This is a genomic window from Streptomyces sp. NPDC015130 (assembly GCF_043080005.1).
In the GTDB taxonomy this organism is placed as follows: domain Bacteria; phylum Actinomycetota; class Actinomycetes; order Streptomycetales; family Streptomycetaceae; genus Streptomyces.
Genome location: NZ_JBIBVC010000012.1, coordinates 113,799 through 168,413 on the forward strand (window position 1 = coordinate 113,799; position 54,615 = coordinate 168,413).

At 71.8% G+C, this 54,615-nt stretch carries 59 protein-coding genes (2 of these 59 running past the window's edge); 30 read left to right on the forward strand and 29 right to left on the reverse strand.

Going from position 1 to position 54,615, the window contains the following annotated elements:
- A protein-coding gene (locus tag ACF08F_RS24670; RefSeq protein ID WP_392300714.1) for a hypothetical protein crosses the window boundary here: on the forward strand, positions 1-105 show its 3' portion. It extends 66 nt beyond the left edge of the window; only the last 105 of its 171 coding nucleotides appear in the window; its start codon lies beyond the left edge, outside the window; the stop codon is at positions 103-105.
- A 314-nt stretch (positions 106-419) separates the two neighbouring features.
- On the opposite strand, the gene ACF08F_RS24675 is transcribed toward ACF08F_RS24670, so the two are convergent.
- Positions 420-659, reverse strand: coding sequence for an SCO4848 family membrane protein (locus ACF08F_RS24675; protein WP_392300715.1), 240 nt, complete (start codon positions 657-659; stop codon positions 420-422).
- A gap of 61 nt (positions 660-720) precedes the next feature.
- On the opposite strand from ACF08F_RS24675, the gene ACF08F_RS24680 reads away from it, so the two are divergent.
- From ACF08F_RS24680 to ACF08F_RS24690, 3 genes are all read left to right on the forward strand, one after another.
- On the forward strand, positions 721-951 hold the full coding sequence (locus ACF08F_RS24680; protein ID WP_392300819.1) for an SCO4848 family membrane protein: 231 nt from the start codon (positions 721-723) through the stop codon (positions 949-951).
- Between the two features lie 45 nt (positions 952-996).
- Entirely contained in the window at positions 997-2,391 is a 1,395-nt protein-coding gene (locus ACF08F_RS24685) for a metallophosphoesterase (RefSeq protein WP_392300716.1), read from the forward strand.
- 203 nt (positions 2,392-2,594) lie between these two features.
- Positions 2,595-4,148, forward strand: coding sequence for an ABC transporter substrate-binding protein (locus ACF08F_RS24690; RefSeq protein ID WP_392300717.1), 1,554 nt, complete (start codon positions 2,595-2,597; stop codon positions 4,146-4,148).
- A 113-nt stretch (positions 4,149-4,261) separates the two neighbouring features.
- Here ACF08F_RS24690 and ACF08F_RS24695 read toward each other — a convergent pair whose 3' ends face one another.
- The 3 genes from ACF08F_RS24695 to ACF08F_RS24705 are packed head-to-tail and all read right to left on the reverse strand — an operon-like array spanning position 4,262 to position 5,915.
- Positions 4,262-5,014: a TetR family transcriptional regulator gene (locus ACF08F_RS24695; RefSeq protein WP_392300718.1), complete on the reverse strand. Its 753-nt coding sequence runs from the start codon at positions 5,012-5,014 to the stop codon at positions 4,262-4,264.
- Between the two features lie 10 nt (positions 5,015-5,024).
- Positions 5,025-5,474 carry a thiol-disulfide oxidoreductase DCC family protein gene (locus tag ACF08F_RS24700; protein WP_392300719.1) on the reverse strand — a complete coding sequence of 150 codons (450 nt, stop codon included), beginning with the start codon at positions 5,472-5,474 and terminating at the stop codon, positions 5,025-5,027.
- A gap of 6 nt (positions 5,475-5,480) precedes the next feature.
- Entirely contained in the window at positions 5,481-5,915 is a 435-nt protein-coding gene (locus tag ACF08F_RS24705) for a hypothetical protein (RefSeq protein ID WP_392300720.1), read from the reverse strand.
- A 124-nt stretch (positions 5,916-6,039) separates the two neighbouring features.
- On the opposite strand from ACF08F_RS24705, the gene ACF08F_RS24710 reads away from it, so the two are divergent.
- On the forward strand, positions 6,040-6,813 hold the full coding sequence (locus tag ACF08F_RS24710) for an alpha/beta fold hydrolase (RefSeq protein ID WP_392300721.1): 774 nt from the start codon (positions 6,040-6,042) through the stop codon (positions 6,811-6,813).
- A gap of 28 nt (positions 6,814-6,841) precedes the next feature.
- On the opposite strand, the gene ACF08F_RS24715 is transcribed toward ACF08F_RS24710, so the two are convergent.
- Positions 6,842-8,065, reverse strand: a complete 1,224-nt coding sequence (locus ACF08F_RS24715; RefSeq protein WP_392300722.1) for an MFS transporter — start codon at positions 8,063-8,065, stop codon at positions 6,842-6,844.
- Positions 8,066-8,151: 86 nt separating this feature from the next.
- Here ACF08F_RS24715 and ACF08F_RS24720 point away from each other — a divergent pair, with 86 nt between their 5' ends.
- Positions 8,152-8,757 carry a MarR family winged helix-turn-helix transcriptional regulator gene (locus tag ACF08F_RS24720; RefSeq protein WP_392300723.1) on the forward strand — a complete coding sequence of 202 codons (606 nt, stop codon included), beginning with the start codon at positions 8,152-8,154 and terminating at the stop codon, positions 8,755-8,757.
- A 19-nt stretch (positions 8,758-8,776) separates the two neighbouring features.
- Here ACF08F_RS24720 and ACF08F_RS24725 read toward each other — a convergent pair whose 3' ends face one another.
- From ACF08F_RS24725 to ACF08F_RS24750, 6 genes are all read right to left on the reverse strand, one after another.
- Entirely contained in the window at positions 8,777-9,301 is a 525-nt protein-coding gene (locus ACF08F_RS24725; protein ID WP_392300724.1) for a hypothetical protein, read from the reverse strand.
- 92 nt (positions 9,302-9,393) lie between these two features.
- Positions 9,394-10,152 (reverse strand): succinate dehydrogenase iron-sulfur subunit, encoded by a 759-nt coding sequence (locus tag ACF08F_RS24730; RefSeq protein WP_187741978.1) that lies wholly within the window; start codon positions 10,150-10,152, stop codon positions 9,394-9,396.
- The gene (gene sdhA / locus ACF08F_RS24735; RefSeq protein WP_392300725.1) at positions 10,152-11,906 is read right to left on the reverse strand and encodes a succinate dehydrogenase flavoprotein subunit; all 1,755 of its coding nucleotides are present in this window, start codon (positions 11,904-11,906) and stop codon (positions 10,152-10,154) included. The genes ACF08F_RS24730 and sdhA overlap by 1 nt, the downstream gene beginning before the upstream one ends.
- Before the next feature lie 25 nt (positions 11,907-11,931).
- On the reverse strand, positions 11,932-12,408 hold the full coding sequence (locus ACF08F_RS24740) for a succinate dehydrogenase hydrophobic membrane anchor subunit (RefSeq protein ID WP_055641724.1): 477 nt from the start codon (positions 12,406-12,408) through the stop codon (positions 11,932-11,934).
- 8 nt (positions 12,409-12,416) lie between these two features.
- Positions 12,417-12,797, reverse strand: coding sequence for a succinate dehydrogenase, cytochrome b556 subunit (sdhC, locus tag ACF08F_RS24745; protein WP_015035721.1), 381 nt, complete (start codon positions 12,795-12,797; stop codon positions 12,417-12,419).
- 192 nt (positions 12,798-12,989) lie between these two features.
- Positions 12,990-13,559 carry a 2-oxo-4-hydroxy-4-carboxy-5-ureidoimidazoline decarboxylase gene (locus ACF08F_RS24750; RefSeq protein ID WP_392300820.1) on the reverse strand — a complete coding sequence of 190 codons (570 nt, stop codon included), beginning with the start codon at positions 13,557-13,559 and terminating at the stop codon, positions 12,990-12,992.
- Between the two features lie 245 nt (positions 13,560-13,804).
- Between ACF08F_RS24750 and ACF08F_RS24755 the strand changes: the two genes are divergently transcribed.
- The 3 genes from ACF08F_RS24755 to ACF08F_RS24765 all read left to right on the forward strand — a co-directional run bounded on the left by ACF08F_RS24755 (position 13,805) and on the right by ACF08F_RS24765 (position 16,845).
- The gene (locus tag ACF08F_RS24755) at positions 13,805-15,439 is read left to right on the forward strand and encodes a glycoside hydrolase family 20 protein (protein WP_392300726.1); all 1,635 of its coding nucleotides are present in this window, start codon (positions 13,805-13,807) and stop codon (positions 15,437-15,439) included.
- Positions 15,440-15,559: 120 nt separating this feature from the next.
- A complete protein-coding gene (locus ACF08F_RS24760; protein WP_392300727.1) occupies positions 15,560-16,207 on the forward strand; it encodes a DUF4328 domain-containing protein in 648 nt (215 codons plus the stop codon).
- 68 nt (positions 16,208-16,275) lie between these two features.
- Positions 16,276-16,845: a hypothetical protein gene (locus tag ACF08F_RS24765; protein ID WP_392300728.1), complete on the forward strand. Its 570-nt coding sequence runs from the start codon at positions 16,276-16,278 to the stop codon at positions 16,843-16,845.
- A gap of 125 nt (positions 16,846-16,970) precedes the next feature.
- Here the strand turns inward: ACF08F_RS24765 and ACF08F_RS24770 are convergent, their stop codons facing one another.
- Positions 16,971-17,711 (reverse strand): Clp protease N-terminal domain-containing protein, encoded by a 741-nt coding sequence (locus ACF08F_RS24770; RefSeq protein ID WP_392300729.1) that lies wholly within the window; start codon positions 17,709-17,711, stop codon positions 16,971-16,973.
- 423 nt (positions 17,712-18,134) lie between these two features.
- Between ACF08F_RS24770 and ACF08F_RS24775 the strand changes: the two genes are divergently transcribed.
- Together ACF08F_RS24775 and ACF08F_RS24780 are read left to right on the forward strand one after the other, a co-directional pair.
- On the forward strand, positions 18,135-18,827 hold the full coding sequence (locus ACF08F_RS24775) for an RNA polymerase sigma factor (protein ID WP_392300821.1): 693 nt from the start codon (positions 18,135-18,137) through the stop codon (positions 18,825-18,827).
- Positions 18,827-19,969, forward strand: a complete 1,143-nt coding sequence (locus ACF08F_RS24780; RefSeq protein WP_392300730.1) for a hypothetical protein — start codon at positions 18,827-18,829, stop codon at positions 19,967-19,969. The genes ACF08F_RS24775 and ACF08F_RS24780 overlap by 1 nt, the downstream gene beginning before the upstream one ends.
- Before the next feature lie 127 nt (positions 19,970-20,096).
- Here ACF08F_RS24780 and ACF08F_RS24785 read toward each other — a convergent pair whose 3' ends face one another.
- Positions 20,097-20,984: a L,D-transpeptidase family protein gene (locus ACF08F_RS24785; RefSeq protein WP_392300731.1), complete on the reverse strand. Its 888-nt coding sequence runs from the start codon at positions 20,982-20,984 to the stop codon at positions 20,097-20,099.
- A 135-nt stretch (positions 20,985-21,119) separates the two neighbouring features.
- On the opposite strand from ACF08F_RS24785, the gene ACF08F_RS24790 reads away from it, so the two are divergent.
- From ACF08F_RS24790 to ACF08F_RS24800, 3 genes are all read left to right on the forward strand, one after another.
- Entirely contained in the window at positions 21,120-22,700 is a 1,581-nt protein-coding gene (locus tag ACF08F_RS24790) for a methylmalonyl-CoA mutase (RefSeq protein ID WP_392300732.1), read from the forward strand.
- 75 nt (positions 22,701-22,775) lie between these two features.
- Positions 22,776-23,432 (forward strand): leucine efflux protein LeuE, encoded by a 657-nt coding sequence (gene leuE / locus ACF08F_RS24795; protein ID WP_392300733.1) that lies wholly within the window; start codon positions 22,776-22,778, stop codon positions 23,430-23,432.
- A 61-nt stretch (positions 23,433-23,493) separates the two neighbouring features.
- On the forward strand, positions 23,494-24,315 hold the full coding sequence (locus tag ACF08F_RS24800) for a MerR family transcriptional regulator (protein WP_392300734.1): 822 nt from the start codon (positions 23,494-23,496) through the stop codon (positions 24,313-24,315).
- Between the two features lie 84 nt (positions 24,316-24,399).
- Here the strand turns inward: ACF08F_RS24800 and ACF08F_RS24805 are convergent, their stop codons facing one another.
- Positions 24,400-25,749, reverse strand: a complete 1,350-nt coding sequence (locus tag ACF08F_RS24805) for a polysialyltransferase family glycosyltransferase (protein ID WP_392300735.1) — start codon at positions 25,747-25,749, stop codon at positions 24,400-24,402.
- Positions 25,746-26,786 (reverse strand): glycosyltransferase family 2 protein, encoded by a 1,041-nt coding sequence (locus ACF08F_RS24810; protein WP_392300736.1) that lies wholly within the window; start codon positions 26,784-26,786, stop codon positions 25,746-25,748. Before ACF08F_RS24810 ends, ACF08F_RS24805 begins: the two co-directional genes overlap by 4 nt.
- 230 nt (positions 26,787-27,016) lie before the next feature.
- Here ACF08F_RS24810 and ACF08F_RS24815 point away from each other — a divergent pair, with 230 nt between their 5' ends.
- The 5 genes from ACF08F_RS24815 (at position 27,017) to ACF08F_RS24835 (ending at position 32,875) form a co-directional block, all read left to right on the forward strand.
- Entirely contained in the window at positions 27,017-28,306 is a 1,290-nt protein-coding gene (locus tag ACF08F_RS24815; protein WP_392300737.1) for a DUF6716 putative glycosyltransferase, read from the forward strand.
- On the forward strand, positions 28,306-29,523 hold the full coding sequence (locus tag ACF08F_RS24820; RefSeq protein WP_392300738.1) for a cytidylyltransferase domain-containing protein: 1,218 nt from the start codon (positions 28,306-28,308) through the stop codon (positions 29,521-29,523). Before ACF08F_RS24815 ends, ACF08F_RS24820 begins: the two co-directional genes overlap by 1 nt.
- 11 nt (positions 29,524-29,534) lie before the next feature.
- Positions 29,535-30,428, forward strand: coding sequence for an N-acetylneuraminate synthase family protein (locus tag ACF08F_RS24825; protein ID WP_392300739.1), 894 nt, complete (start codon positions 29,535-29,537; stop codon positions 30,426-30,428).
- On the forward strand, positions 30,425-31,516 hold the full coding sequence (locus tag ACF08F_RS24830; protein ID WP_392300740.1) for a hypothetical protein: 1,092 nt from the start codon (positions 30,425-30,427) through the stop codon (positions 31,514-31,516). The genes ACF08F_RS24825 and ACF08F_RS24830 overlap by 4 nt, the downstream gene beginning before the upstream one ends.
- A 144-nt stretch (positions 31,517-31,660) precedes the next feature.
- Positions 31,661-32,875 carry an amidohydrolase gene (locus ACF08F_RS24835; protein ID WP_392300741.1) on the forward strand — a complete coding sequence of 405 codons (1,215 nt, stop codon included), beginning with the start codon at positions 31,661-31,663 and terminating at the stop codon, positions 32,873-32,875.
- A gap of 78 nt (positions 32,876-32,953) precedes the next feature.
- Here ACF08F_RS24835 and ACF08F_RS24840 read toward each other — a convergent pair whose 3' ends face one another.
- From ACF08F_RS24840 to ACF08F_RS24850, 3 genes are all read right to left on the reverse strand, one after another.
- A complete protein-coding gene (locus tag ACF08F_RS24840) occupies positions 32,954-33,286 on the reverse strand; it encodes a hypothetical protein (protein ID WP_392300742.1) in 333 nt (110 codons plus the stop codon).
- Entirely contained in the window at positions 33,283-33,621 is a 339-nt protein-coding gene (locus ACF08F_RS24845; protein ID WP_392300743.1) for a hypothetical protein, read from the reverse strand. The genes ACF08F_RS24840 and ACF08F_RS24845 overlap by 4 nt, the downstream gene beginning before the upstream one ends.
- Before the next feature lie 77 nt (positions 33,622-33,698).
- Positions 33,699-34,019, reverse strand: coding sequence for a hypothetical protein (locus ACF08F_RS24850; protein WP_392300744.1), 321 nt, complete (start codon positions 34,017-34,019; stop codon positions 33,699-33,701).
- 310 nt (positions 34,020-34,329) lie between these two features.
- On the opposite strand from ACF08F_RS24850, the gene ACF08F_RS24855 reads away from it, so the two are divergent.
- The 7 genes from ACF08F_RS24855 to ACF08F_RS24885 all read left to right on the forward strand — a co-directional run bounded on the left by ACF08F_RS24855 (position 34,330) and on the right by ACF08F_RS24885 (position 41,692).
- Positions 34,330-35,370: a BMP family protein gene (locus ACF08F_RS24855; protein ID WP_392300745.1), complete on the forward strand. Its 1,041-nt coding sequence runs from the start codon at positions 34,330-34,332 to the stop codon at positions 35,368-35,370.
- A gap of 196 nt (positions 35,371-35,566) precedes the next feature.
- Complete coding sequence (locus tag ACF08F_RS24860; RefSeq protein WP_392300822.1) at positions 35,567-37,159, forward strand: ABC transporter ATP-binding protein; 1,593 nt, start codon at positions 35,567-35,569, stop codon at positions 37,157-37,159.
- Positions 37,156-38,268: an ABC transporter permease gene (locus ACF08F_RS24865; protein WP_392300746.1), complete on the forward strand. Its 1,113-nt coding sequence runs from the start codon at positions 37,156-37,158 to the stop codon at positions 38,266-38,268. Before ACF08F_RS24860 ends, ACF08F_RS24865 begins: the two co-directional genes overlap by 4 nt.
- A complete protein-coding gene (locus tag ACF08F_RS24870; RefSeq protein WP_392300747.1) occupies positions 38,265-39,554 on the forward strand; it encodes an ABC transporter permease in 1,290 nt (429 codons plus the stop codon). The genes ACF08F_RS24865 and ACF08F_RS24870 overlap by 4 nt, the downstream gene beginning before the upstream one ends.
- The gene (locus ACF08F_RS24875; RefSeq protein WP_392300748.1) at positions 39,551-39,955 is read left to right on the forward strand and encodes a cytidine deaminase; all 405 of its coding nucleotides are present in this window, start codon (positions 39,551-39,553) and stop codon (positions 39,953-39,955) included. The genes ACF08F_RS24870 and ACF08F_RS24875 overlap by 4 nt, the downstream gene beginning before the upstream one ends.
- An 80-nt stretch (positions 39,956-40,035) precedes the next feature.
- Positions 40,036-41,313, forward strand: coding sequence for a thymidine phosphorylase (locus ACF08F_RS24880; RefSeq protein ID WP_392300749.1), 1,278 nt, complete (start codon positions 40,036-40,038; stop codon positions 41,311-41,313).
- 85 nt (positions 41,314-41,398) lie between these two features.
- Entirely contained in the window at positions 41,399-41,692 is a 294-nt protein-coding gene (locus ACF08F_RS24885) for an STAS domain-containing protein (protein ID WP_392300750.1), read from the forward strand.
- A gap of 187 nt (positions 41,693-41,879) precedes the next feature.
- On the opposite strand, the gene ACF08F_RS24890 is transcribed toward ACF08F_RS24885, so the two are convergent.
- From ACF08F_RS24890 to ACF08F_RS24900, 3 genes are all read right to left on the reverse strand, one after another.
- On the reverse strand, positions 41,880-42,851 hold the full coding sequence (locus tag ACF08F_RS24890; protein WP_392300751.1) for a sigma-70 family RNA polymerase sigma factor: 972 nt from the start codon (positions 42,849-42,851) through the stop codon (positions 41,880-41,882).
- Between the two features lie 83 nt (positions 42,852-42,934).
- The gene (locus tag ACF08F_RS24895) at positions 42,935-43,642 is read right to left on the reverse strand and encodes a L,D-transpeptidase (protein ID WP_392300752.1); all 708 of its coding nucleotides are present in this window, start codon (positions 43,640-43,642) and stop codon (positions 42,935-42,937) included.
- A 52-nt stretch (positions 43,643-43,694) separates the two neighbouring features.
- Positions 43,695-44,960, reverse strand: a complete 1,266-nt coding sequence (locus ACF08F_RS24900; RefSeq protein ID WP_392300753.1) for an MFS transporter — start codon at positions 44,958-44,960, stop codon at positions 43,695-43,697.
- Positions 44,961-45,022: 62 nt separating this feature from the next.
- On the opposite strand from ACF08F_RS24900, the gene ACF08F_RS24905 reads away from it, so the two are divergent.
- Complete coding sequence (locus tag ACF08F_RS24905; RefSeq protein WP_392300754.1) at positions 45,023-45,979, forward strand: LysR family transcriptional regulator; 957 nt, start codon at positions 45,023-45,025, stop codon at positions 45,977-45,979.
- Here the strand turns inward: ACF08F_RS24905 and ACF08F_RS24910 are convergent.
- Both ACF08F_RS24910 and ACF08F_RS24915 read right to left on the reverse strand, forming a co-directional pair.
- Positions 45,976-46,749: an alpha/beta hydrolase gene (locus ACF08F_RS24910; RefSeq protein WP_392300755.1), complete on the reverse strand. Its 774-nt coding sequence runs from the start codon at positions 46,747-46,749 to the stop codon at positions 45,976-45,978. The genes ACF08F_RS24905 and ACF08F_RS24910 overlap by 4 nt on opposite strands.
- Before the next feature lie 121 nt (positions 46,750-46,870).
- The gene (locus ACF08F_RS24915; RefSeq protein WP_392300756.1) at positions 46,871-47,200 is read right to left on the reverse strand and encodes a hypothetical protein; all 330 of its coding nucleotides are present in this window, start codon (positions 47,198-47,200) and stop codon (positions 46,871-46,873) included.
- A 184-nt stretch (positions 47,201-47,384) separates the two neighbouring features.
- Here ACF08F_RS24915 and ACF08F_RS24920 point away from each other — a divergent pair, with 184 nt between their 5' ends.
- Positions 47,385-48,539: an adenosine deaminase gene (locus ACF08F_RS24920; RefSeq protein ID WP_392300757.1), complete on the forward strand. Its 1,155-nt coding sequence runs from the start codon at positions 47,385-47,387 to the stop codon at positions 48,537-48,539.
- 172 nt (positions 48,540-48,711) lie between these two features.
- Positions 48,712-49,077: a hypothetical protein gene (locus tag ACF08F_RS24925; RefSeq protein ID WP_392300758.1), complete on the forward strand. Its 366-nt coding sequence runs from the start codon at positions 48,712-48,714 to the stop codon at positions 49,075-49,077.
- A 73-nt stretch (positions 49,078-49,150) separates the two neighbouring features.
- On the opposite strand, the gene ACF08F_RS24930 is transcribed toward ACF08F_RS24925, so the two are convergent.
- The 5 genes from ACF08F_RS24930 to afsQ1 form a co-directional block, all read right to left on the reverse strand.
- On the reverse strand, positions 49,151-49,354 hold the full coding sequence (locus ACF08F_RS24930; protein WP_392300759.1) for a PspC domain-containing protein: 204 nt from the start codon (positions 49,352-49,354) through the stop codon (positions 49,151-49,153).
- A gap of 91 nt (positions 49,355-49,445) precedes the next feature.
- Entirely contained in the window at positions 49,446-50,027 is a 582-nt protein-coding gene (locus ACF08F_RS24935; RefSeq protein WP_392300760.1) for a VanZ family protein, read from the reverse strand.
- Positions 50,028-50,124: 97 nt separating this feature from the next.
- The gene (locus tag ACF08F_RS24940; RefSeq protein ID WP_392300761.1) at positions 50,125-50,763 is read right to left on the reverse strand and encodes a hypothetical protein; all 639 of its coding nucleotides are present in this window, start codon (positions 50,761-50,763) and stop codon (positions 50,125-50,127) included.
- Positions 50,760-52,292, reverse strand: a complete 1,533-nt coding sequence (locus ACF08F_RS24945) for an ATP-binding protein (protein ID WP_392300762.1) — start codon at positions 52,290-52,292, stop codon at positions 50,760-50,762. Before ACF08F_RS24945 ends, ACF08F_RS24940 begins: the two co-directional genes overlap by 4 nt.
- Entirely contained in the window at positions 52,289-52,966 is a 678-nt protein-coding gene (gene afsQ1 / locus ACF08F_RS24950) for a two-component system response regulator AfsQ1 (protein ID WP_017239746.1), read from the reverse strand. Before afsQ1 ends, ACF08F_RS24945 begins: the two co-directional genes overlap by 4 nt.
- A gap of 169 nt (positions 52,967-53,135) precedes the next feature.
- On the opposite strand from afsQ1, the gene ACF08F_RS24955 reads away from it, so the two are divergent.
- Positions 53,136-53,855, forward strand: coding sequence for a SigE family RNA polymerase sigma factor (locus tag ACF08F_RS24955; RefSeq protein ID WP_024755347.1), 720 nt, complete (start codon positions 53,136-53,138; stop codon positions 53,853-53,855).
- Positions 53,856-54,021: 166 nt separating this feature from the next.
- On the opposite strand, the gene ACF08F_RS24960 is transcribed toward ACF08F_RS24955, so the two are convergent.
- Positions 54,022-54,615, reverse strand: partial view of a uridine kinase gene (locus ACF08F_RS24960; RefSeq protein WP_392300763.1) — the 3' portion only. It continues 102 nt past the right edge of the window; 594 of the gene's 696 nt are visible here — the last part of the coding sequence; its start codon lies off the right edge, out of view — the gene reads right to left on this strand; the stop codon is at positions 54,022-54,024.

Here is a 54,615-nt window from a genome sequence, read left to right on the forward strand (position 1 = left end):
GAAGCGGCGCAGGACTGGGCTCTGAGGCACACCGGCCTGAACCCCGGGCACGACCTTTTCCGGCGCGTCTTCACCGACCACGCCCGGGTGAGCCGCGCGGAATAGAGCGGGTGCGGTTCCCGGTCCGCGCGCCGCACACCCGGATTTCCCACCCCTTCCGTGATCGCGGCGGTGCGAGACGACAGGGGTGGGAGGACAGGCTCCGCCCCGGACGCTTCGCCACAGGAAGGGCAGGCGGCCGGGGCGGGCAGCGAGGCGGCGCAGGGCGTTCTTCGGGCACTCGCTGCTCGCCTGTCGGGAACTGCGGTGGTCGCGCGGCGCCGCCTCTCGTCATCCGGTCCGGCGGCGCGATCACCGAGTGGTGCCACGCCCTAACGGCCCCGTCCGTGCGCTCCCCCGTAGCGCGTGGGCGGGGCTTTCTACTTGCTCGCCTTCACGCGTACGCCCCTCAGGCCGATCACGCCGACGGCCGTCCCTAGGATGAACGACGTCACGGCGAGGGTGAGATGCACCCAGAAGTAGGCGGTCGGGTCACCCGCGTCGTCGAAGGCAAGTCCGCTCGCGTCCTTGTAGAGGTTCCGAGCAAAGGTGATCCAGATCATCCAAGACCAGGCACCGAACGCGAGAAGGAACCAGGACGTGCGACGGCTGAGCTTCACGGGATGCCCTTCCGGGGGTAGGCGGGTCGGTCCTGCCAGTATCCGGTCCGTGCCCTCTGCCATGGTGGCCGGGGTCTGTACGCTAACGGTTAGCTGCGTATGGATCACTTTCGTCAAGAACCTCTGGAACGACGGGAGCGGCCTCGCCTTCGACGACGCGGGCGACCCGACGGCCTACTTCTGGGTTCACCTGCTGCTCGCCGTCACGTCCTTTGTCCTGGGGACGGTGATCGGCGTGCTCGGGTTGCGTGGTGTGCGTGCCGCGCGCAGCGATACCGGTCACAGCTCCTAGATCCGTCGGGTTCCGGGGCGCAAGCGAGGAAGAGGGGTTCGGGGCGTGGTCGGCTTTCTGGTGGTGCTGGTCGTGGTCCTCGCCGTGCTCGGCGGGGTGCACTGGTACGTGTGGCGGCGGCTCGTCCGTGACGTGACGGCGCCCGGCGGGGTGCCGCGGCGGGTGGGTACGGCCGTCGTCGTCGCCCTGCCGCTGCTCTCGCTCGCGGCCCTGAGCTCCTCGCGGGCCGGCGCGCCCTTCTGGTTCCAGCAGGTCGTCGCCTGGCCGGGGTTCCTGTGGCTCGCGCTGCTCCTGTACGTGGTCCTGGCCCTCGTCGTCGGCGAGGCCGTACGGCCCCTCCTGCGCGCCTGGCTCGACCGGCGTGACGCGAAGACCGCCGCCGCGCCCGTCCCGGCCGAGGTGCCCGGGGCCGTGGTCGCCCCCGAGGCCGTCGCGCCCGCGCCGCCGTCCGTGCCCGAGGGCGCCGCGCGCGTGTCCGTGCCCGAGGCCGTCGCGCCCGCACCCGTGTCCGTGCCCGAGGGCGCCGCACCCGTGTCTGTGCCCGAGGCTGTCGCGCCCGCGTCGCTGCCTGCGCCCGAGGCGCCCGCCGAGGTGTCCCCGGCCCCCGGTGGTGTCTCCCGGCGGCTCTTCGTCTCGCGGGTCGTCGGGGGGGCCGCCGCGGCCGTCGCTCTCGGGACCGTGGGGTACGGCACCTACGGCGTGCTGCGCGGGCCGCGGGTCAAGCGGGTCACCGTGCCGCTCGCGAAGGTGCCGCGTGCCGCGCACGGGTACCGGATCGCCGTCGTGTCCGACATCCACCTCGGGCCGATCCTGGGCCGCGCCCACAGCCGGCGGATCGTGGACACGATCAACGCCACCCAGCCGGACCTGATCGCGATCGTCGGCGACCTCGTCGACGGCACCGTCGAGAACCTCGGCTCCGCCGCCGAACCGCTCGCCGACCTCCGGGCGCGCCACGGGGCCTTCTTCGTGACGGGCAACCACGAGTACTTCTCGGGCGCCGACGCCTGGGTCGACCATGTACGCGAGCTCGGCCTGCGCCCGCTGCGCAACGAGCGCGTGGAGATCGCGGCCGGCTTCGACCTCGCGGGCGTCGACGACGTCGCCGGGGAGAGCGAGGGGCAGGGCCCCGACTTCGTCCGCGCCCTCGGTGACCGTGACCGCGCCCGCGCCGCCGTCCTCCTCGCCCACCAGCCGGTCGTCGTCCACGACGCGGTCCGCCACGGTGTGGACCTCCAGCTCTCCGGCCACACCCACGGCGGCCAGCTCTGGCCGGGCGAGTACCTCGCGGACCTGGCCAACCCGACCGTCGCGGGTCTGGAGCGGTACGGCGACACCCAGCTGTACGTCTCGCGGGGCGCGGGTGCCTGGGGACCCCCGGTCCGGGTCGGCGCGCCCTCCGACATCACGGTCGTCGAAATCGCCTCGAAGCAGGCGTGACCGGGGCGGGGCCACTCCCCTCGACTCCCCGCACGGAGAGCGATACGTGCCGGTCATCGACCTAAAGTCTCATATCCCGGACATATACCTGCCGTATGAAAGTTTTTCCTTCCGCTTGTGAAGATCGTGTGATTGGCTGACGGCACTGCGGCGTTTTCGGGGGGCGTCGTGCCAGGGGTGGTACGAAAAAAGGAAGCACGGCAATGCGGTCGACGGTCCGTCTGCGGATCCTCATCACTTGTGGAGTACTGGTGGCGGCCGGGGTCGGGGGTTGGCAACTCCTGCCCTCCGACGGCGGCCGGACCGATCCCATCAGCGTCGGCACCACCGACGCGATCACTTCGCTCGACCCGGCCGGCGCGTACGACGCCGGTTCCTGGGCCATGTACAGCAACGTCTTCCAGTCGCTGATGACGTTCAAGCCGGGGTTCGCGGCCCCCGTCCCGGACGCCGCGGAGAGCTGCAAGTTCGTGGGCGCCAAGCTCACGACGTACCGGTGCACGCTCCGCGACGACCTCTCCTTCTCCAACGGGCGACAGATCACCGCCGAGGACGTCGAGTACTCCTTCGAGCGGATGCTGCGGATCAAGACGGACGTCGGCCCGAAGGCCCTCTTCCCGACCCTGAAGAGCGTCACCTCCCAGGGCCGTACGGTCACCTTCCACCTGAGCGGCCGGGACGCGACCTTCCCGCTGAAGGTGGCCACGGGTGCCGGCTCGATCGTCGACAAGGACAAGTACCCGGCCGACCGGCTGCGTACGGACCTCGCGGTCGACGGATCGGGGCCGTACGTCCTCAAGGAGTACAAGGAGGGCGAGTCCGCGAGCCTGGAGCCCAACCCGAGGTACAAGGGCGCCGTCACCAAGACGGGCGGCCGGGTCCTCGTGAAGTACTACGACCAGTCCGCGGACCTCGCCGACGCCTGGCAGGCGAAGGACGTCGAGGTGACGCACCGGCAGCTCCCGCCGGAGTTCCTCTCGAAGCTGGAGACCAGGGACGGGACGCGGGTCACCGAGGCGGAGAGCGCCGAGATCCGCAACCTCAACTTCAACGTCCGGCCCGGCTCGCCGATGGCGGACAAGGCCGTGCGCCAGGCCGTCGCCGCCGTCATCGACCGCCCGGAGATCACCACCGGCGCGTACAAGGACTCGGTCGAGCCGCTCTACTCCCTCATCCCGCAGGGCTTCGTGGGGCACAGCACGGCCTTCTACGACGCCACGCCCGCGCCGAGCGCGAAGAAGGCGAAGAAGCTCCTCAAGGAGGCCGGGATCGCGACCCCGGTGAAGTTCACCTTCGGCTACCGCGCGGACGCCACGTACGGCGCCGAGACCGCCGAGATCAAGCGGCAGCTGGAGGAGACCGGCCTCTTCGAGGTCGAGACCGTCGAGGTCAAGTGGACGGAGTTCCAGAAGGAGTACGCGAAGGGCGCCTACGACGCGTACACCGTCGGCTGGCTCCCCGACTTCCCGGACTCCGACAGCTTCACCGCGCCGCTCGTCGGCACCCTGAACACCCTGCACAACGGGTTCTCCAGCAAGCGCATCGACAAGCTGATCGCCTCGACGCAGCAGTTCAGCGACCGCTCCCGGGCGGCCTCCGACTTCAAGGCGATCCAGGACGAGGTCGCCGACGACGTCCCGCTCGTCCCGCTGTGGCAGAAGAAGGACTACGTCCTCGCCACGGAGGCCGTGGCCGGCTCGCAGTACCTCACGGACGGCACCGGCATCTGGCGGCTGTGGGAGCTCAGCTGGATCTGAGCCCGGCCCACGCCGGGCCCGGCCGTCTGCGCACGCGGGGCCCGGTCGACCGGGCCCGGCCGGGTACGGCAGTGACGCGAGCCCGGCCGGGTGCGGCGGTTGCTCCGGCCCGGTCAGTCGGACGGCGGTTTCGGGTGGGCGCGCTTGGGTTTGCCCGAGGCCGCCATCCCGGCCGCCGTCGGCATGAAGTCGGAGAGCAGCTCGTGCGTCTCCTTGACCAGCGGCCGCAGGATCCGGAACCGCGAGAGCGAGATCGCGCGGGCCGTGACCGGCGCGAGCCGCTCGACGAGCCGCCGGCTGTTCTCGGCGCCCTCCGAGCGGTCGTACACCCAGAACAGCACGAGGCCCATCTGCTGGAGCCACAGCAACCGCGGGAGCGCCTCGGCGAGTTCCGGGTCGACCTTCACCGAGGCGCCGGAGATGACGCGCCGGTGGACCTCGATCGCCGCCTCGCGCGGGCCCTCCGACTCCGGTGAGAAGGGGCTGAGCGGGCTGTCCGGGTCGGCGGCGTTCTTGAAGAACTGCGAGGCGAACTCGTGGTACGGCCCGGCGATGTCGAGCCAGCCGAGGTAGACGCCCTTGATCCGGGCGGTGAGGTCCTTCTCCGGGCCGTTCAGGATCGGCTCGACCGCGGCCTGGTGCTCCTCGGCGATGCGGTCGTAGAAGCCCTGGACGAGGTGCTCCTTGGACGAGAAGTAGTAGTACGCGTTGCCGACGGAGACCCCGGCCTCCTGGGCGATGGCCCGCATCGTCGTCTTGTCGTAACCGCGCTCCTTGAACAGCCGGAGCGCGGTTTCGAGGATGAGCGTGCGGGTCTGCTCGCTCTTCGGGGCCTTCTTCTCGTCGGCCTTCTTCTCTTGCGTCACGGGACCGAGCCTAGTCGGGCCGGCCGGGCACTCCGCAGTGCCCGGTCCCGCAGTGGCCGGGCGCGCGGGGCCCGCTCTCGTCGGGCCCGCCTTCCCGGTCCGGGCCCTTGAGCGCCTCGCGCCACTTCGCGGCGGCCAGGACGGTCACCCGGGCGAAGGGCTGTCCGGCGGGAGTGGCCAGCCAGTGGGCCCTGGCGCGGTGGTCGGCGAGGGCCCAGAGGCAGACGATCCACGCGTTGGTCTCCCGGTAGACCTGGCCCCGGTCCCCGACCACGGTGATCTCCCGCAGGGTGGCGGCGTGGTCGAGGTCGGGGAAGCGGCGCCTGGCCTCGTGCGAGCCGGCCGGTACGAGGTCGAGCGGGACGAGCTGCCGCTGCCGCAGCAGCCAGTGCCTGAGGTGCACGCAGAGCGGGCAGTCGGCGTCGTACAGGACGGTCAGGCGTCTCACGGGGGTCGGCACGGCGGTTCAGCCCTGCGGGGCGGGCGGGGCCCAGGGGCCGGCCTTGGGGGCGGCGGTCCAGCCCTGCGGGCGGACCGGCGGCACGTGCTCGCGCTCCATCATGCCGCGGCGGCGGATCTTGTTGAGCACGTAGACGTTCGCCAGGTGCATCACGCCGAGGACCAGCAGGACCACTCCGAGCTTGACGGAGAGGGCCTCGAAGAGCGCGCGGGTGTCGACGACGGCCGCGTCCTGGCTCAGGTAGAGGGCGACGAAGCCGAAGTTGACGAGGTAGAAGCCGACCACGAGGAGGTGGTTGACGGCGTCCGCGAGCTTCTCGTTCCCGTGCAGGACGTCGGCGAGGAAGATCCTTCCGTTGCGGCTGAGCGTGCGGGCGACCCAGATGGTCAGGGCCACGCTGATCAGCAGGTAGACGACATACGCGACGACAGTGAGGTCCATGCCCCACCCTCCCTTGAACGCGTTCAAAAGCTGTTGGGCATGACTGTAGACCTCCTCTTGAACGTGTTCAAGTCGGCTGTTCAAATCGGTGGCCGGCCGCGTCCGCCGCGTCTAGGGTCGCCGGGTGACGCTCTCTCATGACCTGGCCGGCCAAGGCCCCTCGACCGTCGTCCTGCTGCACTCCGGGGTCTGCGACCGCCGGATGTGGGACGGGCAGTTCTCCGCCCTCGCCGAGGCGGGCCACCGTGTCGTCCGCTGCGACCTCCGCGGCTTCGGTGAGACCCCCGTCGACGCCGCGCACACCCACGCCGACGACGTCCGGGACCTCCTCGACCACCTGGGGATCGACCGCGCCGCCGTCGTCGGCTCCTCCTTCGGGGGCGAGATCGCCCTGGAGCTCGCCGTCCGCCACCCCGGACGCGTCTCCGCGCTCGCCCTGCTCTGCTCCGGCATGCCCGGCTTCGAGCCGAGCGAGGAGCTGCGGGCCTGGGGCGGCCGCGAGGACGAACTCCTGGAGGCGGGCGACCTCGACGGCGCCGTCGAGCTCAACGTCGACACCTGGCTCGGGCCCGAGGCCGACGGAACCGCCCGCGCGCTCGTACGGGAGATGCAGCGGCGCGCCTTCGAGGTCCAGCTGGCCGCCCCCGACGCCTTCTCGCCCGTCCCGGCCGGGGTCGCGGCGGACGACCTCGCCGGGATCGCGGCCCCCGCGCTCGTGGTCGCCGGCGGCCACGACGTGCCCGACTTCCGGTCCGTCGCCGACGAGTTGACCCGGACCCTGCCCGCCGCCCGCCGGCTCGACCTCGACTGGGCCGGCCACCTGCCCGCCCTGGAGCGCCCGGCCGAGACCGCCGGGCTGCTCACCGCCTTCCTCGGAGAGCTCCCCGCCCGGCCGTGACCGGACGGCCGGGGGTGTCGGCCCGATGTCAGCGGAACCGCCGCACCCCCGGGACCAGCGCCGTGCCGAGGCAGCAGCCGCCCACGACCACCGCGGCGGCGAGCAGCGGGACCTCGGGCCCCCAGGCGGAGGCGGCGAGCGGGGCCAGGGCGTAGCCCAGCGGCATCGCGGCCAGGGAGACCAGCCAGTCGTACGAGGTGACCCGGGCGAGCGCGTGCTCGGGCACCGCCCGCTGGACGGCGGTGTCCCACACGGGGGAGAGGAAGCCGAGGCTCGCCTGTGCGAGCCCGTAGGCCGCGATCGTCAGCGGCGCGGGCGCGGCCACGGCGAGCAGGACCAGCGGCAGCGCGTACGTGGCGAGCCCGAGGTTCGCCGTCAGGACCGGGCGCCGGGGGCGTGCCCTGTCGGCGAGCAGTGCGCCGAGGAGGAAGCCGACGGCGCCGACCTGGAGGAGGACGACCCAGGTGGTGCCGCCGCCGAGGCGCTGCACGGCGACGGCGGGCCCGAGGGTCATGAGGACGGCCGCGGCGCCGTTCCAGGCGCTGTGGCCGATGAGGCTGGCCCAGTACCAGTCGCGGGAGCGGACCTCCTGCCAGCCCTCCGCCAGGTCGGCGCGGAGCGAGCGGCGCGGGACGGGTACCCGCTTCACCCGTACGGCCGTCAGGAGCAGGGCGCTGACGGCGAAGGTGGCGCCGTCCAGGACGAAGGCCCAGCCGGGCCCGACGGTCAGGACGAGGGTGCCGGCGAGCGCGGGTCCGCCGAGCCGGCTGACGCTGCGGGCGACGCTCATCGCGGCGTTGGCGCGCTGCAGCGCCTCGGGCGCCACCGTTCCCTTCACCAGCGGCGAGCCGGTCGGCAAGGCGAAGGCCCCGGCCGCCCCGCCGAGTGCCTCGGCGACCGCGAGGACGGCGAGGTTCGGGGCGCCGCCGAGCAGCTGGAAGCCGACGAGGAGCTGGGTGGCGCAGCGTACGAGGTCGGTGACGACGGCGACCGTACGGGCGTCGAAGCGGTCGCCGACGACGCCGCCAAGGGGCAGCAGGAGCAGCCGGGGGACCATCGCGCAGGCGAGGACGAGGGCGAGCGCCGAGGTGGATCCGGTGGCCTCCAGGACGGCGAGGGCGAGGGCGGCCGGGATGACCGCGTCGCCGAGGAGGGAGAGGGCGCGGCCGGTGAAGAGGAGGCGGAAGGAGCGGGTGCGCAGGGGGTGGGGGACGGGTGCGGGCGCGAGGGTGTGCTCGGGGGCGGCGGGCATGCGCCGTAGAGTATTTCGGTGCCTAATAATTCGTCAACGAAATACTTTCTCGGGGGCGCGGCCGCCGCTCGACGTACGATCAGCTCATGGCGCCCTCAGACGAACCGCGTGCCCCCGGCGAGAACGGCGCATCCGGTGCACCCCGCGAGCCTCGCGAACCCGCCGCACCCCGGGAGCCCCGCGCACCCCGCGACTGGACCGACGGGCACGTCGCCCGCTGGCAGCCCGTCCTGCCCGGCCTCGACCCCGTCGTCGAGGGCGCCGTCACCCGGATGAAGAAGCTCTCCGTCCACCTCCGCCGGGTCAGGGAGCAGTCACTCGTCGACTTCGACCTGGAGCGCCACGAGTTCGACACCCTCCACAAGCTCGCCGGCCGCGGCGGCAGCGCCGCGCCCTCCGAGCTCGCCCAGGACCTCGACCTCGCCCCCGCCTCCGTCTCCGGCCGCCTCGACGCCCTGGAGAAGCGGGGATTCGTCCGCCGCACCCAGTCCACGACCGACCGGCGCCGGGTCGTCGTCGAACTCACCGGCACCGGGCGGCAGACCTGGCTCGGCGCGATGGACGTCCTCGGCCACGAGGAGTACCGGATCCTCGGCGTGCTCTCCCCCGAGGAGCGGAACCAGCTCAACGACCTGCTGCGCCGGATCATGGTCGAGGCCGAGAGCGCGGAGAGCACCCGCCACTGGGACTGACCGGGTCTCCGAGGCCGGCTCAGATGCTCAGCGAGCGCGCGTAGTTGATCTGGGACATCACCCAGTGGATGGTGTCCGGGCGTGCGGCCGGGATCATCGTCGAGTGGTGCTTGCCGCCGCTGTTCACCGTGACCTGGACGAAGCCCGTCGTCTGTTGTTCCTTCATCAGCAGGAACAGCAGGCCCAGGCCGCAGGCCGCGACGAAGAGGCAGGCCAGCACGATGCCGACCGTGGAGATCTTCTCCTCGGTGCGCGACAGGTCCATCGCGTTCCACACCGCGCCCCGCAGCGGCATGGGCCCGGCCGGGGTGAGGATCTGGTCGCCGACCACGCTGATGTCCCCGAGGGCGAACGAGGGCGCCCCGCCCGTCGGGTACTGCGGCGGCACGACCACCCCGCCCGGCAGCGTCGGCTGGTAGGCGGGCGCCTGGTACGGCCCCGGGCCCGGCGTCGCGTCCTGCGGATACCCGTACGCAGGCGTCCCGGCCCCCTGGCCAGGCCCCCACTGGTACTCGCCGTCCGCGTAAGGATTCGGCTCGCTCATCAGTCCCCGCTCTCCACACAGCTCCGCAACGGAAAAAGCCCGCTCCTGCACGCTGAGCGTACAGAAGCGGGCTTTTGCAGCCGAACGAGATGTCAGAAGCGGCGCGTGATCAGCGCGCGCTTGACTTCCTGGATGGCCTTGGTGACCTCGATGCCACGGGGGCACGCGTCGGTGCAGTTGAACGTCGTGCGGCAACGCCACACGCCGTCCTTGTCGTTCAGGATCTCCAGGCGCTGCTCGCCCGCCTCGTCACGCGAGTCGAAGATGAAGCGGTGCGCGTTGACGATCGCGGCCGGACCGAAGTACTGGCCGTCGTTCCAGAAGACCGGGCAGGACGACGTGCACGCGGCGCACAGGATGCACTTGGTGGTGTCGTCGAAGCGCTCACGGTCCTCGGCGGACTGCAGGCGCTCGCGCGTCGGCTCGTTGCCCTTGGTGACCAGGAACGGCATGACGTCCCGGTACGCCTGGAAGAAGGGCTCCATGTCGACCACGAGGTCCTTCAGCACCGTCAGGCCCTTGATGGCCTCGACCGTGATCGGCTTCTCGGGGTTGATGTCCTTGATCAGCGTCTTGCAGGCGAGCCTGTTCTTGCCGTTGATCCGCATCGCGTCCGAGCCGCAGATGCCGTGCGCGCACGAGCGACGGAAGGTCAGCGTCCCGTCGACGTCCCACTTGATCTTGTGGAGGGCGTCGAGGACGCGCTCCTTCGGGTCGATCTCGATCTGGAAGTCTTCCCAGACCGAGGCGTCCGAGATCTCGGGGTTGAAGCGGCGGATCCGCATCGTGACCGTGATGTACGGGGAGGCGGCGGACTCGGCCTCGACCTTGTCCAGTACGGGGGTAGCCATCAGTACTTACGCTCCATCGGCTGGTAGCGGGTCTGGACGACCGGCTTGTAGTCGAGACGGACGGTCTCGGAGCCGTCCTCGCCGACCTCGCGGTACGCCATGGTGTGGCGCATGAAGTTGACGTCGTCGCGGTTCGGGTAGTCCTCGCGGTAGTGACCGCCGCGGGACTCCTTGCGCGCGAGGGCCGAGACGGCCATGACCTCGGCCAGTTCGAGCAGGTTGCCCAGCTCGATCGCCTCCAGGAGGTCCGTGTTGAAGCGCTTGCCCTTGTCCTGGATGGCCACGTTCTCGTAGCGCTCGCGGAGCTCGGCGATCTTCTCGACGGCCGTCTTGATGGTCTGCTCGGTACGGAACACCATCACGTTGGCGTCCATCGTCTCCTGGAGCTCGCGGCGCAGGTCGGCGACCCGCTCGCTGCCCGTGGAGTTGCGCAGCTTCTCGATCTGCGCGACGACGAGGGACTCCGGGTTCTCCGGCAGCTCGACGAAGTCGGCCTTGGCGGAGTACTCGGCCGCGGCGATGCCCGAACGCTTGCCGAAGACGTTGATGTCGAGGAGCGAGTTGGTGCCGAGGCGGTTGGCGCCGTGCACCGACACGCAGGCGACCTCGCCGGCCGCGTACAGGCCCGGGACGACGGTGGTGTTGTCCGAGAGGACCTCACCCTCGACGTTCGTCGGGATGCCGCCCATGGCGTAGTGCGCGGTGGGCTGGATCGGGATCGGGTCCGTGTACGGCTCGATGCCGAGGTACGTACGGGCGAACTCGGTGATGTCCGGGAGCTTGGCGTCGAGCTGCTCCGGCGGGAGGTGCGTCAGGTCCAGGTAGACGTGGTCGCCCTCGGGACCGCAGCCGCGGCCCTCGCGGATCTCCGTGTAGATGGAGCGGGAGACGACGTCACGGGACGCGAGGTCCTTCATGACCGGCGCGTACTTCTCCATGAAGCGCTCGCCGTCCTTGTTGCGGAGGATGCCGCCCTCACCGCGGGCGCCCTCCGTCAGCAGGATGCCCATGCGCCAGATGCCCGTCGGGTGGAACTGGAAGAACTCCATGTCCTCCAGGGGCAGACCGCGGCGGTAGCACGCGGCCTGGCCGTCACCGGTCAGGGTGTGGGCGTTGGAGGTCACCTTGAAGAACTTGCCGGTGCCGCCGGAGGCGTAGATGACGGCCTTGGCCTGGAAGATGTGGATCTCGCCGGTGGCCAGCTCGTAGGCGACGACGCCCGCGGAGTGCTTCACACCGTCGATCTCGGTGATCAGCTGGTCCAGGACGTAGAACTCGTTGAAGAACTCCACGCCCTCCTTGACGCAGTTCTGGTACAGCGTCTGGAGGATCATGTGGCCGGTGCGGTCCGCGGCGTAGCAGGACCGGCGGACCGGGGCCTCGCCGTGGTTGCGGGAGTGACCGCCGAAGCGGCGCTGGTCGATGGTGCCGTTCGGGGTGCGGTTGAACGGCAGGCCCATCTTCTCCAGGTCGAGGACGGCGTCGATGGCCTCCTTCGCCAGGATCTCGGCGGCGTCCTGGTCGACCAGGTAGTCACCGCCCTTGACCGTGTCGAAGGTGTGCCACTCCCAGTTGTCCTCCTCCACGTTCGCCAGTGCGGCGGCCATGCCGCCCTGCGCGGCGCCCGTGTGGGAGCGGGTGGGGTAGAGCTTCGTCAGCACGGCGGTGCGGCTGCGCTTCGTCGCCTCGATGGCGGCGCGCATGCCGGCGCCACCGGCGCCGACGATGACGGTGTCGTACTTGTGGATCTTCATGACGTGGATTACCTCAGCCCCGTGCCTAGCGGATGTTCGGGTCGAAGGTGAAGATCACCAGCGTGCCCAGAAGGATGGTGAACACCGTGGCGGTGTACAGCAGGCCCTTGAGCCACAGGCGCGTGTTGGCCCGCTCCGCGTAGTCGTTGATGACGGTACGGAGGCCGTTGGCGCCGTGCAGCATGGCGAGCCAGAGCATCAGCAGGTCCCAGACCTGCCAGAACGGGGACGCCCAGCGGCCGGCCACGAAGGCGAAGCCGATCTTGGAGACGCCGCCGTCCAGGAAGAGCTGGATCAGCAGGTGGCCGAGGACCAGGACGACGAGGACCACGCCGGAGAGGCGCATGAAGAGCCATGCGGCCATCTCGAAGTTGCCGCGGGTCGCGCGCGGGGTCTTGCCCGTGCGCTTGCGGGGGGCCTCGATGTACGGCGCGGGGTTGTCCACGTCGTAGTGGGCGCCCTCGACGGGGCCGATGGCGGCGGAGGTGGTGTCAGAGGACATATCTGGCGTCAGCTCCCGAACAGTTCACGTGCGGCGTGGCCGAGGACGGGGTACAGCGAGCCCGCCATCAGCACGACCCAGATGCCCACGACGGTCCAGAGCATCTGCTTCTGGTAGCGCGGGCCCTTCGACCAGAAGTCCACGGCGATGACCCGGAGGCCGTTCAGCGCGTGGAAGAGGATGGCTGCGACGAGGCCGTACTCCAGAAGAGCGACGATCGGCGTCTTGTAGGTCGCGACGACCTCGTCGTACGCCTCGGGGGAGACGCGGACGAGAGCGGTGTCCAGCACGTGTACGAACAGGAAGAAGAAGATGAGGACGCCGGTGACTCGATGAGCCACCCAGCTCCACATTCCTTCCCGGCCGCGGTACAGCGTTCCAGCCGGCACGGAAAAACCCTCCGGGAGCGGGGATCAGGGTCGGCCGGCTTCTCTGTCGGTCTGACCCGGCCGGGTACGGTCCACCGGCCCCGGTCATCGTAGCGACGACTTGTCGGTTCGCTCGCGCGGGGTCCATCGGTGTGATCAAACAGGCACGGACGGGCTATCACACAAGCCGAAATCGCCCTGTTCCGGTCGGAATCACGCTTCGGAGTGTCGCCGTGTGAGGCCCTCGGCGAGCCGGAAGGCCAGCCGGGCGCGGGCGAGCCGCCGCAGTTCGTCGGCGGCGATCACCCGCTCCTCCTCAGGTTCGTTGCCGAGACGTGACCGAATGCCTGCCAAAACCTGGTCGAGACGCTCTCCTGGCCTTACTCCTTCAAGGCTGATCACGAACGCGTGCCCGAAGCTGCTCTCGTACGCGGCATGGGCGGCGCGCAGCGCGGTCCGCGCCGCCGGCGGGGCGTCGGGGTGCGGCGGGGCGGAGGACTCGGCGGCCAGTGCCCCGTCGAGATCGGCGCGGCTCAGGTCGTAGCCCGCCTCGTCGGCGGCGGCGAGCAGGGCGTCGACCGTCGGGTACGGACGGTGCGCGGCCACCCGCTCGGCCCACCGGGGGCTGTGGCAGCAGGAGAGGAGCAGGGCCTCGGCCTCGGCGGGCGAGGCGGCGTTGAAGCCCGCGAGGCCGCGGACGGAGGGGCCCCGGTTCTGGGCGGGTATGGCAGGCGTGTCCGTGGAGCCCGGTTTCCGGCAGGGGGCGTGGGTGTCGCTGGTCAGCGTGGGCTCCGGTACTCCGGGACGGGCGGGGTGGGCGTGACTGAACGTTATCGACGGGACGAGGGAAGTGTCCGACGGATGCACGAATTTCACCCGGAAGGGAGAGTTTCGGAACAAGTGATGGACGATCGGGAACCCGTCTGCGGTTCCACCGCCCTCGCGTCGGTCTCCCGTCGGCCCTCCGTCACCCTTTCGGGGCGCCCCCGATTGGCCGGAGCGTGTTCCGTAGGGAAGGATTCCGATTGATGCGGTACTCCATACGGGTGCCCCGCCGGGGCTCCGCGCTGATGGCGGCCGCGGTGGCACTGGTCACCGTGGCGGCCTGTTCGAGCGGCTCTCCGTCCGGGTCGCCGACGCCGTCCGGGTCCTCGGGCGCCACGGCGACGAGCGCCGCGCCGAGCAGCGCGCAGCCGCCGCCCTCCCCGACGCCGACTCCGACCCCCACGCGGACGTACCCGCTCTCGACCGAGCCCCGGGTCATCCCGGCCGTCCGCGACCACGAGGCCGCCCGCGGCCCCGGCTGGAAGCCCGCGCCCACGGCCGGGATCGTGCTCGGCCCGAACAGCGCGGGCCTCGCCGACGAGGGGAAGCTGATCGCCGGGGAGCTCGGCGTGCCGTACCGCGGCGCCGTCGCCGCCGGTCCCGGGGACGTCGAGCTGGCCCTGGGCGGGACGGGTGCCCCGGAGTCGTACACCATGACCGTCCGTGACGGCCGGGTGCGGATCAGCGGGCCCGACGAGGCCGGGGTCTTCTACGGCACGCGGACGCTCAAGCAGTCGGTCAAGGCCACCGGGGCCATGCCCGAGGGCGTCGTCACCGACGCGCCCGCGAAGCCCCAGCGCGGCCTGAACGTCGACATCGCCCGCAAGTACTTCACGGCCGGCTGGATCGAGGACCGGCTCCGCGAGATGGCCGACCTCAAGCTCAACCAGTTCGGCCTGCACTTCTCCGACGACCAGGGCTTCCGGATCGCCTCGGACTCCCACCCCGAGATCGTCTCCGCCCAGCACCTCAGCAAGGCCGAGGTGCGCCGGATCCTCGCCCTCGCGCAGAGCCTGCACATCACCGTCGTGCCCGAGATCGACTCGCCCGGACACCTCGGCGCCGTGCTGCGCGCCCACCCCGACCTCCAGCTGCGGAACGTCCAGGGGGTCCCGCGGCAGGGCGCCATCGACATCTCCAAGCCCGCCTCGGCGCGGATCGTCGACGACCTGCTGCGCGAGTACTCCGCGCTCTTCCCCGGGGGCTGGTTCCACGTCGGCGCCGACGAGTACCAGGCGCTGACCGTCCGCAACCCCTCCGCCTCGTATCCGCAGCTGGCCGCGGCGGCCCGGGAGAAGTACGGGGCCCAGGCCGGCGTCCAGGACCTGGCGGAGGGCTGGCTGAACGACCGGGCAGCGGTCGTGCGCGGCGAGGGCAAGGTGGCGAAGGCCTGGAACGACGGGTTCTTCCGGGGCGGTGTCGTCACCGCCGACAAGCGCATCGAGGTCGAGTACTGGACCGGCAAGGAGATCGGGGCGCGCCCGCCCGCCGAGTACCTGGCCGAGGGGCGCCGGGTCGTGAACCTCAACGACGAGTACCTCTACTACGTCCTCGGCGAGCCCAACGACTTCACGTACCCCACCGGCCGCCGCATCTACGAGCAGTGGACCCCGCTGGTCCTGCGCGGCACGACCCCGGTCCCGGCGCGCTACGCCCCCCAGATCCTCGGCGCCCGCTTCGCCGTCTGGTGCGACCTCTCGAACGCCCAGACCCCGACCCAGGTGGCGAACGGCATCCGCCTGCCCCTGACGGCCCTCGCCCAGAAGGTCTGGGACTCCAGGACACCGACCCTGACGTGGGACCAGTTCAGGGCGCTGGCGACACAGGTACGCGGCTGACCTGCGTCTCTGTGGACGCGCTGCCCCCGGGTCGCGTACCTTCCCCCGGCGGCGCCCGCCCGGCCGCCGCCGGGGCCTCGGGGAGGGGCGCCGTACGTCCCTGGGGGGAAACGCACACCCATGCTCCGCAATCCGAACGGTCTTTCGCATGCCGTCGTCGCCCTGCTCGGCGCCACGATCCTGGCGGACGCCTTCAGCCTGATCGCGACCTTCGACCTCCGGTCCCTGTTCGACGGCGCCCTGGCCGGCCACCCCGATCCCGAGGGGTACGGGGGCGAACTGGCGCTGACGGTGGCCTGGAGCCTGCAGAACCTGCTGCTGCTCGCGACGGCGACCGTCTTCATCATCTGGTTCCACCGGCTGCGTCTGAACGCCGGGGTCTGGGCCCCGGACCTGCAGAGGTGGAAGCCCGGCTGGGCCATCGGCGGCTGGTTCGTCCCGATCGCGTTCATCTGGATCCCGTACGGGGTCGCCGCCGACACCTGGCGCGCCAGCCGCCGGGACCCGTACGCGGCCGACGGCAGCGGTGAGCTCCTGGTGCTCCATGCCTGGTGGACCGTCTTCCTGGTCGACATGGCTCTCGGCCGGCTCGCGTCCCGCCTGTTCGACCGGGCCGAGACCGCCGAGGCGTACGTCACCGCGGCCGACTGGCTCCTCGTGGGCGATGCCGTCGACATCGTCGCCGCCGTCCTCGCGATCCTCTTCGTCCGGCGTCTGACCTCTATGCAGCACACCAAGGCCACTGGCATGATTCCGGCCGCACAGTGACGAAATAGCGACGCTCGGCGCAGTAAGTGGAAGTACTGCGTCCGCATTCGGGTGGCGAGGAGGCGTCCATGACGTCGGCGAGGACAGCAACAGGCCGGAGCCTGCTGGAACTGATCGACGGGGCCGACGAGAGAGGGCTGGCCGCGGCCGGTCTCGCCTGTCTCGACCGCTGTCTGCCGCTGCTCGACTCCGACGGGGGCGACGCCCTGCGGCCCGTGTGGGCGGCCGTCGCGCGCGGCGACGGGGCGGCCTGGGGCGAGGCCGTCGCCAAGGCCCTCGTCGAGCTGGGCGCGGCCGGTACGGAGGACGCCGGGGCCGTACGCGGGATGCTCGCGTCCGCCCCGCCGGCGTGGACCGTGGAGGCCCTCCGCTCCTGGGCCGGTGCCTGCTCCGCCACCGCTCTCGCCCTGCACGGCGGGTTCGACGCCGCCGGGGTGCCGGACGGACTCGTCGAGCGCTGCCGGGCCGGGGACGCGGACGGTGCGGGCCCGCTGCTCGCCGGGGAGCTCCGCCGCCAGCAGGCCGTCCTCGAAACGGCCGCCCACGGCCCGACCGGCCTGCGCCGTGCCCGCGAGCTCTCCGTCGAGGGCGGCCGCGTGCTCCGCGCGGTCGTCTCCCGGCGGGCCCGTACCGCCTAGGGCGTGTTGCGAAAGTCCCGCCTGCCCCGCGACGCCATGCACGCACTCTCGCCGCACCGGACGCACGCACCTGCCGCCCGCAGGGCCCGCCCTTCGGGCGGGCGACGGGAGTGTGACGACAGGACCTAGGGAGCGTCCGGGGCCTGGATCGCGATCGAGGCGACCGCCTCGGCGATCTCGCGTTCCGCCGTGGCCTTGTCGAGGCCGAGGTCCGTCAGGACGCCCTTGCCGTCCTCGTGCTCCAGGAGCGCCAGCAGGATGTGCTCGGTGCCGACGTAGTTGTGGCCGAGGCGCAGCGCCTCGCGGAACGTCAGCTCCAGGACCTTCTTCGCCGCCGCGTCGTACGGGACGAGCGCCGGCGCCTCGTCGACGGCCGGCGGCAGGGTCGCCGCGGCCGCCTCGCGGACCTGGTCGAGGGTCACGCCCCGCGAGGTGATCCAGTGCGCCGCCAGCCCCTCGGGCTCGGCGAGCAGGCCCAGGGCCAGGTGGGCCGGGACGATCTCGGCGTTGCCCGCGGCCGTCGCCTCGTTCTGGGAGGCCATGACCACGTTCCGCGCGCGGGGCGTGAAGCGGCTGAACCCGGCGTTCGGGTCCATCTTCTCCGCGTCCGGCTCCTTGGGGACGAAGCGCTTCTGGGCCGCCTGGCGGGTGACGCCCATGCTGCGGCCGATGTCGGTCCAGGAGGCGCCCGAGCGTCGGGCCTGGTCCACGAAGTGGCCGATGAGGTGGTCGGCGACGTCGCCGAGGTGGTCGGCGGCCAGGACCGCTCCGGAGAGCTGTTCCAGGGCGTCGGGGTGGACCTTCTTGATCGCTTCGATGAGTTCGTCGAGACGGATGGGGACCTTCGGAGCGACTGGATTCGTCATAAGGCAACCGTAGGTTGACAGTCTCGGGGTGTCAACTGTCGGTTGACAGTGAAAAGGGTGCGCTGCGCCCGGACCCGGACGGGTGGTGTCGGACGGAGAAGGGGAGGGGCGCGCAAAGGGCCCGGAAAAGGGAGACGACCGGGGCCGCCACCCCCCACAGGAGAGGCCCCGGTCGTCGTCCACGGAGCCGCAGCACGGCTCCGTACTCCATACAGCGCCGGTGCTGCGCTTTCTGTCACACCGGCACGTGCACCCGCACGTGCAGCTCCACGACCCTCCCGAAGGTTGCAACTTGTACAAAGACCCCGGATCGCGTGGACGCGGCGCGGGCGCACGACGTAGCGTGCAGGTGCGCGAGGCGGTGTGGCGGCGGTGACCAGCCGCGACGACGCGACGACGCGGACCGACGAACAGGGTTTGGGAGTGCTGGGGGACGACGCGGAGCTGACGGCCGCGGTGCTCGCTGCGCAGGACGGGGACGAGAACGCCTTCCGTACTGTGTATCGCGCCGTGCATCCTCGGTTGGTCGGCTACATACGCACACTGGTCGGCGAGGGCGACGCCGAGGACGTCGCCTCGGAGTCCTGGCTCCAGATCGCGCGCGACCTCGACCGCTTCAGCGGCGACGCGGACCGCTTCCGCGGCTGGGCGGCCCGGATCGCCCGCAACCGCGCGCTCGACCACATCCGGATGCGCGGCCGGCGCCCCGCCGTGGGCGCCGACGACACCGAACTCACCGACAAGCCCGCCGAGTCCGACACCGCGGACGAGGCACTGGAAGCCCTGGCCACCGGCCGCACCATGCACCTGATAGCCCAACTCCCGCAGGACCAGGCCGAGGCCGTCGTCCTGCGCGTCGTCGTCGGCCTGGACGCCAAGAGCGCCGCCGACACCCTGGGCAAGCGCCCCGGCGCCGTACGGACCGCCGCGCACCGGGGGCTCAAGAAGCTCGCCGAGCTGCTCGGCGCCGACGGAGCGGCCGCCGGAGTGCCGGACGGGGCAGGTGGGGGCGTCGTTCCGCTGGAGGGCGTGCCTCCGCAACGCGGTCGCGGGGCGGGTGCCACGGGCCCCGGCGGTGTGACGCATTCGCGTCCCCGTACGCAGAAGGACATGTGATGGCCGACGAGCGCTACCAGTGGCTCGACCAGGAGGCCGCGGAGCGGCTGCTCCGGGGCGAGCCGGTCGAGGGCCTCGGCGATCCCGCGCGCACCGAGGCCGAACTCCTGGCGGAGGCCCTGGCCTCCGCCCGTACGACGTTCACCGCCGTACCCGGACGGGCCGAGCTGCCCGGTGAGGCGGCCGCACTGGCCGCCTTCCGCAAGGCCACGGCCGAACGCGCCGCCCTCGCCGCGACCCCGGCGGCGCCCGAGGTCGCCACCGTCCGCACCGGCCACGCCGAACTGGGCCGGGTACGCCTCGCCACCGCGGCCGCCACCGCCTCGTCCGCGCGCCGCCGCTGGGGGCGCTCGGTGCGGTACGGGCTGGCCGCGGCGGTCGCCGCCGTCACGGTCGGCGGTGTCGCCGTCGCCGCCGGCACGGGCGTGCTGCCGCTGATGACCCCCGAGCCCGCGGCCACCGTCACCGCGGCGGAGACCCCGGACCCGGTCGCGACGGGCACGCACGGCGTCCTGAAGGACCCCGTGGTGCCCTCGGCGGGACCGGACGGAACCGGGCCCACGCCCGGCTCGTCGTCCCCGCCCGGCGCCACGGCCTCCCACGGCTCGCCCTCCGTGCCCCCCTCTCCTTCGCTCTCCACGCCGCCGGCCACCCGGCACACCCCGGAGCCGGGCCGGACGACGATCCGCCCGGACGGGGGCAAGGGCACGGACGGGCCGATCGCGAAGGAGAAGGCCCTCAAGGCCTGCCGGGACTACCGGTCCGGCCGGCTCGACGCCACCGACCGCCGGCAGCTCACGAACACCCTGCGCAGCGGGGAGACCCTCCGCCGCTACTGCGACCGGGTGCTCGCCGGCGACCCGGGCGGCGGCGCCCCCGCGTCCACCGAGCCTCGCGAGGACGGCGACAAGGACGGCAAGGACGACGGGAAGAGCGACGGGAAGGACGACGGGAAGGGCGGCGGCAAGAAGGACGGCGGGAAGCGCGGCCGTGAGACCGGCGACGGCGCCGGCAGCGACGGCGACGACCGCCGCCACGGCGCGGACGACCGCTCCCGCCGTGGCTCCGAAGGCGCCGACGAGAGCCGCCGGGGAACCCGTTCCACGGCAGGTGTGACACTTTCCGGGCCGTCGGCGCAGTAGTGAGTGAGCCGACTGGTCATCGGCGGCGCGACGAGCCGGGGTTCCCCCCGTACCTACGGCTCTGCGCACCCGGCGCGGGTGGGACACGTTCCCCCGGTCCCACCCGCGCCCCTTCCTCTCCCCGTCCCTACCAGTGGACGACGACCTTGTCGCCGACCTTCACCTGGTCGAAGAGGGCCGAGAGCTTCGCCCGGTCCCGGACGTTGACGCAGCCGTGCGAGGCCCCGTTGTAGCCGCGGGCCGCGAAGTCCGACGAGTAGTGCACCGCCTGGCCGCCGCTGAAGAACATGGCGTACGGCATGGGCGTGTGGTAGATCGTCGACGTCCACTTGCGGGCCTTCCAGCCCACGCTGAACGTACCCTCGCGGGTCGGGGTGTTCTCCGAGCCGAAGCGGACGTCCATGGACGAGACGACCCGGCCGTCGATCATCCAGGCCAGGGTCCGGCTCTCCTTGCTGATGCACAGCACCCGCCCGGTCATGCAGCGCGCGTCCGGGGTGTCCAGCTTGTTCGTGGTCGACGGCTTCAGCTCGTCGGCGGTCGGCTTCCGGCTCGCCGCGAGCAGCCGCTCCCACGTGGTCCGGTCGACCGAGCCCGTCCGCTCCAGCCCCTGCTTCTTCTGGAACGCCTTGACCGAGCCCGCCGTCATCGTCCCGTAGAAGCCGGTGGGCGCCCGGTCGAAGTGGTCCAGCTGCCGGAGCCGCGCCTGGAGCTCGCGGACCTGCTCGGTCTCGTCGCCGTCCTTCATGAGGACCTCGGCCGCCGGAGCCCCGCTGCTCGTCGTCGCGGAGGGGGACGGCGGCTTGGCGTCGTCCGTGGTCGGCGAGGTGCTCGGGGACGCGCTCGCGCCGGGGGCGGTGGACGCCGTCGTGCTCGGGGCCGTGCTCGGGGCCTTCGCCGACGGACCCGTGCCGCCCGCCCCCGGATCGGCCGCCTGCGCCGTACAGCCCGCGGCCAGCGCCACCGCCGCCGCTGCCAGTACCGCTCTGCGTATGACGGACGTGGTCCGCTTCATCGTTGCCCCCCGAGTCGAGTCGTGTGTACGTAGGGATGCTTCCCGCGCGCGTCCGGTTGCGTGCGCCCCCTCGCCGCTACAGTCCGAACCGAGGGTCCGCACCGCTGGTGGCAGCTCTACCGGAAGGCACAGCACATGGCGCGCGAGTCGGAGTCGGGGCTGCCGATCGAGCCGGTCTACGGGCCCGAGGCCCTGGAGGGATGGGATCCCGCGGAGAGGCTGGGGGCGCCAGGCGCCTATCCGTTCACACGCGGGGTGTACCCGTCGATGTACACGGGCCGGCCGTGGACGATGCGGCAGTACGCGGGTTTCGGCACGGCCTCGGAGTCGAACGCCCGGTACAAGCAGCTGATCGAGAACGGGACCATGGGTCTCTCGGTGGCCTTCGACCTGCCGACGCAGATGGGCCACGACTCGGACGCCCCGATCTCCCACGGCGAGGTCGGCAAGGTGGGGGTCGCGATCGACTCGATCGACGACATGCGGGTGCTGTTCGACGGGATCCCCCTGGACAGGGTGTCGACGTCGATGACGATCAACGCCCCCGGTGCGCTGCTGCTGCTCCTGTACCAGCTGGTGGGCGAGGAGCAGGGCGTTCCGGCGGACCGGCTGACCGGGACGATCCAGAACGACGTGCTGAAGGAGTACATCGCGCGGGGGACGTACATCTTCCCGCCGAAGCCCTCGCTGCGGCTGATCGCCGACATCTTCAAGTACTGCCGGGCCGAGATCCCGAAGTGGAACACGATCTCGATCTCGGGCTACCACATGGCGGAGGCGGGAGCCTCGCCCGCGCAGGAGATCGCCTTCACGCTGGCGGACGGCGTCGAGTACGTGCGCACGGCGGTGGCGGCCGGAATGGACGTGGACGACTTCGCACCGCGCCTGTCGTTCTTCTTCGTGGCGCGGACGACGATCCTCGAAGAGGTGGCGAAGTTCCGCGCGGCCCGGCGGATCTGGGCGCGGGTGATGCGGGAGGAGTTCGGGGCGAAGGATCCCAAGTCCCTGATGCTCCGCTTCCACACCCAGACGGCAGGCGTCCAGCTGACCGCCCAGCAGCCCGAGGTCAACCTGGTCCGCGTCGCCGTCCAGGGCCTGGCGGCCGTCCTCGGCGGTACGCAGTCGCTCCACACCAACTCCTTCGACGAGGCGATCGCACTGCCGACGGACAAGTCGGCCCGCCTGGCCCTGCGGACGCAGCAGGTGCTGGCGTACGAGACGGACGTGACCGCCACCGTCGACCCGTTCGCCGGCTCCTACGTGGTCGAGCGGATGACGGACGACGTGGAGGCGGCGACGCTGGCACTGATGGACAGGGTCGAGGAGATGGGGGGTGCGGTCGCGGCGATCGAGCGCGGCTTCCAGAAGGGCGAGATCGAGCGCTCGGCGTACCGGATCGCGCAGCAGACCGACAGCGGCGAGCGGGTCGTCGTCGGCGTCAACCGCTACACGATCGACGTCGAGGAGCCGTACGAGCCGCTGCGCGTCGACCCGGCCATCGAGGCCCGGCAGGCCGAGCGCCTCGCCGCGCTCCGCGCCGGGCGCGACCGGCGGGCCGTGGACACGGCGCTCGCGGAGCTGAGGAGGGCGGCGGAAGGCACGGACAACGTCCTCTACCCGATGAAGGAGGCCCTCAGGGCGCGGGCGACCGTCGGCGAGGTCTGCGGCGCCCTGCGCGAGGTGTGGGGCACGTACGTCCCCAGCGACGCCTTCTAGAACCTGCGGCGGGCCGTCGCCGCAGGTCACGCAGGTCACTGCGGAGAGTCGTACCCGTGTGCGACACTCCGCTCCATGCTGGGTGTCACCGATCTGCCGACCTATCTCGTGGGGCTCGTCCTCATCATCCTCCTGCCGGGGCCGAACTCCCTGTACGTGCTGTCCGTCGCCGCCCGCAAGGGCACCCGGACCGCGTACAAGGCCGCCGCCGGCGTCTTCACCGGGGACGCCGTCCTGATGACACTGGCCGCCCTCGGCGCGGCCTCGCTCCTCCAGACCACCCCGCTCCTCTTCACCGTCGTGAAGTACGCGGGCGCCGGCTACCTGGCCTGGATGGCGTACGGGATGCTGCGCGCCGCCTGGGCGATGTGGCGCGGCCGGGGCGACGCGGCGGACGACGAGGCCGGGCAGCAGGCGGCCGGACCGGCGGAGCGGCCGTACCGCCGCGCGCTGCTCATCAGCCTCTTCAACCCGAAGGCGATCCTCTTCCTGATCTCGTTCTTCGTGCAGTTCGTCGACCCCGGATACGCCTACCCGGCGCTGTCCTTCCTGGTGCTCGGCACGCTGCTCCAGCTCGGCAGCTTCCTCTACCTGACGACCCTGATATTCGGCGGGACGCGGCTCGCGGCCGCCTTCCGGAGCCGCCGCCGGCTCTCGGCCGGGGCGACCTCCGCGGCGGGCGCGCTCTTCCTCGGCTTCGCGGTGAAGCTGTCCCTCAGCAGCGCCGCCTGACCGACCGGGCCTCCGGCCGCTTGACCCTGACACCGTGTGAGGCCGTTCCGTAGGGGGCGTCATGTTCATCATCGGAGACTTCGCCCGGCACGGGCGGGTGTCGGTCCGCATGCTGCGTCACTACGACGCCATCGGACTGCTGCGCCCGGCCCGGGTCGACCCGCACTCGGGCTACCGCTTCTACACCGCGGAACAGCTCGCCCGGCTCAACCGCGTCATCGCGCTCAAGGACCTCGGCTTCACCCTCGAACAGGTGGGGGCGATCCTCGACGAGCAGTTCGACGCGGACGAGCTGCGGGGCATGCTGCGTCTGCGCCAGGCCGAGCTGGAAGCGGCGCTGGAGGCGGCGCGGGCCCGGCTGAACCAGGTCGGTGCGCGGCTCCGAGCCATCGAGACGGAGGGACGCATGTCCACCCAGGACGTCGTCGTCAAGAAGATCCCCGCCGTGCGGATCGCCGAACTGAGCACCGTCGCTGCGAGCTTCGGCCCGCACGACATCGGCCCGGCCATCGGGCCGCTGTACGAGGAGCTGTGCACCCGGCTGGAGGCCGCCGGCGTCACCGGCTTCGGCCCGGGCATCGCCTACTACGAGGACGCGGGCAAGGGGGACGGCTCCGTCCTCGTGCACGCCGGCATGACGGTCCCGGAGGGGACGGTCGTGGAGGGCGTCGAGGTGCACGTCCTGCCCGGCATCGAGCAGGCCGCGACCATCGTCCACCGGGGCTCCATGGACACGATCCTGCCGACCGCGCAGACGCTGGCCCGTTGGATCGAGACCAACGGCTACGAGTCGGAGCACTACGCGCGCGAGCTGTACCTGGAGTGCCCGGAGGACCGTTCGCAGTGGGTGACGGAGATCCAGGAGGCGATCGTCCGCGCCTGAGCCGGGGACGGGGAGGGGCCCGGGACCCCCGCACGGGTCCCGGGCCCTGGCTCTCTGCCGGCGAGTGCCGGGCTTCCGGCCGCCCTACTTCCGGGCGGCGCTCCGCTTCCGCAGTTCCCTGCGCAGCCGGAGCGCGCGCCGCGCCAGGCGGCGGACCTGCGGGTGCCGGGGGAGCGGCAGCCCGCCCGGCAGGTCGAGGACGGTCAGGCGGCGGCGGGTGAAGTGGTGGCGGGTGAGCTCGGCGTGCGGGCCCGACAGGTGCCGGGCCGCCGCCTCCCGCAGGTCCGCCCGTATCTTCGGCTGCATCGCGAAGCCGACCGCGGCGACCAGGTCGTTCAGCTCCGCCACGTCCGGCTCCGGTCCGGCCGGCTCGCCGGCGCCGCCCTCCTCCAGGGGCGGGACGACCGCGTCCACCACGGTGAGCGGGATCCGGTTGCTGTTCTGGAAGGGCGTGAGCCGCTCCAGGAGCGTGCCCGTACCGACCCGGGCGACCGGCAGCCCGTAGAAGGAGCGCGCCGTGAGCAGCGCCGTGGAGAAGCAGCCGACGACGAGGGCGGGCCGCAGCTCGCGGTAGAGCACCTCGGCGAGGACGGTCCTGTGCTCGACGGTCAGTTCGGCGCCGAGCCGCTCCGCCTCCTCCACCAGCGCCCGCGACCAGGTGTCCGGGGCGGTCGGGTGCGGCTTGAAGACGAGCCTGCGGTGGCCCCGGGCGACCGCCCCGCGGACCATCCGCAGGTGCAGCTCCTCCTCCTCGGCGGCGGTGAGCAGATTCAGGGCGGCCAGGTACTGGCCGAGGAGGAGCGCGGGGCCCTCCCCGGCGGCCGTATTAGCGACCGGTCCGGACAGCTCCTCGACGACCTTCGTGAAGGCCTCGGCCGGTACGGCCTCCGGGAGCGCCCCGAACTCCGCGAGCAGCAGGGGTTCGAGACCGGGGACGAGGTCGAGGTGGAGGAGTCTGCGGACCCGGCCGCCGATCATCGGGTCGATCTTGTTGCGGGTCGGTCCGTAGCTCATCAGGCCGTCGGCGTACACGGTGACGGGCGCGTCGGGCAGCAGCTGGGCGATGGCGAGCGCGGGCGTCACCTGGAGGGACTCCAGGGCGAGCTCGACGCGGTCCTCGCCGAGGTCCCAGATCCGCCGCAGATGGCGCTGGAGCATCGGCATGTCCTGCCCCCGGGGCGTCCAGCCGGCGGGGTGGAGCGGGGAGATCGTCTCGTTCCAGGACAGGACGGAGTCGAAGCGGCCGCGCAGCCGCTCGAAGCCCTCGGCCTCGTCGACCGCCGGGGTGGTCTCCGGCACGGCGGCGTTGTTGGTGACGAGCAGGATCCGGCGGTCGGCCCGGCCGAAGCAGCCGCTGTCCAGCGCGGCGGCCAGGGTCGCGGCCCCGTAGAGGGTGGAGGCGCAGAAGATCTGGGTGGTGCGTCGGGGGCTCATGCCGCCACCTCCGAGGTGCGGTTCGCGACGGTGCGGGAGACCGGCACGGGCCCCGGATCGGGTGCCGCCGGCGGCGGTGCCGGGCGCTGCTTCCGTAGCTTCCGCAGCATCGCCGCGCGGTCCCCGCCCATCGCCTTCAGGGCCTCGTCGAGGACGTCCTGCGGCATCCGGCGCAGCGCGCCCGCGCTCATCGCCTTCAACTGGCGGGCCACCTCGGGTTCGAATCGGCCGATGCCGCCGATGTGATGGGAAATCAGCGCGCAATACGTACGGACGGCTTTGGGGAGAAGACGGTCGGCGTCCCGGTCTTTCGCCGTCTCGTCGATCACCTGGTCGAATGCGCGGATGAAATCCAATTGCCGGACGTCGCCGATCTGCGTGAGCGAGGTTGCGACTCCGCGCCGGTAGAAGACGCCGAGCTCGCCGATCGCGGCGAACGATTCCGCTTCGCGGTGCAGCTTCCAGATCCAGGGGCGGTCCTCGGCCGTCCGCAGCCCGTGCGGGAAGTGGAGGAGCCCGCGCTCCTTGAGCCGCCGGTGGTAGATCCCGGCCCACGCGTACGGGTAGTCGACGGCGGTCGTCCGGTGGGCCGGCAGTATCGCCTCGCGCGGGTCGAAGACCTCGCCGCGGCGGGTGACGGGGGCCTGCCGGACCGTGCGCTTGCGGCCGGAGACGGAGACGTGATCGGTGCGCAGGAAGTCGCAGCCCAGCTCGTCCATGGCGGCGACGAGCCGCCCGTAGTAGCCGTGGGCGAGCCAGTCGTCCCCGTCGAGGAAGGTCACGTACTCGCCGCGGGCCGCGTCGAGGCCCGTGTTGCGGGCGGTGGCGAGGCCCTCGTTGCGTTCGTGCCTGAGCAGGACGGCACCCGGGACGTCACGTACGGCCCGTTCGAGGATCTCCGGGGTGCCGTCCGACGAGCAGTCGTCGACGAGCAGGAACTCGAAGTCCTCGCGGGCGTTGGCACGCAGGCTGGTGAGGGTGTCGGGGGCATATGTCTGCACGTTGAAGAACGGCACGACCACGGAGAGCTTGACCACGCGGCCGACGCTAGGCGCCGCCCCGGCACTCCCCCCGACCGGTGGGGGGACATTCGGTGAACACCAAGCGGCGGGCCGATTAACCGCCTTTACCCGAAAGGAAATCAGCCCCCTGATCCCTCCGTTTCCGGCCGGAAAGCGACCCGCTTAAGAAGTCGGTGAGGCGCTGTTCACCCGTTGTTGTGACTCAGTTGGGCCGGAAAGCGAAATGCCCTTCTAGCGTCCTCGACGTGCCATCACGTACCAACGAGGCAGTACGAACAGCCGTACTCGCCGACTCCGACACCCGGTGGAAATGGGGCGCCCTCACCGCGCGCCGCATCACCGCGGCGACAGCCGAACCCACCGGATTCGTCCTGCGCGGACGGGCCACTCCCACCCCGCGCCAGCTCGCCGAGACCGGGGTGTCCACGACCACCCCGAGCGAGGTGACCGGCGCGGAGTTCCTCCGTGCCGTGCGGGACGCGGAGGAGCGCGGAGAGGGATTCGACGTCCTCGTCCTCGCCCTGGTCGGCGGCACCGTCCGGGCCGTCCTCCAGGGGCTGGCCGATCTGCCCCTGGACCGGCGCCCGGTGATCGTCACCGGCTACGTCGGCGTCGTCTACGAGAAGCTCACCGACGGGCTCCTCCTGCGCCACGGCGCCGACGTCGTCCTCGCCAACTCCCGCCACGACGCCGAGCGTTTCCGGACCGTCTACGAGGGTGTGGGCGCCGGCTCCGACTCGGTCGTCGAGGCCGCGCTGCCCTTCCTCGGCGGCGCCCCGCACACCCCCGAGCCCGGCCGCGACACCCTCGTCTTCGCCGCACAGCCGTCCGTGCCCGCCACCCGGGCCGAACGCGCCTACGTCCTGCGGCGGCTGATAGCCCACGCCCGGCTCCACCCGGGCCGCGAGGTACTCCTCAAGCTCCGCTCCAAGCCGGGCGAACACACCACGCACCTGGAGGAGTTCCCCTTCCAGAAGCTGGTCCGCGACCTCGACCCGCCCGCCAACTTCCGCCTCGTGTACGGGCACATGGGCGAGGTCCTCGACCGGACCGACCTCCTGGTCACCGTCTCCTCCACGGCCGCGCTCGAAGCCCTCCACCGCCGCATCCCCACCGCGATCCTCACCGACCTCGGGGTCCGCGAGGCGCTCGGCAACCACCACTTCGTCGGCTCCGGCCTGCTGACCTCCTTCGACGGACTCGACAAGGGACTCGCCCCGGCACCCGACGAGACCTGGCTCGCCCGGCAGGGCGTGGCCTCCGAGCGCCCGTACGAGGAAGCCTTCGACGCGGCCCGCGCCCGGGTCGCCGCACTCCTGGCGCTCCCCGCGCTGCCCCCGATCACCCCCTACTACACAGCGGAGACGGCCCCCGGCTACCTGCCCGGGATCCTCGCCCGCCACCGCCTGGACGTCACCGCGCCCGAGCCCCGCGAGAGCGGCCTCCGCCGGATCGTCCGGGAGGCGGCGCGGGGCGCGTACCGGCACGGCGTGCAGCGCGTGGCCCCCGTCATCCGCCGGCTGGGAGAACTCTGATGCCGACGACACCACCGCCGACCGCCCCCACCGTGCTCGCCGTCGTCCCCGCCCGGGGAGGCTCCAAGGGCGTCCCCGCCAAGAACCTCGTCCCCGTGGCCGGCGTCCCGCTCGTGGCCCGCGCCGTGCGCGCCTGCCTCGGCGCCCGCCCGGTCACCCACGTCGTGGTCTCCACCGACGACGCGGCCATCGCGGCCGCCGCCCGCTCCGCCGGAGCCGAGGCCGTGCACCGCCCCGCCGCGATCGCGGGCGACACCGCGACCAGCGAGGCAGCCGTCCTGCACGCCATGGACGCCTTCGAGGCCACCCACGGCCGGCCGGCCGACACGGTCCTCCTCGTCCAGTGCACGAGCCCCTTCCTCACCTCCGCCGAGGTCGCCGAGACCGCCGAGCGCGTCACCTCGGGCGCCGCCGACACCGCCTTCACGGCCGCCCCGACCCACGGCTTCCTGTGGCGCGAGACCGGGGAGGGCGCCGAGGGCGTCAACCACGACAAGGCGCACCGCCCCCGCCGCCAGGACCGGGAGCCCGAGTACCTGGAGACCGGGGCCGTCTACGCCATGGACGCGGCCGGCTTCCGTACCCACGGGCACCGCTTCTTCGGCCGAACCGCGCTCGTCGTCACCGACCCCGCCCGGGTCCTGGAGATCGACGACCCGCACGACCTCGCCCGCGCCAAGGCCCTCGCGCCGCTCCTCGACGAGCCCGTCACGCCCGGCTTCGCCGACGTCGACGCCGTCGTCCTCGACTTCGACGGCACCCAGACCGACGACCGGGTCCACCTCGACGCCGAGGGGCGCGAGTTCGTCTCCGCGCACCGCGGCGACGGCCTCGGCATCGCGGCCCTGCGCCGCGCCGGCCTCCCCGTCCTCATCCTCTCCACCGAACAGAACGCCGTCGTCGCCGCCCGCGCCCGCAAGCTCAAGATCCCCGTCCTGCACGGCATCGACCGCAAGGACCGGGCCCTCAAGGAGTGGTGCGAGGCCGAGGGCATCGACCCCCAGCGCGTGCTCTACGCCGGCAACGACGTCAACGACCTGCCCTGCTTCCACCTCGTCGGCTGGCCCGTCGCGGTGAGCAGCGCCCACGACTCCGTACGGGCCGCGGCCCGCGCGGTCACCGTCACCCCCGGCGGCTTCGGGGCGATCCGCGAGATCGCCGCCTGGCTCCTCGGACCCGAGCTCGACACCCCCGCACCCCGCATCACCAACTCGTGAGGAACAGCACCATGAGCACCCGTCTGCGCACCTTCGGCTCGAAGACCGCCGGCCCCGGTCAGCCCGTCTACATCACCGGCGAGATCGGCATCAACCACAACGGCGAGCTCGACAACGCCCTCGCGCTCATCGACGTCGCCGCCGAGGCCGGCTGCGACGCCGTCAAGTTCCAGAAGCGCACCCCGGAGATCTGCACCCCGCGCGACCAGTGGGACATCGAGCGGGACACCCCCTGGGGCCGGATGACCTACATCGACTACCGCCACCGCGTGGAGTTCGGCGAGGACGAGTACCGCGCCATCGACGAGCACTGCAGGAAGCGCGGCATCGACTGGTTCGCCTCCCCGTGGGACACCGAGGCCGTCGCCTTCCTGGAGAAGTTCGACGTCCCGGCCCACAAGGTCGCCTCCGCCTCCCTCACCGACGACGAGCTGCTGCGCGAACTCCGCGCCACCGGACGTACGGTCATCCTCTCCACGGGCATGTCCACCCCGAAGCAGATCCGCCACGCGGTCGAGGTCCTCGGCTCGGACAACATCCTGCTCTGCCACGCCACCTCGACCTACCCGGCCAAGGCCGAGGAGCTCAACCTCCGCGTGATCAACACGCTGAAGGAGGAGTACCCGAACGTCCCGATCGGCTACTCCGGCCACGAGACCGGCCTGCAGACCACCCTCGCCGCCGTCGCCCTCGGCGCCACCTTCGTCGAGCGCCACATCACCCTCGACCGCGCCATGTGGGGCTCCGACCAGGCCGCCTCCGTCGAGCCGCAGGGCCTCCAGCGCCTCGTCCGCGACATCCGCACCATCGAGACCGCCCTCGGCGACGGCGTCAAGAAGGTCTACGAGTCGGAGCTCGGCCCGATGAAGAAGCTCCGCCGGGTCCAGGGGCTCGTCGCCGCATGACCGGGCAGCTGGCGTTCGTCGAGAGTCCGGTCCAGCTCCTCAACGTCCTGGAATGGGCACACACGCAGGCGCCCGGCGAGCCGCCCGCGCCCGCCCTCACGGTCGTCGTCCTCTCGCCGACCGACCCCATGTCGCGTGGCCAGCTGCGCCGGATGGCACAGCTGGCCCGCGACGAGGGCCTCACCGTCCACTGGCAGGAGGCCCGCGGCGGCCGCGGCGCTCTCGTCCGCACCCTGCGGCAGCTCGCCCCGCCGCTGCGCCGGGCGGACCGGGTCGTCATCGGCGACCCGTTCTCCCGCTACGTACAGCTGCTGCTGTCGCTGTTCTCCCCCCGGCACCTGACGGTGGTCGACGACGGCACCGCCACCATGGAGTTCGCCGCCCAGCTCGGCCGCGGCGAGCGCCTGGTGCGCTGGCACCGCAAGGGGAACCTGGGCCCGCGCGAGCTGGTCCTCGCCCCGGTGACCTCACTGGCCCGGCGGCGCCTCGCCCCGGCCCGCGGCCGCACGGTCGAGATCTTCACGTCCCTGCCCGTCGAGGCCCCGTCCGGCGTCGAGGTCACGGAGAACTCCTACGCCTGGACCCGGGCCCGCTTCGGCCCCCCGGCGCTGACCGGCGGCGCGGACCTGGTCGGCACCTCGCTCGTCGAGACGGGCGTCGTCGACGCCGACCACTACGCGCGGGTGGTCGCGGAGCTGGCCCGCGCCCACGGCGCGACCCGCTACTTCGCGCACCGCCGCGAGAGCGCCGAGAAGCTCCACCGCATCGCCGTCGAGACCGGCCTCCAGGTGGTCCGGCCCGAGCTGCCGCTGGAGCTGATCGCCCGCCGCGGCCCGATCGGCCGCACCGTCGTCAGCTTCCCGTCCACGGTCGTCCACACCCTGCCGCTGGCCCTCGCCGGCACGGGGGTCAAGGTCGCCGTCATCGAGGTCGCGCCCGAGTGGCTGCGGGCCACCGCCTCGCCGCGCGCCCAGGGCTTCCTGTCCGGGGTGGCGGGCACGGCGGCCCACGAGGTCGACCGCCTCACCGCACGGGCCGCCGGAGCGGCCGGAAACGTCGGCCCCGCGGGCGCCGCCGGAGCGGCCTGATCCCGTCGCGCGGCCGGAAAACGGCGCAGAATACCCACAAGAAGGGACCTTCATGCCTGCCAAACCGAGATTCTTTCCCCTAACGGGCTGAACTTTTCGTGATCAACGGGCAGTTGACCCTTGAAGGGGCCTACCCTTCAAAAGGTGAACCAGTTGAAGTCCCGTGAGCCAGGCTCCGTCACCCTGCCCGGAACGCTGTCCGCACCCCTGCGCGCCGAACTGATCGCCTTCCGCAGGGACTTGCACATGCACCCCGAGCTGGGCAACCAGGAGTTCCGTACGACCGCCGCGCTCAAGGCCCGCCTGGAGGCGGCCGGCCTCGCGCCGAAGGTCCTGCCGGGCGGCACCGGACTCATCTGTGACATCGGCGTACCCGACCGCCGCCGACCCGTGCTCGCGATCCGCGCCGACCTCGACGCGCTGCCCATCCCCGACGTGAAGACCGTCGCTTACCGCTCCACCGTGGCCAACCGCGCGCACGCCTGCGGACACGACGTCCACACGACCACCGTCCTGGGTGCCGGACTCGTCCTCGCCGAGCTCGACCGGCAGGGCCTCCTGCCGAACGCGGTGCGGCTCCTCTTCCAGCCCGCCGAGGAGGTGCTGCCCGGCGGCGCCGCCGACGCGATCGAGGCCGGGGTGCTCGACGGGGTCGGCCGGATCATCGCCGTCCACTGCGACCCCAGGGTGGACGCGGGGAAGATCGGGCTCCGCGTCGGCCCCATCACCTCGGCCTGCGACCGGCTGGAGGTCACCCTGGACGGTCCCGGCGGCCACACCGCCCGCCCGCACCTCACCACCGACCTCGTGACCGCCGCCGCCCGCGTCGCCACCGACGTCCCCGCCGTCCTGGCCCGCCGCGTGGACGCCCGCTCGGGCCTCTCCGTCACCTGGGGCCGTATCGAGGCCGGCCACGCCCCCAACGTCATCCCGCAGCACGCCGAGCTCTCCGGCACGGTCCGCTGCCTCGACCTGCCGACCTGGCGCGAGGCGCCCGACCTGGTCCACGCGGCGGTCGACGAGGTCGCGGCCCTGCACCGGGCGAAGTCCACCGTGAACTACGTCCGGGGCGTCCCCCCGGTCGTCAACGACCCGGTCGTCACCGAACTGCTCGCCGACGCGATGACCGCACGCCGCGGGCCGTACGCGATCGAGGACACCGAGCAGAGCCTCGGCGGCGAGGACTTCTCCTGGTACCTGGAGCACGTCCCCGGCGCCATGGCCCGCCTCGGCGTCCGCACGCCCGGCGACGCCCGGGTCCGCGACCTGCACGCGGGCGACTTCGACGTGGACGAGCGCTGCATCGAGTCGGCCGTGGAACTCTTCACGGCCGCGGCTCTGCTGGACCGCAGGGGCTGAGCGGCCTGAACGACCCGAGGGGGAGGCCGCGGACGCGACCTCCCCCTCGGACGGCGGACGGTGTGCAGGTCGATGCGGTCAGGGCATCAGGAAGACCCGGACCTGGGTGACGCCCACGTTGGGGCTGTCGGAGCAGCGCGCGGCGGAGACGTATCCCGCGCGCGCCACGTTGCCGTACCGCGTGAACGGCCCGCCGGACGGGCCCTGGCAGGTCACCTGCACCCGGTACGGGCGCAGCTCGTGGATGCCCGTGCACTTGCCGTACCCGGTCCACGGGGCGCCCGACGACTTCCACGTCGTGCAGCTCGCGGCCTGCGCCTCCGGCGCCGCCCCGACCAGGCCGGCCGTCACGGCCAGGGCGGCGGAGGCGAGCGCCACGCCGCTCCGGACCGCGGCCGTCAGCGCGGTCACAGACGGACCCGCTCGACGCCGACCTTGTAGATCCCGACGCTGGGGTTGTCGGAACACTTCGCGCTCGACGTCTTGCCGTTGCCGACGGCCTTGCCGTAGATCTCCCACTTGTTGCCGCGCGGGTCGATGCAGGTGACCTTCACCTTCGCGGCCTCCAGCGGGTGGGGCAGCATTCCGGTGCACTTGGCGTAACCGACGTACGGCGCGGAGCCGGACTTCCAGGTGTCGCAGTCGACGCTGGTCACGGCGCGCTGGGCGGCGGACGCGGTGGGAGCGGTGATCAGCGAGCCGGTCGCGAGTGCGAGGCCGAGCGCGGCGATGACGGTCTTCTTCATGATTCCCCCCTGAGGGATCTGTGCTGGTGAGATGTGGTCGCGGGCCTGGTCAGGGCCCGCTCCGTCCGATCGGCCGGTCAGGCGCTGAAGGACACGCCGACGCGCAGGACGCCGACGCTCGGGTTGTCCGAGCACTTGGCGGTCGACGTCTCGGTGTTCCGCTTCCACGGGCCGTACACGGTGAACTGGCTGCCGCGCGGGTCCACACAGGTGACCTTCACCCGGAACTTGTCACCCCAGGCGAGCTTGCTGCAGTAGGCCGAGCCGGTGTACGGCGCGCGGCTCGACGTCCAGGTGTTGCAGTCGCCGACACTGGCGGCGGAGGCGGCGGGCGCCAGGACGGCGGAGCCGCCGAGCAGGGCCGCCGTGATGCCGAACGCGGCGAAGGAGCGTTTCATGGGACTTCCCCCTGTTGTTCTGCGGGCGGTGGGTGGTCAGCCCGGTGCCCGCTTGATCCGGTCAAGGAGGAGAGCTATCAAGCCAAACGCAGCGTGGGCAAAGGAACACGCAAAAGATCGTCATGTCGAGGTAATGCCGTCCGTCTCGCGTGTCGGACGGTCTCCGCGTGGCTACCGTCTGGTACGACTCGCTGGCGTCGATCCGGTAACGACTCATGAACGGGTCTTTAACTGACATCTACGCGCGTTACGATCGCCCGAAACCAGCGCCGGAAGAGGCGCTTTCGGTCAGTCTTGAAGGGACCTCCTCGTGCGCCGGGTATCCAAGATCACCGCCGCGTGTGCTGTCACTGCGGCTCTCGCTCTCACTGCCACCGCCTGCGGGGAGTCCTCCACCGAGGACACGGGCTCCGACTCGGGCTCCATCAAGGTCGGCATGGCCTACGACGTCGGTGGGCGTGGCGACAACTCCTTCAACGACTCGGCCGCCCGCGGCCTCGACAAGGCCAAGGCCGACCTCGGTGTCGAGACCAAGGAGCTCACCGCCAAGACCGGTGAGACCCCGGCCGACCGCGAGCAGCGCCTCACGTCCCTCGCCGAGGGCGGCTTCAACCCCGTCATCGGTGTCGGCTTCGCCTACAAGGACGCCATCGACAAGGTCGCCGCGAAGTTCCCGAAGACCACCTTCGGCCTGGTCGACTCGGTCTCCGAGGCGAAGAACGTCGACTCGATCGTCTTCACCGAGGAGCAGGGCTCGTACCTCGCCGGTGTCGCGGCCGCTCTGAAGTCCAAGGACGGCAAGATCGGCTTCATCGGCGGCGTCGACACCCCGCTGATCAAGAAGTTCGCCGCCGGCTTCCAGCAGGGCGTCAAGGACACCAAGCCGAACGCCTCGGTCACCATCCAGTACCTCTCCACCGGTACGGACTTCTCCGGCTTCGGCGCCCCGGACAAGGGCAAGGCCGCCGCCAAGGGCATGCTCGACAAGGGCATCGACGTCATCTACGCCGCCGCGGGTGGCTCCGGTGCCGGTTCCATCGAGGCCGTCGCCGCCAAGCCCGGCGCCTGGGCGATCGGTGTCGACTCGGACCAGGCCAAGGACCCGGCCCTGTCCAAGTACGCCGGCTCGATCATGACCTCGATGGTCAAGAACGTCGACACCGGCGTCTTCGAGCTCATCAAGTCCGTCGACGAGGGCAAGCCCGCGACCGGCGTGCACACCTACTCGCTGGCCGAGGACGGTGTCTCCCTCACCACCACGGGTGACCACCTCAAGGACATCCAGGCCCAGATCGACGAGGCCAAGAAGAAGATCGTCGACGGTCAGATCAAGGTCGCCACGACCCTCTGACACCTGTCGGAAAGGGGGCCCGGAGACGGCTTCGGCCGACACTCCGGGCCCCCTTCACACGTATGTCCGCGGGCAGTTGAACGATTTTCCTGACGCTACGCGCGTAGCGTCATGGCGTACAGGGTATTTTTCGCCACCGACAGCGCCTGCGTCCCCGCCTCGTCCTCCTCACGCTCCCTGCCTAGGAGAGTGCGTCATCAAAGCCTCCAGCACCAGCAGTCCGAACGCCGTAGAACTCCGCGGCATCACCAAGCGTTTCCCCGGAGTCGTGGCCAACCACGACATCGACATCACCGTGCGCCGCGGCACCGTCCACGCCCTCGTGGGCGAGAACGGCGCGGGCAAGTCGACGCTGATGAAGATCCTCTACGGCATGCAGAAGCCGGACGAGGGCACCATCACCATCGACGGCGATCTGGTGACGTTCAACAGCCCCGGCGACGCCATCGTCCGCGGCGTCGGCATGGTGCACCAGCACTTCATGCTCGCCGACAACCTCACCGTCCTCGAGAACGTCGTCCTCGGCTCCGAGAAGCTCTACGGCATCGGTGACAAGGCCCGCGCCAAGATCAAGGAGATCTCCGACGCGTACGGCCTGGGCGTCCGTCCCGACGTCCTCGTCGAGGACCTCGGTGTGGCCGACCGCCAGCGTGTGGAGATCCTCAAGGTCCTCTACCGCGGCGCCCGCACCCTGATCCTCGACGAGCCGACCGCCGTGCTCGTCCCGCAGGAGGTCGACGCGCTCTTCGACAACCTGCGCGAGCTCAAGGCAGAGGGCCTGACGGTCATCTTCATCTCGCACAAGCTGGGCGAGGTCCTGTCGGTCGCCGACGACATCACCGTCATCCGGCGCGGCACGACGGTCGGCACCGCCGACCCGAAGCACACCACCACCAAGCAGCTCGCCGAGCTGATGGTCGGCGCCGAGCTGCCCTCGCCGGAGACCCGCGAGTCGACGGTCACGGACGTGCCGATGCTGACGGTGCGGGACCTGGCGCTCAGCGCCGTCGACCCCGACGGCGTGGTCCGCGCGGTCCTCGGCGGCATCACCTTCACCATCCACAAGGGTGAGGTGCTCGGCATCGCCGGCGTCGAGGGCAACGGCCAGTCCGAGCTCGTCGACACGATCATGGGCATGCGCCACGCCGACGGCGGTGCCGTGACCCTGGACGGCCAGGACATCACCGAGGCCCCGACGCGCAAGCGCCGCGAGGACGGCATCGGCTGCATCCCCGAGGACCGCCACCGGCACGGTCTGCTCCTGGAGGCCCCCCTCTGGGAGAACCGCATCCTCGGCCACGTCACGGAGAAGCCCAACTCCAAGGGCGCCATCCTCGACCTCAAGGCCGCCCGCAAGGACACCGAGCGGATCGTCCGCGACTACGACGTCCGGACCCCCGGCATCGACGTCACCGCGGCCTCCCTCTCCGGCGGCAACCAGCAGAAGCTGATCGTCGGCCGCGAGATGAGCCACGACCCCAAGCTGCTGATCGCCGCGCACCCGACCCGTGGCGTGGACGTCGGCGCGCAGGCGCAGATCTGGGACCAGATCCGCGAGGCGCGCCGTGAGGGCCTGGCGGTCCTGCTGATCTCCGCCGACCTGGACGAGCTGATCGGTCTCTCCGACACGCTGCGCGTGATGTACCGCGGCCGGCTCGTGGCGGACGCCGACCCCGCGACCATCACCCCGGAGGAGCTGGGCTCGGCCATGACCGGCGCGGCCGCCGGTCACCTTGAGCACGATGAGAGCCCTGAGGGCACCGACGGCCCGGAGGACGAGGCCCGATGAAGAAGTTCGACAAGGAGCGGGTGCTCCTCGCCGTCGCGGCGCCGCTGCTCGCGATCGTCGCGGCCTTCCTGATCACCGCCCTGGTGCTCGCGGCCACCGGCAAGGAGCCGTTCAGCGCCTTCGGCATCATGTTCGACTACGGCATCAAGTCGGACAGCCAGGTCTACATCATCAACAAGGCGACGACGTACTACCTGGCGGGCATCGCGGTGGCCATCGGCTTCCGCATGAACCTGTTCAACATCGGTGTCGACGGCCAGTACCGTCTCGCGGCCTTCTTCGCCGCCGCCGTCGGTGGCGCGCTGACCCTGCCGGGCATCGTCCAGATCCCGCTGATCATCATCACCGCGATGATCGTCGGCGCCATGTGGGCGGGCATCGCGGGTCTCCTCAAGACCACCCGAGGCGTCAGCGAGGTCGTCTCGACGATCATGCTGAACTTCATCGCGACCGCGATCATCGGCTACCTCCTCCAGCCCGGCCGCCTCGGCCACCTGGACGCGGCGGGCACGAAGGTGGCGACGACCCCGCTGCCGGAGTCCTCGCACTTCTTCGAGTTCCCGACCGCCCCGACCCCGATCTACGGCTTCGTCGTCGTCGCGGTCATCGCGGGCATCGGGTACTGGTTCACCCTCTCCCGCACCCGCTTCGGCTTCGACCTGCGGACCGTCGGCCAGTCCGAGTCGGCCGCCTCGGCCAGCGGCGTGAACGTCAAGCGGATGGTCGTCACGTCCATGCTGATCTCCGGCGCCATGGCCGGTCTGATCGGTATGCCGACCCTGCTCAACGACTCGTACGAGTTCGGTGGCGACTTCCCCGTCGGCATCGGCTTCACCGGTATCGCCATCGCCCTGCTCGGCCGCAACCACCCGATCGGCATCGCGCTCGCCGCGATCCTCTGGGCCTTCCTGGAGCGCGGCGGCCAGCAGCTGGAGTTCGAGAACTACGACCGCGAGATCGTCGGCGTCATGCAGGGCGTCATCGTCCTCTGCGTCGTCATCGCCTACGAGGTCGTCCGCCGCTACGGCGTCAAGCGCCAGCAGCGACAGGTCGGCGAGAAGCTCGCGGCCCAGGCCCGTTCCAACGACACGACGGAGGTGTCGGCGTGAGCGCCACGGCGACTTCCACTCCGCCGCCCGCGGCCCCCAAGGCGGCCGGCGGCAAGGGCGGCCGTACCCGCCTCACCCTGCCCTGGATCCTCCTGATCGTCGCGGGCGGGCTCATCGCCCTCTCCGCCGTGCGGCTCATCACCGGGGCGCAGGACCTCACCTCGGCCGGCCAGATCAGCGCCGCGCTCTCGCTCGCCGTGCCGATCGGCCTCGCCGGTCTCGGCGGTCTGTGGGCGGAGCGCGCGGGCGTGGTCAACATCGGCCTCGAAGGCATGATGATCCTCGGCACCTTCTTCGGTGCCTGGGCCGGCTGGCAGACCGACCCCTGGATCGGCATCCTCGCCGGCATCCTGGGCGGCATGTTCGGCGGCCTCCTGCACGCGGTCGCGACGGTCACCTTCGGCGTCGACCACATCATCTCCGGCATCGCGATCAACATCCTGGCGGTCGGCGTCACGACGTACTTCGCCAAGCTGTGGTTCAACAGCGGCGAGGCGGCGGCCAAGGGCGGCAGCCCCAAGCAGTCCCCGCCGGCCGAGGACATCACCTCGATCACCGTGCCGGGCCTGTCCGACTGGCTCGCCGACATCGAGAAGCACCACTGGTTCCTGGTCTCGGATATCGCCGGCATCCTCGGCGGTCTGGTCACCAACGTCTCGGTGGTCACGGTCCTCGCCGTGCTGCTGGTGATCGGCACGTACTTCGTGCTGTGGAAGACCTCGTTCGGTCTGCGGCTGCGCTCCTGCGGCGAGAACCCGATCGCGGCCGAGTCCCTCGGCGTCAACGTGTACAAGTACAAGTACATCGCCGTCATCGTCTCGGGCGGTCTGGCCGGTCTCGGCGGTGCGTTCCTCTCGCTGGTCACCTCGCACATCTACAACGAGGGCCAGACCGGTGGCCGCGGCTACATCGGCCTCGCGGCGATGATCTTCGGCAACTGGCGTCCGGGCGGTCTCGCGATGGGCGCGGGCCTGTTCGGCTTCGCCGACGCGCTCCAGCTCCGCAGCGGCGGCGAGTCCGTGCACGCGCTGCTCCTGCTGCTCTTCGCGATCCTCGTCGCGATCGCGGCCTGGAAGGCGTACAAGAAGCGCTGGATCACCTCCTCCATCGCCATCGTCATCGGTGTCGGCGTCTTCATCTGGTACCTCGGCACGGACACGGTCCCGGTCGAGTTCGTCAGCGCGACCCCGTACGTGGTCACCTTGTTGGTCCTCTCGCTCTCCGCGCAGCGCCTGCGGATGCCGAAGGCCGACGGCATGCGGTACCGCAAGGGCGAGGGCAAGTGACGACGGCCCTCACCGAGGCCGACTGGGAGGCCCTGCGGGTCACGGCGCGCGAGGCCATGTCCCGCGCGTACGCCCCCTACTCGGGCTACCCGGTCGGCGCGGCGGCCCGCGTGGACGACGGGCGGACGGTCTCCGGCTGCAACGTCGAGAACGCCTCCTTCGGGCTCGGCCTGTGCGCCGAGTGCGGTCTCGTCTCGGAGCTCCAGGCGACCGGCGGCGGCCGTCTGACGCACTTCGTGTGCGTGGACGGCCTCGGCGAGACCCTGGTCCCGTGCGGCCGGTGCCGGCAGCTCCTGTTCGAGTTCGGCGGCCCCGAACTCGTCCTGGAGACGCCCGCCGGGTTCCTGACCCTGGCCGAGATGCTGCCGCAGGCCTTCGGCCCGGACCACCTCAGGAAGTAGATCCTCGGAGCGGCCCTTCCGGCACGATGGAAGGGCCGCTCTTCCTTTCCCTCTCTATGCGCGTAGAAAGAGGCACCACCATGGACGTCATCTCCGTCATCCGCACGAAGCGGGACAAGGGCGAGCTGAGCCCGGAGCAGATCGACTGGGTCATCGACGCCTACACCCGCGGCGTCGTCGCCGACGAGCAGATGTCCGCCCTGGCCATGGCGATCCTGCTGAACGGCATGAACCGCACCGAGATCGCCCGCTGGACCGCCGCGATGATCGCCAGCGGCGAGCGCATGAACTTCGACACGCTCTCCCGCCCGACCGCCGACAAGCACTCCACCGGCGGCGTCGGCGACAAGATCACCCTCCCGCTCGCCCCGCTCGTCGCCGCCTGCGGCGCGGCCGTCCCGCAGCTCTCCGGCCGCGGCCTCGGCCACACCGGCGGCACGCTCGACAAGCTGGAGTCCATCCCCGGCTGGCGCGCGCTGCTCTCCAACGACGAGATGCTGCACGTCCTCGACACCACGGGCGCCGTCATCTGCGCGGCCGGCGACGGCCTGGCCCCCGCGGACAAGAAGCTGTACGCCCTCCGGGACGTCACCGGCACCGTCGAGGCCATCCCGCTGATCGCCTCCTCGATCATGTCGAAGAAGATCGCCGAGGGCACCGGCTCGCTCGTCCTGGACGTCAAGGTCGGCACCGGCGCCTTCATGAAGACCGTCGAGGACGCCCGCGAGCTCGCCTCCACCATGGTCCAGCTCGGCACCGACAGCGGCGTGAAGACGGTCGCGCTGCTCACCGACATGTCGACCCCGCTCGGCCTGACCGCGGGCAACGCCCTGGAGGTCCGCGAGTCCGTCGAGGTCCTCGCCGGCGGCGGCCCGGCGGACGTCGTCGAGCTGACGATCGCGCTCGCCCGCGAGATGCTCGAAGCGGCCGGCATCAAGGACGCGGACCCGGCCAAGGCGCTCGCCGACGGCTCGGCGATGGACCACTGGCGCCGGATGATCGCGGCGCAGGGCGGCGACCCGGACGCCACCCTCCCGGTCGCCCGCGAGCAGCACGTCGTCACGGCGCAGTCGTCCGGCGTCCTCACCCGCCTCGACGCGTACGACATCGGCGTCGCCGCCTGGCGCCTCGGCGCGGGCCGCGCCCGCAAGGAGGACCCGGTGCAGGCGGGCGCGGGCGTCGAGCTCCACGCCAAGCCGGGCGACACGGTGACGGCGGGCCAGCCCCTGCTGACCCTCCACACCGACACCCCGGAGAAGTTCGACTACGCCCTGAAGTCCCTGAACGACTCCTGGGACATCGCGGCCCCCGGCACCGCCTTCACGGCGACCCCGATCGTGATGGACCGCATCGCCTGAGGCGCACCCCTCGGACACGCCCTGAGGGGACCGGTGGCCTCCCACCGGTCCCCTTCGGCGTGGCGAGCGATGAGTTCCGGGTCCCGTGACGGTCTCAAGGCATGTGGACACCAGCCGCCCGCTCGTCGTGACCCTGCCCGCCCGCCCCACCCGGGGCGAGGTGGCCCTGCTCTGCGCCGAGCTCGGCGCGGCGCCGCCCGGTGACGTCGTCTGCGAGGTCGGCGCGCTCGCGCCCGCCGACCTCTCGGCCGTCGACGCCCTCGCCCGCCTGAAACTGGCCGCGAACCGCCGGGGCCACCGCATCCGCTTCCACGGAGCAGGACCGGAACTGCAGACCCTGCTCCTCCTCACCGGCCTGGACGGAACCCTCGGCGTCTAGCGTCCGGTGCCTAGGGCGTGTTGCGAGAGTCCCGCCTGCCCGACGGCGTCTGGCACGCACGCTCGCCGCGTTGTCGGGATCACCCCGATACATCCAGTATCGGGGCGACCCTCCGCCTTGCGATCGCACGCACCAGACGCCGTCGGGCCCGCCCTTCGGGCGGCCGGCGCTACTTTCGCAACACGCCCTAGGCCTCCAGCCGCGCGGGCAGGTCGAAGAGCGGGAACCAGCGCTCGGTGTCCAGGAAGAAGTCCATCCCGGCGACCTTGCCCTCCCGGACCTCCAGGACGATCAGCGCCCACGGCGAGAAGCCGCCCGCCGGGTCCGGGTGGTACTGCGCGAACGCCGGGGAGCCGTTCGCCACGGTCGGCACCAGCTTCGAGCCGGAGCAGACCTCGCCGACGCCCAGCATCCAGCCCACGATGTCGTCGTGGCCCTGGAGCCAGAGGTCGTACGGCGGCATGGACATGGTCGCGTCCTCGTGGAGGAGCGCGGTCAGCGCCTTCATGTCGTAGCCCTCGAAGGCCGCCACGTACCGCTCCAGGAGCGCCTTCTGCTCCTCGTCCAGCGGGTCCGCCGGGTCGGAGGCGGCCGGCGCCTGCTCGGCGAGGGTCGCGCGGGCCCGCTGGAGGGCGCTGTTGACCGAGGCGACGGAGGTGTCGAGGAGCTCCGCGACCTCGCTCGCCTTCCAGGCGAGCACCTCGCGCAGGATCAGCACGGCCCGCTGCTTGGGCGGCAGGTGCTGGAGGGCGGCGACGAAGGCGAGCCGCACGGATTCGCGGGCGAGGGCCGTCTCCGCCGGGTCCCCGGCCGTGGGCACGACCCGCCCGTCGGGGACCGGCTCCAGCCAGGTGATCTCCGGCTGCTTGACCAGCTGCGCCTGGGCGACCGGGGTCGGGGAGGTCAGATCCATCGGCCGCGCCCTCTTGTTGCCCGCGTTCAGCGCGTCCAGGCACACGTTGGTCGCGATCCGGTAGAGCCAGGACCGCAGCGAGGAGCGGCCCTCGAAGGTGCTGATGGCCTTCCAGGCCCGCACCATCGTGTCCTGTACCGCGTCCTCCGCCTCGAAGGAGGATCCGAGCATCCGGTAGCAGTAACCGGTCAGCTCCCTGCGGTACTTGTCGAGTTCTTCGGTCGTCACGGCCGCGGTGCCGGTCATCGGGTCCACACCCCACTCACCCCTCACCGGCACCGTTCGGTGCCGGTGAGAGGGAAGCTACCGCAGCCGACTGACAGCGGGGGTCACGTTCCCGGCTTGCGCCCGTAGATGAAGACGTCGTCGCCGTTCCGGAGCATGCTCCAGTACTTCTTGGCGTCGGCCGGCCGCATGTTGACGCAGCCGCCCGAACCCGGCGGGTTCCACATGGACTTGGTCGTCGAGTGGAAGGCCTGGCCGCGGTCGAAGAACTGCGCGTACGGCATCGACACGTTGTAGAGCGTCGACCAGTGGTTGATGTTCCGCCAGTAGATCTTCTTGGCGCCGGTACGGGTCTCCGTGCCGTCCTTGCCCGTACGCACCGGCACCGGCCCGTACTTGAGGCGCGAGCCGTCCTGGATCCAGGTCAGCTGCCGCGTCAGGTCGACGCAGGCGATCCGGCCCTTGTTGGTCGGACACTTGCGGTCCTTGTTCGGGTTGGTCCCGGCCGCCTTCTGCTGGATCATCGTGTTCATCGTGCGCCAGGTGACCGTGCCCGCGTACCCCGCCGCCGGGGTGATCCCGTGCTTGCGCTGGAAGGCCTGGATGGCCTGGCAGTCGCCGAGCGACTGGCGCCCGTCGACCGTCCGGCCGAGGAACTTCTCCACCTGCTTCTGGTACGGCCCCGTCGTCACGTTGCAGGACGCGGCCTGCGCCGGAGCCGAACCGAGTGCGATCGTCATCGGCACCACCAGCGCCGTGAGACCGGCCGAGATGCCCGCTCTTCTGCCTATTCGGCTCGTGATTCGCTTCATTTCCGCCTTCTCCCCCTTGGGTCCTGACAAGGAGGACGTCGGCGGGAGCGAGTCAGTTGCAGGCGGCGGCGAGTTGTGGCCGGCGGGCCGCGACCCGGGCGCTGTGGCTCCCGTAGAGGGTCACGGACACGACGCCGAGGACCGCGACGAGGCCGATCACGACCGTGCCCGCCCAGCCGCCCGCGTGGTAGGCGACGGCGCCGAGCGTGCCGCCCAGGCTGCTGCCGAGGTAGTACGCGGACTGGTAGAGCGCCGAGGCCTGCGCCCGGCCCGTCTTCGCCGTGCGGCTCACCGAGGAGGAGGCGACCGCGTGGCCGGCGAAGAAGCCGGCCGTGATGAGGACGAGCCCCGCCAGGACGGCGGCGAGCGAGTCGGAGAGCGAGAGCAGCAGGCCCGCGGCGGTCGTGGAGACCGCCAGGTAGAGCGCCCCGCGGCGGCCCAGCCGGCCGACGAGCTTCCCGGCGGCGGCCGAGGCGACCGTACCGACCAGGTAGACGAGGAAGATCGAGCCGACGACGCCCTGCGCGAGCGAGAACGGCGCCTCGACCAGGCGGTAGCCGATCACGGTGTACACCGCGCCGAAGACCGTCATGAACAGCGCGCCGATCACGTAGAGCCGGACGAGCAGCGGGTCGGACAGGTGCGTCCGGACGGCGCCCGCCAGCGCCTTCGGGTTCAGCGTGCCCGGCGTGAAGTGCCGCGCCTTCGGGAGCAGCGCCCGGAAGGCGATCGCGCAGAGCAGCGAGGTCAGGCCGACGGCGGCCAGACCCGCGCGCCAGCCCCACATCTGGGCGACCCAGCCGGTCACGATCCGGCCGCTCATGCCGCCGATCGAGTTGCCCGCGACGAAGAGGCCGATCGCCGCGACCAGCGCCTTGGGGCGGACCTCCTCGGCGAGGTACGCCATCGCGGAGGCGGGGAGCCCGGCGAGCGCGGCGCCCTGGACGGCGCGGAGGGCGATCAGCACCTCCAGGCTGGGGGCGAAGGGGACGAGCAGCGAGACGGCGACGGCGACCGAGAGGGAGGCGGTCATCATCGCGCGCCGCCCGAAGCGCTCCGAGAGGGCGCTGAGCGGCAGGACGCACAGGGCGAGGGCGCCGGTCGCGGCGGAGACCGTCCATGAGGCGGCGGACGCGGTGGCGCCGAACTCGGCCGAGATGGCCGGGAGAAGGGCCTGTGTGGAGTAGAGGAGGGCGAAGGCGGCCAGTCCGGCGGCGAAGAGCGCGAGGCTCGTCCGGCGGTAGCCGGGGGCTCCGGGGGAGAGGCGGGTGTCGGCGGACGCGCTGGTGGCGGCCGCCTTGGTACTGGCGGGAGGCATGTCTCGAACGTAGGACGATCCGTTTCATGCGTCCAATGCACGGAACTGCTGTAATCGTTCCCATGGCGCATGAGTACAGGTCACAGCCTCGCCTGTCACCGAACAGTAACGAAGAAGACATGGGACTGCTGCTGGCCCCGCGGCTCGCGTACTTCGCGGCCGTCGCGCGGCACGAGCACGTGACCCGGGCCGCGGCCGAGATGGGCGTGCCGCAGTCGACGCTCTCCCGGGCCATGGTCCGTCTCGAACAGGACCTGGGCGTCGCCCTCTTCGCCCGCCGCGGCCGCACGGTCTCGCTCACCCCGGCCGGCCGCCGCTTCCTCACCGCCGCCGAGAAGGCGCTCACCGAGGTCGAACGGGCCGCCGACACCGTACGGGCCGACGCCGATCCCACCGCCGGCCGGGTCGCCTTCGGCTTCCTGCACACGATGGGCTCCGAGACCGTCCCCGGACTCATCAGGGCCTTCCGCGTCGACCACCCGCGCGTCCGCTTCACCCTCGTCCAGAACTACGGCGAGGCCATGATCGAGCGGCTCAGGGCGGGCGACCTCGACCTCTGCCTGACCTCGCCGGTGCCGGACGCCCCCGACCTCGTGGCCCGGCGCCTCGACGAGCAGCGGCTGCGGCTCGTCGTCCCGGACGACCACCGGCTCGCGGGCCGCCGCCGTGTCCGTCTCGCCGAGGCCGCCGAGGAGACCTTCGTGACCCTGGAGCCGGGGTACGGGCTCCGCCGCATCACCGACGACCTGTGCGCCGAGGCCGGCTTCAAGCCCCGCGTCGCCTTCGAGGGCGAGGAGGCCGAGACCCTGCGCGGCCTGGTCGCCGCGGGCCTCGGCGTCGCCCTGCTGCCGCCGCCCGCCGTCCCGCGCCCCGGCGTCGTCGAACTGACCGTCACCGCGCCGCGCGCGGTCCGCGAGATCGGCGTCGCCTGGCTCGACGGCCACCCGGACACGGCCCCGGTCGCCGCCTTCAAGAAGTTCCTGCTGAGCCGCCGCGGCCACCTGCTGCCCAAGGACTAACGCCGGGAGGAGCTCCCGAAGCCCACCGCGAGCGGCATCCGCAGACCCAGGGGCGGGGGCGCCGCCAGCGCGTCCGTCACGGGCCGGGCCACCGGCCGGGCGAAGAGCGCCCCGAGCGTGAAGTCCGCGGCGAGCGCCTGGACCTCCGTCGCGTACTGGCGCAGCGCGTGCCCGTCCGAGTGCACCTCGAAGCGGCAGGTGTCGCGGTTCGTCTTCTTGGCCCGCGCCGCGAAGCGGAACGACAGCTCGGGGTCCGTACGGGCGTCGTTCGTGCCGTGCACGATCAGCACCCGCCGCCCGGCCAGCTGCCGCACCGGCTCCGGCTCCGCCGCCACGTCGTCCTCCGGCAGCCACGGGGCCAGCGCGACGACCGCGCCGACCGCGTCGTGCCCGGCGGCCCGCAGCGCCGCCCGCGCCCCCATCCCGTGGCCGACGAGACAGACCGGGACGTCGCCGTAGCGGCGTACCGCCTCGGCCACGGCCCAGCCGGCGTCCGCCGCGAGCTCCGCGTCCGCGCCGTTCCAGCCCCGCCCCCGGTAGCGCACCACGTGACCGACGAGCCCCTCCGACCGCCCGGCCCTGACGAGCGCGCGCCCGACGGGCAGCACGCCGAGGTGCGCGCGCACCGAGGCGCGCCGGACCGACGACGGTTCGCCGTCCGGCAGGAGCAGCACCACGCCGCCCACCGCCGCCGACAGGGAACCTCCAACGGGGCGGCCGAGCCGGGGTCTCCGGGTCTCGGACGGCCCCACGAGTGCGTAGTGAGCCATGGTGGAACAGTCTCAGAAGGCGAGGTGTACACCACCCGTACACGCGGTCACTGTTACGCATCGCCGTGGGGCCGAACGTCCGCCTCCGCTCCTTGTGTTCAAAGCGGAAGGCGGGTCCCCGTCAGCCGGTGGTGCCCGTCTTGCCCGTCGTCGCGGTGCTCGCGGTGCTCGCGGTGCTCGCGGTCTGGCCGGTCGCGCCGGTGAGCGCGGTCGTGTTGACGAGCCCGTTCGGGCCGATGAGCCGGTCCGTGCCGAGGAGACTGGCCGAATCGAGGAGCGAGATGTCGCCCAGGAGCTCCGGGGCGAAGTTCAGCGTCTGCGTGCAGGCGCCGAAGACGCCCTGGCAGCTGTCGGTGAGCTGCTGGGTGTCGGAGGCCTGCGCCGTGCCGACCATGCCCATCGTCAGGGCGCCCGCCGAGACCGCCACGAGCAGTCCACGGATGATTCGCATGCCACGTCCTTCCTTGGTTCCGGCGGGTTTCGGATCCCGCCGTGAAGGCACCACGTAACCGCGCACCCAGGCGTACGGGAGTGTGCTGACCTGGTGGTGTCGTCTCAACGGCCCAATAAGTCGTATGCGCGACCGGGGCGTCGGAATCCGCGCGCTCTACGCGCGTAGGGGCTAGAGTGCGGAAATGACGAGCCAGACCCCCAACGTCCCCACCGCGGACCAGATCCGCCGTGCCCCGAAGGTGCTGCTCCACGACCACCTCGACGGCGGACTGCGCCCCGGCACGATCGTCGAACTCGCCCGTGAGCAGGGCTACGACCAGCTTCCCGAGACCGAGCCCGACAAGCTCGGCATCTGGTTCCGCGAGGCCGCCGACTCCGGCTCCCTGGAGCGGTACCTGGAGACCTTCGCGCACACCTGCGCCGTCATGCAGACCCGTGACGCCCTGGTCCGCGTCGCCGCCGAGTGCGCGGTCGACCTCGCCGAGGACGGGGTCGTGTACGCGGAGGTGCGCTACGCGCCGGAGCAGCACCTGGAGGCCGGTCTCAGCCTCGAAGAGGTCGTCGAGGCCGTCAACGAGGGCTTCCGGGAGGGCGAGCGGCAGGCCAGGGCAAACGGTCACCGCATCCGGGTCGGCGCGCTGCTCACCGCCATGCGGCACGCGGCCCGCGCCCTGGAGATCGCCGAACTCGCCAACCGCTACCGCGACTCCGGCGTCGTCGGCTTCGACATCGCGGGCGCCGAGGCGGGCTTCCCGCCCACCCGCCACCTCGACGCCTTCGAGTACCTGAAGCGCGAGAACAACCACTTCACGATCCACGCGGGCGAGGCCTTCGGGCTGCCCTCCATCTGGCAGGCGCTCCAGTGGTGCGGCGCCGACCGGCTCGGCCACGGCGTCCGCATCATCGACGACATCGAGGTCGCCGAGGACGGCGCGGTGACCCTCGGCCGGCTCGCCGCCTACGTCCGCGACAAGCGCATCCCGCTGGAGATGTGCCCCTCCTCCAACCTCCAGACCGGCGCCGCCGCCTCGTTCGCCGAGCACCCGATCGGCCTGCTCCGCAGGCTGCACTTCCGGGCCACGGTCAACACCGACAACCGGCTGATGAGCGGTACGAGCATGAGCCGGGAATTCGAGCTGCTGACCGAGGCATTCGATTACACGCTCGACGACATGCAGTGGTTCACGGTCAATGCGATGAAATCAGCGTTCATCCCTTTCGATGAACGGCTGGCCATGATCAATGAGGTCATCAAGCCCGGATACGCCGAGCTCAGGTCCGAATGGCTGTTCCAGCAGACGGCCACGACCAGCGAGTCTTCCCGGACGGAGGGCTGAGTGCGGCCCTGAAGGAGGGCGAGGAGCGGCCGGGTGAGCACGACACCCGGCCGCTTTCCGGTGTTTGCGATGGCGATGCCCGGTGGTTAGGTTGCAGAGCCGCTCTGCATTCCCAGGATTTCCCCTCCCGGCTTTCCCGGAAGCCCCCGGATTCCCCAAGGAAGATTTTCAGATGAAGCAGTCTGCCGCCAAGAAGCTCGGTGTCGCCGCCCTCGGTGCCGCTTTCGCCGTCACCGCCGCCGGCACGGCCTCCGCAGCGCCGTCCCTGCCGCTCGACGCGGACGCTCTGGGCACGGTGACCAACGCAGTCCCGCTGGGCGACGGCCTCACCACGCTCCCCGACGGTGCCGGAGAGTCCCTCGCCGCCGGTCAGGGCGCCCTCGGCCAGGGCCTCGACCAGGGCGTGAAGACCCTCCCGGCCGCCGCCGGCCAGGCCACCCAGAACCTGCCGCTCGACGCGGCGGCCGGCGGCCTCGGCGCCACCCCGCTCGGCGGCCTCCTCGGCGGCCTGCCGATCGGTGCCCTGCCGCTCGGCTGACACCGGCCCGTAGACGCCGAAGGGGCGCGCACCCGGTCCTCCCGGGTACGCGCCCCTTCGGCGTGTGCGCCGACTACCAGGCCGTCGTGCTCGCGCCCTTCTCCGCCGGCAGGAAGATCCACAGCGCCAGGTAGAGCAGGAACTGCGGGCCGGGCAGCAGGCACGAGACCAGGAAGATCACGCGCATCGTCGTCGCGGAGGTGCCGAAGCGCCGGGCCAGCGCCGCGCACACTCCACCGATCATCCGTCCGTTGCGAGGGCGGGCGAGAGCGGCCATGGTGGGCTCCTTCGGAGTCGTCTCCGGGAGCCGCTCCGTCGGGCTCCCGATGACTCCATGGTGCCGCCGGGAGGGGGCCCGGGGCGTCGGTCTACCGGGCGATCGGGACCCTGGGAATCCTCGGGGTCGAACCCTGAGCCGTCTCGTTCCGGAGCAGGGGGGAACCCTCACCCGACCCCGTACCCACGGAGGACTCCGCCCGCCCGGCCTCCGACCAGCGGCGCAGCCGGGCGCGCCCGACGGGCACGAACAGGAGATGGGCGAGCGCCACCCCGGCGGTGTTCAGGAGTACGGAGTCGACGTCCACGACCTGACCCGGCACGGCGGTCTGCAGCAGCTCCACGGCCAGCGACACCAGCGCGCCGGCGGCGGTCGTCCGGGCCAGCGAGGCCCAGCGGGAGACGTCGAGCCGCCCGTCGGCCATCGGGAGCAGCACCCCGAGCGGGGCCAGGAGCAGCAGTCCCTCGCCGATCAGCCGGGCCGCCTCGACGCCGCCGAGGGCCAGGTCGGCCCGCAGGCCGGCCAGCGGGATCGTGTTCGGCGGGGTCACCCAGGCCACGTCACGTGGCCTCAGGCTGACCCAGGCGACGAGCAGCAGATGCGCGAGGAGGAGGACGAACCCCGCCACGCGGACGACCACGGCGGCATTGCCGCCCGAACCTTGACGCTGCACGCCCCCCAAGACGCGCACCACAGCGGAATCGGTTCCGCCGGTCCGGATCCGGGCCGAATCGGTCCGGATCCGGACCGGCGGGCACCCCTTCGGGTGCTCAGCCCGTGGACGTCGCCACCGGTACGCCCGGTGTGGCCGTCGGCGGGACGGACTCCGGGCGCTCCCGCAGCTCCGTCGTGCACCGGTAGCGCTTCGGCGCGTACGCGCCGGGGCCGCCGAGGAGGACCGTGTGGTCGCCCGCGCCCGCCGAACTCGCCGAGAAGGTGCAGACGAGCTGCGAGAGCGCGACCGGGGTCAGGTCCTCGGGCTGCCGGCTCAGCCGCAGCGTGCCCGCCGGGTCGCCCTTGCGTCCGGCGCCGACCGCGAGCGGACCGCGCACCGCGCTCGTGAACCCGGCCTGCCGCTCGTCGTCCGAGGGGTCGTCGAGGAGCTGCGCGAGCAGCCCCTTGGCCGTCACCACCGGATCGCCGCCCGCCTTCTCCTCCGGCAGCGGCGCCCTGCGGTCCACGGCGTCCAGCTGCGAGCCGCACAGCAGGAACACCCGCACGGGCACGCCCTGCGCGGCCGACGCCGAGGTGTTCTCGCCGGTCACGCTGCACGGCACCCGGGAAGGAGCCGCGCCCGCGTCGACCGGCACCGAGGTCGTCCTGATGCCGCAGCCGGTGACGAGCGCGGTGACCGCGGCGGCCGCCAGGACGCCCGTACCGGCCGTGCGGCCGAAGGTCCGGCGTCTCACGCTTCCTCCACCTCGCCCTGGCTGCTGCGGGTCTGCACCTCGCGGGTGATCCCCGCGGCGTCCAGCGGCAGCCGCAGCACGAACACCGCGCCGTCGACCGTCCCGTCCTCGCCCACCGAGTTCGCGGCCGTGATCGAACCGCCGTGGATCAGCGCGTTCTCCATCGCGATGGAGAGGCCGAGCCCGCTGCCCTCCGACCGCGGCCGGGAGGCGCTCGCCTTGTAGAAGCGGTCGAAGACGTGCGGCAGCACCTCCTCGGGGATGCCGGGGCCGTGGTCGCGCACCGCGATGACCAGCTCGTCCTCGTCCGTGCGGACCGAGACCCGGACCGGCGAACCGCCGTGCTTCAGCGCGTTCCCGATGAGGTTCGCCAGGATCACGTCGAGGCGGCGCGGGTCGAGCGGCGCCACGATCCCGCGCTCGGCGTCGAGGTCGACCGCGTCCAGCCACGCGCGCGCGTCGATGCACGCGGTGATCTGGTCGGCGATGTCCACCTCGTCGAGCACGAGCCGGGCCGTGCCCGCGTCGAAGCGGGTCACCTCCATCAGGTTCTCCACCAGGTCGTTGAGCCGCCGCGTCTCGCTCACCACGAGCGCCACCGCCGGGGCGATCATCGGGTCGAGGGAGTCCTGCTCGTCCTCCAGGACCTCGGTGACGGCGGTCAGCGCGGTCAGCGGGGTCCGCAGCTCGTGCGACATGTCGGCCACGAAGCGCCGGCTGGACTCCTCCCGCGCGCTCATGTCCGCGACCTTCTTCTGCAGGGACTCGGCCGCGCTGTTGAACGTCCGCGTCAGATCGGCCAGCTCGTCCGCGCCGGTGACCCGCAGCCGGGTGTCGAGCTTCCCCTCGCCGAGCTGCTTGGCCGCCTCCCCGAGCCGGTGCACCGGACGCAGCACGGTCGTCGCCGCGACCTGCGCCAGCAGCACGGAGCCCGCCACCGCCAGCGCGGTCGCGATCCCCAACGACCAGCCGAGCGAGTTCAGATCGGCCTTCTCCGCGGCCAGCGACTTGAACATGTACCCGGCGGGCCCGCCGCCGTCGATCCGCGTCCCGCCGACCAGGTACGGCGTCCCGTCCCGCTCCGTGCGCTGCCAGAACAGGTGGTACGGATACGGGTTGGCCTCCGTCACCGGCCGCTTCGTGTCCACGGCGTCCCGCAGCGAGCGCGGCACGTCGGCCAGCGTGAAGTCGTCCGGGTCCGAGGCGCCGACGATCGGCTTGCCCACGGCCCGCTCCCCGAGCAGCAGCACCTGGTAGTTCGCGGCGCTGCCGCCCGCCATCTGCTCGGCGGTCCGCCGCAGATCGTCCTCGGTCGGCCGCAGCGGCAGCGTCGCCGCCCGGTTCTGCATCTCCTGCCGGAAGTCGTTGAGCGCCCCGTCCTGGGTACGCGTCAGCACCGCCTCGCGGTTGAGCCAGTACGCGATGCCGGAGGCGGCGACGGCCGCGGTGAGCGCGACCAGGGCGAAGACGACGACGAGCCGCAGCCGCAGGCTGGAGAGCCGCAGCCGCGTGAAGATCCCCTTGGTCACGCAGGAACGTCCAGCCGGTAACCGACGCCGCGGACGGTACGGATGAGCGTCGGCGAGGACGGCACGTCCTCCACCTTGGCGCGCAGCCGCTGCACACACGCGTCGACGAGCCGCGAGTCGCCCAGGTAGTCGTGCTCCCACACGAGCCGCAGCAACTGCTGCCGGGACAGCGCCTGTCCGGGCCGCCGACTCAGCTCCAGGAGCAGCCGCAGCTCGGTCGGGGTGAGCTGGAGGTCCTCGCCGTTCTTGGTGACCGTCATCGCCGACCGGTCGATCACCAGCGAGCCGTACGTCGCCGAATCCGTCGACTCCCGCTCGCCGCGCCGCAGTACGGCCCGGATGCGGGCGTCGAGGACGCGGCCCTGCACCGGCTTCACGACGTAGTCGTCGGCGCCGGACTCCAGGCCCACGACCACGTCGATGTCGTCGCTGCGGGCCGTCAGCAGGATGATCGGCAACTGGTCGGTGCGGCGGATCCGCCGGCAGACCTCGAAGCCGTCGATGCCGGGCAGCATGACGTCGAGCACGACCAGGTCCGGCCGCTGCTCGCGCAGCAGCTGGAGGCCGTCCTCACCCGTGGCGGCGGTGGCCACCCGGTGACCCTGCCGGGACAGGGACAGCTCAAGGGCCGTACGGATGGCGTCGTCGTCCTCGATCAGCAACAGAAAAGGCACGCCGTCATTCTGTCCCATGCGGCCGTCCGAGGACGACCGCTCGGTGACTCGCTTCTGTCCCGTCCCCTGTGACACGGCTGTGACAGTCGGCGGACAACGCCATGAAGTCCGCCGGGCAAGCTTCTTGGCACACGGACCGAAACACACTCCGACCGACGGGGGGCGCGAGATGAACGCACTGCACAGCACCACCTCAAGCGCAGTTGTCACGCGCCTCCACGACGTCGTGCGGAGCACGGAGAAGTCCGGCGCGGTGAACGGGCGGGGGTGCGTTCGCAGCGTCGGGCGTCAGCGCAAGGCGCCTTACATGGTGGCCATTGCTGACGGGGGAGCGGCGTACGGGGAGGTCACGGGGGAGCGTTCCTGTTCGGAGGCCGAGTTCACGGCCTACGTCCAGGAGCGTCGTGCCTCCCTGTACGCCACCGCCTACCACCTGACCGGTGACCGTTTCGAGGCCGAGGACCTGCTCCAGAGCGCGCTGTTCTCCACGTACCGCGCCTGGGACCGGATCAGCGACAAGGCCGCGGTCGGCGGATACCTCCGCCGGACGATGACCAATCTGCACATCAGCGCGTGGCGCCGGCGCAAGCTCAACGAGTACCCGACCGAGGAGCTCCCCGAGACGGTGGGCGAGACGGACGCGATGCGCGGCACCGAGCTGCGCGCGGTGCTGTGGCAGGCACTGGCCCGACTGCCCGAGCTCCAGCGGACGATGCTGGTGCTGCGCTACTACGAGGGCCGTACCGATCCGGAGATCGCGGAGATCCTGGACATCAGTGTCGGCACGGTGAAGTCGAGCATCTGGCGCTCGCTGCGGCGACTGCGCGAGGACGAGGTGCTGAGCTTCGGCCGTGACGAGGAGGAGTCCTTCGGCGAGCTGGTGGCCTGAAGGCGGGGGGAACGACCCACGGGGGCCCACGGGGGAAACGGGGGCCTGCGGGGAAACGGGGAAAACGGGGGACCGTACGGGGGTACGGGGGAACACACGAAGCGGGTCGTACAGGGCCGGGGGGCCTGTACGACCCGCTTCGTGCTGTGCGCGGAAGCCTCCGGGGTCAGCCGGCCGCCGGAGTGCGGTGGCGGCCCGCCGCCGCGGCGGCGAGACGGCCCAGGGCCTCGTCCTTGGCGCAGGGGTGAGCTCCCAGCCGCGTCTGCCGCGCCACGATCGCCCGCTCCGAGCGCATCAGGCGCCAGCCGCGGCGCAGCAGGAACGGCACCGACTTCCGGCCCTCCCTGAGGTCCCGGGCGAGCCGACGGCGGAAGGTCGTCGACGGGCGGCCGCGCAGACAGAGCGCGTCGGCGAGGACGTCGAGGTCACGGCAGCGGGCCACGATCTCGGCCGCGAAGATCCCCTCCGCCACGAACAGCGGGGTACGCCCGATGTCGAACCGCTCGCGGTCCACGCGGGAGCTCGTGGCGAGGTCGTACACGGGGACGTCCGTCCGCGCCGTACGGCACAGCTCGACGATGGCGGCGACGGCGGCGTCCGCGTCCCAGGACTGCGGCGAGTCCCAGTCGATGTCCGCGCTGCCGTCGACGAGCGGGAGCGACGGGTCGTCGCCCTCCTTGTAGAAATCGTCGAGGCGCAGGACCGGGAGGCCGGTGACGGCGGCGAGGGACGACTTGCCGGAGCCGGAGGGGCCGGCGAG

Coding starts and splice junctions, on each gene's coding strand:
- ACF08F_RS24680 (WP_392300819.1), top strand. CDS start 721: ATGGTGGCCGGGGTCTGTACGCTAACGGTTAGCTGCGTATGGATCACT.
- ACF08F_RS24690 (WP_392300717.1), top strand. CDS start 2,595: ATGCGGTCGACGGTCCGTCTGCGGATCCTCATCACTTGTGGAGTACTG.
- ACF08F_RS24705 (WP_392300720.1), bottom strand. CDS start 5,915: ATGGACCTCACTGTCGTCGCGTATGTCGTCTACCTGCTGATCAGCGTG.
- ACF08F_RS24715 (WP_392300722.1), bottom strand. CDS start 8,065: ATGCCCGCCGCCCCCGAGCACACCCTCGCGCCCGCACCCGTCCCCCAC.
- ACF08F_RS24720 (WP_392300723.1), top strand. CDS start 8,152: ATGGCGCCCTCAGACGAACCGCGTGCCCCCGGCGAGAACGGCGCATCC.
- ACF08F_RS24725 (WP_392300724.1), bottom strand. CDS start 9,301: ATGAGCGAGCCGAATCCTTACGCGGACGGCGAGTACCAGTGGGGGCCT.
- ACF08F_RS24730 (WP_187741978.1), bottom strand. CDS start 10,152: ATGGCTACCCCCGTACTGGACAAGGTCGAGGCCGAGTCCGCCGCCTCC.
- sdhA (WP_392300725.1), bottom strand. CDS start 11,906: ATGAAGATCCACAAGTACGACACCGTCATCGTCGGCGCCGGTGGCGCC.
- ACF08F_RS24740 (WP_055641724.1), bottom strand. CDS start 12,408: ATGTCCTCTGACACCACCTCCGCCGCCATCGGCCCCGTCGAGGGCGCC.
- ACF08F_RS24755 (WP_392300726.1), top strand. CDS start 13,805: ATGCGGTACTCCATACGGGTGCCCCGCCGGGGCTCCGCGCTGATGGCG.
- ACF08F_RS24760 (WP_392300727.1), top strand. CDS start 15,560: ATGCTCCGCAATCCGAACGGTCTTTCGCATGCCGTCGTCGCCCTGCTC.
- ACF08F_RS24765 (WP_392300728.1), top strand. CDS start 16,276: ATGACGTCGGCGAGGACAGCAACAGGCCGGAGCCTGCTGGAACTGATC.
- ACF08F_RS24770 (WP_392300729.1), bottom strand. CDS start 17,711: ATGACGAATCCAGTCGCTCCGAAGGTCCCCATCCGTCTCGACGAACTC.
- ACF08F_RS24780 (WP_392300730.1), top strand. CDS start 18,827: ATGGCCGACGAGCGCTACCAGTGGCTCGACCAGGAGGCCGCGGAGCGG.
- ACF08F_RS24785 (WP_392300731.1), bottom strand. CDS start 20,984: ATGAAGCGGACCACGTCCGTCATACGCAGAGCGGTACTGGCAGCGGCG.
- ACF08F_RS24790 (WP_392300732.1), top strand. CDS start 21,120: ATGGCGCGCGAGTCGGAGTCGGGGCTGCCGATCGAGCCGGTCTACGGG.
- leuE (WP_392300733.1), top strand. CDS start 22,776: ATGCTGGGTGTCACCGATCTGCCGACCTATCTCGTGGGGCTCGTCCTC.
- ACF08F_RS24800 (WP_392300734.1), top strand. CDS start 23,494: ATGTTCATCATCGGAGACTTCGCCCGGCACGGGCGGGTGTCGGTCCGC.
- ACF08F_RS24805 (WP_392300735.1), bottom strand. CDS start 25,749: ATGAGCCCCCGACGCACCACCCAGATCTTCTGCGCCTCCACCCTCTAC.
- ACF08F_RS24820 (WP_392300738.1), top strand. CDS start 28,306: ATGCCGACGACACCACCGCCGACCGCCCCCACCGTGCTCGCCGTCGTC.
- ACF08F_RS24825 (WP_392300739.1), top strand. CDS start 29,535: ATGAGCACCCGTCTGCGCACCTTCGGCTCGAAGACCGCCGGCCCCGGT.
- ACF08F_RS24830 (WP_392300740.1), top strand. CDS start 30,425: ATGACCGGGCAGCTGGCGTTCGTCGAGAGTCCGGTCCAGCTCCTCAAC.
- ACF08F_RS24845 (WP_392300743.1), bottom strand. CDS start 33,621: ATGAAGAAGACCGTCATCGCCGCGCTCGGCCTCGCACTCGCGACCGGC.
- ACF08F_RS24850 (WP_392300744.1), bottom strand. CDS start 34,019: ATGAAACGCTCCTTCGCCGCGTTCGGCATCACGGCGGCCCTGCTCGGC.
- ACF08F_RS24865 (WP_392300746.1), top strand. CDS start 37,156: ATGAAGAAGTTCGACAAGGAGCGGGTGCTCCTCGCCGTCGCGGCGCCG.
- ACF08F_RS24880 (WP_392300749.1), top strand. CDS start 40,036: ATGGACGTCATCTCCGTCATCCGCACGAAGCGGGACAAGGGCGAGCTG.
- ACF08F_RS24890 (WP_392300751.1), bottom strand. CDS start 42,851: ATGACCGGCACCGCGGCCGTGACGACCGAAGAACTCGACAAGTACCGC.
- ACF08F_RS24895 (WP_392300752.1), bottom strand. CDS start 43,642: ATGAAGCGAATCACGAGCCGAATAGGCAGAAGAGCGGGCATCTCGGCC.
- ACF08F_RS24900 (WP_392300753.1), bottom strand. CDS start 44,960: ATGCCTCCCGCCAGTACCAAGGCGGCCGCCACCAGCGCGTCCGCCGAC.
- ACF08F_RS24905 (WP_392300754.1), top strand. CDS start 45,023: ATGGCGCATGAGTACAGGTCACAGCCTCGCCTGTCACCGAACAGTAAC.
- ACF08F_RS24910 (WP_392300755.1), bottom strand. CDS start 46,749: ATGGCTCACTACGCACTCGTGGGGCCGTCCGAGACCCGGAGACCCCGG.
- ACF08F_RS24915 (WP_392300756.1), bottom strand. CDS start 47,200: ATGCGAATCATCCGTGGACTGCTCGTGGCGGTCTCGGCGGGCGCCCTG.
- ACF08F_RS24920 (WP_392300757.1), top strand. CDS start 47,385: ATGACGAGCCAGACCCCCAACGTCCCCACCGCGGACCAGATCCGCCGT.
- ACF08F_RS24925 (WP_392300758.1), top strand. CDS start 48,712: ATGAAGCAGTCTGCCGCCAAGAAGCTCGGTGTCGCCGCCCTCGGTGCC.
- ACF08F_RS24930 (WP_392300759.1), bottom strand. CDS start 49,354: ATGGCCGCTCTCGCCCGCCCTCGCAACGGACGGATGATCGGTGGAGTG.
- ACF08F_RS24955 (WP_024755347.1), top strand. CDS start 53,136: ATGAACGCACTGCACAGCACCACCTCAAGCGCAGTTGTCACGCGCCTC.